This is a genomic window from Streptomyces sp. C36, assembly GCF_040932295.1.
Classification (GTDB): Bacteria; Actinomycetota; Actinomycetes; order Streptomycetales; family Streptomycetaceae; genus Streptomyces; species Streptomyces triculaminicus.
This window is the reverse complement of record NZ_JBFQGI010000012.1, coordinates 1-57,671: the sequence shown is the minus strand read 5'-3', so window position 1 is coordinate 57,671 and position 57,671 is coordinate 1. Positions and strand designations below refer to the sequence as shown.

General features: G+C 74.3%; 46 protein-coding genes and 1 riboswitch (1 of these 47 running past the window's edge). Of the genes, 22 read left to right on the top strand and 24 right to left on the bottom strand.

What is annotated here, in order from left to right:
* Positions 1-677, top strand: partial view of a GntR family transcriptional regulator gene (locus AB4K12_RS29280; RefSeq protein ID WP_368437626.1) — the 3' portion only. 73 nt of this gene lie to the left of the window's left edge; the window shows 677 of its 750 coding nt (coding positions 74-750); its start codon lies off the left edge, out of view; its stop codon occupies positions 675-677.
* 7 nt (positions 678-684) lie between these two features.
* Here the strand turns inward: AB4K12_RS29280 and AB4K12_RS29275 are convergent, their stop codons facing one another.
* The 3 genes from AB4K12_RS29275 to AB4K12_RS29265 all read right to left on the bottom strand — a co-directional run bounded on the left by AB4K12_RS29275 (position 685) and on the right by AB4K12_RS29265 (position 3,813).
* Positions 685-1,854, bottom strand: a complete 1,170-nt coding sequence (locus AB4K12_RS29275; RefSeq protein WP_368437624.1) for an ROK family protein — start codon at positions 1,852-1,854, stop codon at positions 685-687.
* An 80-nt stretch (positions 1,855-1,934) separates the two neighbouring features.
* Entirely contained in the window at positions 1,935-2,585 is a 651-nt protein-coding gene (locus tag AB4K12_RS29270) for a response regulator (RefSeq protein ID WP_368437622.1), read from the bottom strand.
* 4 nt (positions 2,586-2,589) lie between these two features.
* Positions 2,590-3,813: a sensor histidine kinase gene (locus tag AB4K12_RS29265; protein WP_368437620.1), complete on the bottom strand. Its 1,224-nt coding sequence runs from the start codon at positions 3,811-3,813 to the stop codon at positions 2,590-2,592.
* 108 nt (positions 3,814-3,921) lie between these two features.
* On the opposite strand from AB4K12_RS29265, the gene AB4K12_RS29260 reads away from it, so the two are divergent.
* Together AB4K12_RS29260 and AB4K12_RS29255 are read left to right on the top strand one after the other, a co-directional pair.
* Positions 3,922-4,656 carry an ABC transporter ATP-binding protein gene (locus tag AB4K12_RS29260; RefSeq protein WP_368437618.1) on the top strand — a complete coding sequence of 245 codons (735 nt, stop codon included), beginning with the start codon at positions 3,922-3,924 and terminating at the stop codon, positions 4,654-4,656.
* Positions 4,656-5,402, top strand: a complete 747-nt coding sequence (locus tag AB4K12_RS29255) for an ABC transporter permease (RefSeq protein ID WP_368437616.1) — start codon at positions 4,656-4,658, stop codon at positions 5,400-5,402. Before AB4K12_RS29260 ends, AB4K12_RS29255 begins: the two co-directional genes overlap by 1 nt.
* On the opposite strand, the gene mug is transcribed toward AB4K12_RS29255, so the two are convergent.
* The 10 genes from mug to bioB form a co-directional block, all read right to left on the bottom strand.
* Positions 5,403-5,945 carry a G/U mismatch-specific DNA glycosylase gene (gene mug, locus AB4K12_RS29250; RefSeq protein WP_086568299.1) on the bottom strand — a complete coding sequence of 181 codons (543 nt, stop codon included), beginning with the start codon at positions 5,943-5,945 and terminating at the stop codon, positions 5,403-5,405.
* A 2-nt stretch (positions 5,946-5,947) separates the two neighbouring features.
* Entirely contained in the window at positions 5,948-7,381 is a 1,434-nt protein-coding gene (gene purB, locus AB4K12_RS29245) for an adenylosuccinate lyase (protein WP_368437615.1), read from the bottom strand.
* A gap of 87 nt (positions 7,382-7,468) precedes the next feature.
* Positions 7,469-8,254 (bottom strand): SGNH/GDSL hydrolase family protein, encoded by a 786-nt coding sequence (locus tag AB4K12_RS29240; protein WP_368437613.1) that lies wholly within the window; start codon positions 8,252-8,254, stop codon positions 7,469-7,471.
* A gap of 55 nt (positions 8,255-8,309) precedes the next feature.
* On the bottom strand, positions 8,310-9,323 hold the full coding sequence (locus tag AB4K12_RS29235; protein ID WP_368437612.1) for a hemolysin family protein: 1,014 nt from the start codon (positions 9,321-9,323) through the stop codon (positions 8,310-8,312).
* Positions 9,320-10,669 (bottom strand): hemolysin family protein, encoded by a 1,350-nt coding sequence (locus tag AB4K12_RS29230; RefSeq protein WP_368437610.1) that lies wholly within the window; start codon positions 10,667-10,669, stop codon positions 9,320-9,322. Before AB4K12_RS29230 ends, AB4K12_RS29235 begins: the two co-directional genes overlap by 4 nt.
* Before the next feature lie 193 nt (positions 10,670-10,862).
* The gene (locus AB4K12_RS29225) at positions 10,863-11,750 is read right to left on the bottom strand and encodes an LLM class F420-dependent oxidoreductase (protein WP_368437608.1); all 888 of its coding nucleotides are present in this window, start codon (positions 11,748-11,750) and stop codon (positions 10,863-10,865) included.
* Positions 11,751-11,899: 149 nt separating this feature from the next.
* A complete protein-coding gene (locus tag AB4K12_RS29220; protein WP_368437606.1) occupies positions 11,900-12,592 on the bottom strand; it encodes a class I SAM-dependent methyltransferase in 693 nt (230 codons plus the stop codon).
* A 91-nt stretch (positions 12,593-12,683) separates the two neighbouring features.
* The gene (bioD, locus tag AB4K12_RS29215) at positions 12,684-13,400 is read right to left on the bottom strand and encodes a dethiobiotin synthase (protein ID WP_368437605.1); all 717 of its coding nucleotides are present in this window, start codon (positions 13,398-13,400) and stop codon (positions 12,684-12,686) included.
* A 27-nt stretch (positions 13,401-13,427) separates the two neighbouring features.
* A complete protein-coding gene (locus AB4K12_RS29210) occupies positions 13,428-14,732 on the bottom strand; it encodes an adenosylmethionine--8-amino-7-oxononanoate transaminase (RefSeq protein WP_368437603.1) in 1,305 nt (434 codons plus the stop codon).
* Positions 14,725-15,948, bottom strand: coding sequence for a biotin synthase BioB (gene bioB / locus AB4K12_RS29205; RefSeq protein ID WP_368437602.1), 1,224 nt, complete (start codon positions 15,946-15,948; stop codon positions 14,725-14,727). The genes AB4K12_RS29210 and bioB overlap by 8 nt, the downstream gene beginning before the upstream one ends.
* A 150-nt stretch (positions 15,949-16,098) precedes the next feature.
* Here bioB and AB4K12_RS29200 point away from each other — a divergent pair, with 150 nt between their 5' ends.
* Entirely contained in the window at positions 16,099-17,247 is a 1,149-nt protein-coding gene (locus tag AB4K12_RS29200; protein ID WP_368437600.1) for an 8-amino-7-oxononanoate synthase, read from the top strand.
* A 5-nt stretch (positions 17,248-17,252) separates the two neighbouring features.
* Here AB4K12_RS29200 and AB4K12_RS29195 read toward each other — a convergent pair whose 3' ends face one another.
* Positions 17,253-17,549 carry a DUF397 domain-containing protein gene (locus AB4K12_RS29195; protein ID WP_368437597.1) on the bottom strand — a complete coding sequence of 99 codons (297 nt, stop codon included), beginning with the start codon at positions 17,547-17,549 and terminating at the stop codon, positions 17,253-17,255.
* 9 nt (positions 17,550-17,558) lie between these two features.
* A complete protein-coding gene (locus AB4K12_RS29190; protein ID WP_362254752.1) occupies positions 17,559-18,428 on the bottom strand; it encodes a helix-turn-helix transcriptional regulator in 870 nt (289 codons plus the stop codon).
* 253 nt (positions 18,429-18,681) lie between these two features.
* On the opposite strand from AB4K12_RS29190, the gene AB4K12_RS29185 reads away from it, so the two are divergent.
* Positions 18,682-19,110 carry an ATP-binding protein gene (locus AB4K12_RS29185; protein WP_368437595.1) on the top strand — a complete coding sequence of 143 codons (429 nt, stop codon included), beginning with the start codon at positions 18,682-18,684 and terminating at the stop codon, positions 19,108-19,110.
* A 230-nt stretch (positions 19,111-19,340) separates the two neighbouring features.
* On the opposite strand, the gene AB4K12_RS29180 is transcribed toward AB4K12_RS29185, so the two are convergent.
* Positions 19,341-19,829 carry a C40 family peptidase gene (locus tag AB4K12_RS29180; protein WP_362254746.1) on the bottom strand — a complete coding sequence of 163 codons (489 nt, stop codon included), beginning with the start codon at positions 19,827-19,829 and terminating at the stop codon, positions 19,341-19,343.
* A gap of 3 nt (positions 19,830-19,832) precedes the next feature.
* Positions 19,833-20,038, bottom strand: a riboswitch (cyclic di-AMP (ydaO/yuaA leader).
* Positions 20,039-20,779: 741 nt separating this feature from the next.
* On the opposite strand from AB4K12_RS29180, the gene AB4K12_RS29175 reads away from it, so the two are divergent.
* From AB4K12_RS29175 to AB4K12_RS29140, 8 genes are all read left to right on the top strand, one after another.
* Positions 20,780-21,082, top strand: coding sequence for an urease subunit gamma (locus AB4K12_RS29175; protein WP_086568272.1), 303 nt, complete (start codon positions 20,780-20,782; stop codon positions 21,080-21,082).
* Between the two features lie 13 nt (positions 21,083-21,095).
* Complete coding sequence (locus AB4K12_RS29170; RefSeq protein ID WP_368437593.1) at positions 21,096-21,407, top strand: urease subunit beta; 312 nt, start codon at positions 21,096-21,098, stop codon at positions 21,405-21,407.
* Complete coding sequence (locus tag AB4K12_RS29165) at positions 21,400-23,121, top strand: urease subunit alpha (RefSeq protein WP_368437591.1); 1,722 nt, start codon at positions 21,400-21,402, stop codon at positions 23,119-23,121. The genes AB4K12_RS29170 and AB4K12_RS29165 overlap by 8 nt, the downstream gene beginning before the upstream one ends.
* A gap of 14 nt (positions 23,122-23,135) precedes the next feature.
* Positions 23,136-23,816 carry an urease accessory protein UreF gene (locus AB4K12_RS29160; protein WP_368437589.1) on the top strand — a complete coding sequence of 227 codons (681 nt, stop codon included), beginning with the start codon at positions 23,136-23,138 and terminating at the stop codon, positions 23,814-23,816.
* Between the two features lie 122 nt (positions 23,817-23,938).
* Positions 23,939-24,628, top strand: coding sequence for an urease accessory protein UreG (ureG, locus tag AB4K12_RS29155; protein WP_368437588.1), 690 nt, complete (start codon positions 23,939-23,941; stop codon positions 24,626-24,628).
* A complete protein-coding gene (locus tag AB4K12_RS29150) occupies positions 24,607-25,425 on the top strand; it encodes an urease accessory protein UreD (protein ID WP_368437586.1) in 819 nt (272 codons plus the stop codon). The genes ureG and AB4K12_RS29150 overlap by 22 nt, the downstream gene beginning before the upstream one ends.
* Before the next feature lie 177 nt (positions 25,426-25,602).
* A complete protein-coding gene (locus AB4K12_RS29145; RefSeq protein ID WP_368437584.1) occupies positions 25,603-27,201 on the top strand; it encodes an alpha/beta hydrolase in 1,599 nt (532 codons plus the stop codon).
* 217 nt (positions 27,202-27,418) lie between these two features.
* Complete coding sequence (locus AB4K12_RS29140; RefSeq protein WP_368437582.1) at positions 27,419-27,829, top strand: SSI family serine proteinase inhibitor; 411 nt, start codon at positions 27,419-27,421, stop codon at positions 27,827-27,829.
* Between the two features lie 25 nt (positions 27,830-27,854).
* Here AB4K12_RS29140 and AB4K12_RS29135 read toward each other — a convergent pair whose 3' ends face one another.
* From AB4K12_RS29135 to AB4K12_RS29115, 5 genes are all read right to left on the bottom strand, one after another.
* On the bottom strand, positions 27,855-28,013 hold the full coding sequence (locus AB4K12_RS29135) for a hypothetical protein (RefSeq protein ID WP_179198899.1): 159 nt from the start codon (positions 28,011-28,013) through the stop codon (positions 27,855-27,857).
* 108 nt (positions 28,014-28,121) lie between these two features.
* The gene (locus tag AB4K12_RS29130; RefSeq protein ID WP_362254727.1) at positions 28,122-29,075 is read right to left on the bottom strand and encodes a cytochrome c oxidase assembly protein; all 954 of its coding nucleotides are present in this window, start codon (positions 29,073-29,075) and stop codon (positions 28,122-28,124) included.
* A gap of 91 nt (positions 29,076-29,166) precedes the next feature.
* Positions 29,167-30,192, bottom strand: a complete 1,026-nt coding sequence (locus AB4K12_RS29125; RefSeq protein ID WP_368437580.1) for a 6-phosphofructokinase — start codon at positions 30,190-30,192, stop codon at positions 29,167-29,169.
* Positions 30,193-30,310: 118 nt separating this feature from the next.
* A complete protein-coding gene (locus AB4K12_RS29120) occupies positions 30,311-31,039 on the bottom strand; it encodes a type 1 glutamine amidotransferase (protein ID WP_086570124.1) in 729 nt (242 codons plus the stop codon).
* A gap of 31 nt (positions 31,040-31,070) precedes the next feature.
* Complete coding sequence (locus AB4K12_RS29115) at positions 31,071-32,309, bottom strand: MurT ligase domain-containing protein (RefSeq protein WP_362254722.1); 1,239 nt, start codon at positions 32,307-32,309, stop codon at positions 31,071-31,073.
* A gap of 167 nt (positions 32,310-32,476) precedes the next feature.
* On the opposite strand from AB4K12_RS29115, the gene def reads away from it, so the two are divergent.
* Positions 32,477-33,022, top strand: a complete 546-nt coding sequence (def, locus tag AB4K12_RS29110) for a peptide deformylase (protein WP_368437577.1) — start codon at positions 32,477-32,479, stop codon at positions 33,020-33,022.
* Between the two features lie 63 nt (positions 33,023-33,085).
* Here the strand turns inward: def and AB4K12_RS29105 are convergent, their stop codons facing one another.
* Positions 33,086-33,730 carry a TetR family transcriptional regulator gene (locus AB4K12_RS29105; RefSeq protein ID WP_368437575.1) on the bottom strand — a complete coding sequence of 215 codons (645 nt, stop codon included), beginning with the start codon at positions 33,728-33,730 and terminating at the stop codon, positions 33,086-33,088.
* A gap of 152 nt (positions 33,731-33,882) precedes the next feature.
* On the opposite strand from AB4K12_RS29105, the gene AB4K12_RS29100 reads away from it, so the two are divergent.
* Complete coding sequence (locus tag AB4K12_RS29100) at positions 33,883-35,109, top strand: acyl-CoA dehydrogenase family protein (protein ID WP_368437573.1); 1,227 nt, start codon at positions 33,883-33,885, stop codon at positions 35,107-35,109.
* 14 nt (positions 35,110-35,123) lie between these two features.
* Here the strand turns inward: AB4K12_RS29100 and AB4K12_RS29095 are convergent, their stop codons facing one another.
* The gene (locus AB4K12_RS29095) at positions 35,124-35,327 is read right to left on the bottom strand and encodes a hypothetical protein (RefSeq protein ID WP_086570135.1); all 204 of its coding nucleotides are present in this window, start codon (positions 35,325-35,327) and stop codon (positions 35,124-35,126) included.
* Positions 35,328-35,568: 241 nt separating this feature from the next.
* Between AB4K12_RS29095 and AB4K12_RS29090 the strand changes: the two genes are divergently transcribed.
* Positions 35,569-36,177 carry a DUF4352 domain-containing protein gene (locus AB4K12_RS29090; protein WP_368437571.1) on the top strand — a complete coding sequence of 203 codons (609 nt, stop codon included), beginning with the start codon at positions 35,569-35,571 and terminating at the stop codon, positions 36,175-36,177.
* Positions 36,178-36,270: 93 nt separating this feature from the next.
* Here AB4K12_RS29090 and AB4K12_RS29085 read toward each other — a convergent pair whose 3' ends face one another.
* Positions 36,271-37,047 carry a 4'-phosphopantetheinyl transferase superfamily protein gene (locus tag AB4K12_RS29085; RefSeq protein WP_368437569.1) on the bottom strand — a complete coding sequence of 259 codons (777 nt, stop codon included), beginning with the start codon at positions 37,045-37,047 and terminating at the stop codon, positions 36,271-36,273.
* 360 nt (positions 37,048-37,407) lie between these two features.
* On the opposite strand from AB4K12_RS29085, the gene AB4K12_RS29080 reads away from it, so the two are divergent.
* The 6 genes from AB4K12_RS29080 to AB4K12_RS29055 all read left to right on the top strand — a co-directional run.
* Positions 37,408-40,173, top strand: a complete 2,766-nt coding sequence (locus AB4K12_RS29080; protein WP_368437567.1) for an AAA family ATPase — start codon at positions 37,408-37,410, stop codon at positions 40,171-40,173.
* Between the two features lie 90 nt (positions 40,174-40,263).
* Entirely contained in the window at positions 40,264-43,068 is a 2,805-nt protein-coding gene (locus tag AB4K12_RS29075) for an AAA family ATPase (RefSeq protein ID WP_368437565.1), read from the top strand.
* Entirely contained in the window at positions 43,065-45,896 is a 2,832-nt protein-coding gene (locus tag AB4K12_RS29070; protein ID WP_368437563.1) for an AAA family ATPase, read from the top strand. Before AB4K12_RS29075 ends, AB4K12_RS29070 begins: the two co-directional genes overlap by 4 nt.
* A gap of 171 nt (positions 45,897-46,067) precedes the next feature.
* Entirely contained in the window at positions 46,068-47,264 is a 1,197-nt protein-coding gene (locus AB4K12_RS29065) for a cytochrome P450 (protein ID WP_368437561.1), read from the top strand.
* Positions 47,265-47,428: 164 nt separating this feature from the next.
* Positions 47,429-49,024, top strand: coding sequence for a GMC oxidoreductase (locus AB4K12_RS29060; RefSeq protein ID WP_368437756.1), 1,596 nt, complete (start codon positions 47,429-47,431; stop codon positions 49,022-49,024).
* 223 nt (positions 49,025-49,247) lie between these two features.
* On the top strand, positions 49,248-57,671 hold an 8,424-nt coding region (locus AB4K12_RS29055), incomplete at its 3' end, for a type I polyketide synthase (protein ID WP_368437560.1).

Below are 57,671 nucleotides of genomic sequence, written 5' to 3'. Positions count from 1 at the left end.
TCGACTCCGAGTTCTCCGTGGGCGAGATCCTGCCCAACGAACGTGAGCTCGCCGCCCGTTTCGGCGTCGCCCGGGCCACGCTCCGCCAGGCCCTCGAACAGCTGGAGCTCGAGGGGCGCCTGCAGCGCCGCCGGGGCGTGGGCACCACCGTCGCCCCGCCGCGCATGGGGGTGGCCGTCGCCGACGCCGGGCACGCCTGGCCCGGCACCGCCGCCGACGCCTGGCAGTCCCTCGACAGCACCGAGGAGGCCCCGCCCGCGGCGGTCGCCCACCTGCTGGAGACCGCCCCCGACGAGCCGGTGCACACCGTGCGACGGCACCGCAGGACCCACGGCCAGCCCGTCGCCGCCGAGTCGCTGTACGTACCCGCTGGGAGCGTCCCGGGCCTCGCCGCCATCGACGCCCCCGCCGGCCCGGCCCGCGCCCGCGCCGTGCTGCGCGAGCTGCAGCGCCTGCGCCTGGAGGGCCAGGACCGGTCCGTGGAGCTCGGCTCGGCCCGCGCCGACGACGCCAAGCAGCTCGACCGGCTGCCCGGCGCCCCCGTGCTCGTCGTGACCACCCGCTACGTCGCCGACGGCCGTACCGCCGCCGTCGCCGTGGCCACCTACCGGGCCGACACCTGTCGGCTCACCTTCGCCGACCCGGCCGGGGCGGACGTCGAGCTCCTCGCCGTCTGACCGGCCGTCACACCCCCGACCGGCGCCGGGCCGTCACCGTGCCCTCGACCGCGAAGAGCCGCTCCTCCACGTGGTCGAGGGCCAGCCGCAGCGCGCCCGTCGCCACCGCCGCCTCGCCCAGCAGGGACTGCTCCACCCGCGGCGGCCGCAGGCAGTAGCGGGCCAGCTCCCGGCGCAGCGGCTCCAGCACGCCGGCCGGACCGGCCGCCCAGCCGCCGACCACGACCAGCTCCGGGTCGAGCGCCAGCACCAGCGCCGCCACGTCGTGCACCAGTCGGCGCAGATACCGCTCCACGGCCGCCCTGGCCCCCGCGTCCCCCTGCCCCGCGAGCGTGAACACCCGCGCCACCTGCGCCTCGTCCAGCGGGTGCAGCGGCTCCCCGGTGGTCGACAGCACCTCCTCCGGCGTGGCCTCCCGCCCCAGCAGGTGCAGCGCGCCGATCTCCCCGGCCGCGCCCCCGAACCCGCGGTGCAGCCGCCCGCCGATCAGCGAGCCGGCCCCCGGGCTCAGCCCCGCCAGCACGAAGACCACGTCGTCCGAGCCGACGGCCGCGCCCTTCCAGTGCTCCGCCACCGCCGCGGCGTTCGCGTCGTTCTCCACCAGCACCGGGCACCGGAAGGAGCGGCGCAGCCGCTCGCCGAGCGGCAGCCCCGTCCACTGCGGCAGCGCCGTGCCCAGCCGGATGGTCCCGTCCGCCTCCACGATGCCGGGGCTGGCCACCCCCACCGCGCGCAGCGAGGCGCGCGCCACCCCCGACCGCTTGAGCAGGTCGGCGACGGCGACCCGCACGTGGTCCAGCCGTTCGTCGGCGGACGCGGTCTCGGAGACCTCCACGTGCGCGGAGCCCCGCACCCGCCCGCCCAGGTCCGCCAGCAGCGCGGCGATGCGGTGCGGGCCGATCTCGATGCCCAGCAGATGCCCGGCCTCCACCCGGAACCGGAACCGCCGGGCCGGCCGTCCCTGACGGCGGGCGGCGTTCTCGTCGACCGCCGCCTCCACCACGAGACCCGTGTCCATCAGGCCCTCGACCACGCCCTCGACGGTCGGCCGGGACAGCCCCGTCACATTGACCAGGTCGGTGAGCGTGGGCGCCTCGGCGGCACGCAACGCGTGCAGTACCACGGCCGAATTGATCCGCCGCAGCAGAGACGGATCCCCGCCGGTGAGCCGCCCCAACGTGCCGCCTCCTCGCTTTGCGTGCCCTTTGCCCGCACGGATCGTATCCGGTGCCGCGAGGCCCGGCGAGCCTTGGGACCTCACCCGGGCGTGACGAACCCGGACTCGTACGCGGCGATCACCGCCTGCGTCCGGTCCCGCGCCCCAAGCTTCGCCAGCACGGCGCTGACGTGCGACTTCACCGTCTCCGTGCCCAGCAGCAGGCTGCGGGCGATCTCCGGGTTGGACATCCCACGGGTCATCAGCCGCAGTACGTCCGCCTCGCGCGGGGTCAGCGCCGCCCGCTCCATCGCCGCGCGGGCGCGCTCGTTGCCGCGGGAGGCCGCGAGCCGGCGCAGCGCGGCCGGGAAGAGCAGCGAGTCCCCGGCGGCCACCGTGCGGACCGCCTGGACGATCTCCGCCGGGGCGGCGCGCTTGAGGAGGAAGCCGTCGGCGCCCGCGCGCAGCGCGTCGTAGACGTACTCGTCGTTCTCGAACGTCGTCACGACCAGGATCTTCGGCGGCTCGGTCACCGTGCGCAGCACGGTCCGGGTCGCCTCGATGCCGTCCAGCAGCGGCATCCGCACGTCCATCGCCACCACGTCCGGGCGCAGCCGCCGGACCAGCGGCAGGACGGCCGCGCCGTCCGACGCCTCGCCCGTCACCTCGATGTCGGGCTGGGCCTCGAGGATGGCGCGCAGCCCGGCGCGCACGAGGGGTTCGTCGTCGACGAGAAGAACGGTTATCGGCACCGGGTCACCCTAGATCGTCCAGCGGGAGCAGCACCCGCACCCGCCAGGCACCCTTGTGCACGCCGGTCTCGGCGTGGCCGCCGAGCAGCGCGGCGCGTTCGCGGATGCCGCGCAGGCCGCTGCCGCTCCCGCCGACACCGCGGGCGGCCGGCCGGTCGGGGGCGTCCAGCGGATTGCGGACGTCCAGCTCCAGTGCGGCCGCGCCGACCGCTATCCGTACGAGGACGTCGACGGGCCCCGCGTGGCGCACCACGTTGGTGAGCGCCTCCTGCACGATGCGGTAGCCCTCCCGCGAGACGGGCCCCGGCACCGTCTCCAGCGCACCCGTCACCTCCGCCGTGACCCGCGCGCCCGAGCCGCGGGCGGCGGCCAGCAACCGCTCGGCGTCCGCCAGCGAGGGGCGGTCGGCCAGCGGCTGGGCGTCCTCCCGCAGCACCCTCAGCACCCGCTCGAGGTCCTCCAGGGCGTGCCGCCCGGTCTCCTCGATCGCGGCCAGCGCCTGCCGGGTGAACTCCGGCGAGCCGGCCGCCCGCGCGGCGCCCGCCTGGACCACGGCCACGGTCAGGGCGTGCCCCACCGAGTCGTGCAACTCGCGGGCGATCCGGTTGTGTTCCAGCAGCCGCTCGGTGCGCTCCTCCAGCGCGGCCAGCCGCGCGGCCGCCGACGGGCCGAGCAGCGCGCGGGCGGCACGGGCCAGCAGCGCGCCGGCCGCGACGACGAACGCCGCGAACAGCGCGAGGACCGCCGGGGCGAGCGGCGCGTACCACCAGTGGGGCCCGAAGAGCGTCCCCGTCACCGGGACGCGCAGCGGCCGGTCCCCGCCGGCCGAGCGCAGCAGGCGGACCACCAGCGTGGGCACGTGCACGCTCACGTAGGCGGTCAGCAGGCCGAGTTCGTAGCGCAGCACCAACCACAGGGCGGTGCGCCGACGGTCCTCCCAGGAGGCCGACGGCGCCGGGACGACGTCCGGCTTCTCCTCGTCCCGCCGCCGGGGGAACAGCAGCAACTGGGCCTGCGTCCCCTCCGACAGCCGCACGCCGGGCAGCGCGGCGAGCGCGGCCAGCAGCGGCAGGGGCGCCACCAGGAGCCAGGCCGCGGCCGGGGTCTCCATGCGGCCGAGGCCGGGGAGGACGAACGCGAACACCGTGGCCAGGACCGTCGCCATGACCAGGTGCAGCCAGCGGGTGTACGTGACCGCGCGGGTCACCGGGCGCAGCGAATCGATCATGAGGCCATTCTCCCGGCCCCGCCCGCCCCGGCGACTCCCCCATGCGGGGGAGGAACCGCCCACCCGTGGGGGATCACCGGCCCGTGCCCCCGGCGGCAGCCTGGAGCCATGACCTCGATCGACATCCGCGAACTCACCAAGGCCTACGGGCCGGTGCGCGCCCTGGACCGGCTCACGGTCACCGTCCGCCCCGGCAGGGTCACCGGCTTCCTCGGCCCCAACGGCGCGGGGAAGTCCACCACCATGCGCCTCGTCCTCGGCCTGGACCGGCCGACCTCCGGCACGGCCCTGGTCGGCGGCCGGCCGTACACCTCCTTCGCCGAGCCGCTGCGGCACGTCGGCGCCGTGCTCGACGCGGCCGCCGCCCACCCGGCCCGGACCGCCCGCGACCACCTGCTCACCCTGGCCCTGAGCAACCGCATCACCGCCCGCCGGGTCGACGAGGTGCTCCAGGAGACCGGGCTGACGGCCGCCGCCCGGCGCCGCGTCCGCACCTTCTCGCTCGGCATGCGGCAGCGCCTGGGCCTGGCCGCCGCGCTGCTGGGCGACCCGCCCGTGCTGATGCTCGACGAGCCCACCAACGGCCTCGACCCCGAGGGCATCGTGCACCTGCGCCGCCTGACGCGCCGCCTGGCCGACGAGGGACGCACCGTCCTGATCTCCAGCCACCTCATGAGCGAGATCGCGCTGACGGCCGACCACCTCGTCGTCCTCGGCCGCGGCCGGCTGCTCGCCGACGCGCCCGTCAAGGACTTCATCGGCGAGGACGCCTCCCTGGAGGAGGCCTACTTCCGCCTCACCGCCGACTCCGCCGAATACACCACCCGGGAAGGCCGCTCCTGATGACGCTCACCCCCGTGCTCCGCTCCGAATGGACCAAGATCCGATCCGTCCGGTCGCTGCTCGTCACCCTGTCCGCCGTGTTCGTCGCGACCGTCGGCGTCACCGTGCTGGTGCACGCCATGGTCGGCAGGGCCGAGGCCGACAACGCGGACTTCGAGCCGGTCCACGGCTCCTACTTCGGCCTCAACTTCGGCCACATCGCCGCCGTCTGCTTCGGCGTCATGGCGACCGCGGGGGAGTACGGCGCCAGCGGCCAGATCCGGCTGTCGCTCGCCGCCGTGCCGCGCCGCGGGCTGTTCTTCGGGGGCAAGCTGGCGGTGCTGGCCGCCCTCGCGCTGCCGGTGGGCCTGGCGACCGGCTTCGGCTGCTTCCTGGGGGCGCAGGCGCTTCTCGGCGAGTACGGGGTGGGCCTGGGCACCCCCGGCGCGCTGCGGTCGGCGGTCGGCTGCGGCCTCTACCTCACCCTGCTCACCCTGTTCTCGGCGGGCGTGGCGGCGGTCGTCCGCAGCCAGGTCGGGGCGCTGTCCCTGCTCACGCCGTTCATCTTCCTGATCTCCCCGATCCTGTACGGCGTCTCCGGCATCGGCGACGTGGTGGCCTTCCTCCCGGACCGGGCCGGCCAGCAGATCCTCCACCCCCACCCCGAGGGCGTGCTCGGGGCCTGGGACGGGATGGGCGTGATGGCGCTGTGGACGGCCCTGGCCTTGGGCGCCGGCTGGTGGACGCTGCGCCGCCGTGACGCGTGATCAGTCGTCGGCGTCGGCCGCCGCGCGCAGCCGGGCGAACTCCTCCGCCATCCTCGGCAGCGTCCACTGGGCGTTGAGGCCGCTGGGGTTGGGCAGGGCCCAGATCCGGGTGCCGCCGAGGGTCCGCTCCTGCGGGCCGATCCCGGCCCGCTTGTCGCCGAAGGCGGTGCGGTAGGCGGTCACCCCGGCCACCGCCAGCCACTTCGGCCGCAGCAGCTCCACCTTCGCGGCGAGCAGCCGCCCGCCCTCGCGGAACTCCGCCGGGCCGAGCTCGTCGGCCCGCGCGGTGGCCCGCGCCACCACGTTGGTGATCCCCAGCCCGTACTCCAGCAGCTCCTCCTGCTCGGCGGGGAGCAGCAGGCGCGGCGTGAAGCCGGAGGCGTGCAGCACGGGCCAGAACCGGTTGCCGGGGCGGGCGAAGTGGTGGCCGGTGGCCGCCGACATCAGCCCGGGGTTGATGCCGCAGAACAGGACACGCAGACCGCCCGCGACCACATCGGGGACGAGGCGGTCGCGGGCGGCTTCGAGCTCTTGGGGAGTCATCCCTACAGGATGGACCCCGGCGCGTAGGCGGCGGCCTGCGGGTGCCGCTTGGCGATCTCCTCGACGCGGGCGACCACGGAGGCGACCTGCGCGCTCGCGGCACCGGTGAAGGACAGCTTGTCGGCCATCAGGGCGTCGAGCGCGGCGCGGTCCAGCGGGATGCGCTCGTCGGCGGCGAGCTTGTCCAGCAGTTCGTTGCGCTCGGCGCCCTGCTCGCGCATGGCGAGCGCGGAGGCCACCGCGTGCTCCTTGATGACCTCGTGCGCGACCTCGCGGCCGACGCCGGCGCGCACCGCGCCCATCAGCACCTTGGTGGTGGCGAGGAAGGGCAGGTAGCGGTCCAGCTCGCGGGCGACGACGGCCGGGAAGGCGCCGAACTCGTCGAGCACGGTCAGGAAGGTCTCCAGCAGGCCGTCCAGCGCGAAGAACGCGTCCGGCAGCGCGACGCGGCGCACCACGGAGCAGGAGACGTCGCCCTCGTTCCACTGGTCGCCCGCCAGCTCGCCGGTCATCGAGGCGTAGCCGCGCAGGATGACCATCAGGCCGTTGACGCGCTCGCAGGAGCGGGTGTTCATCTTGTGCGGCATGGCGGACGAGCCGACCTGACCGGGCTTGAAGCCCTCGGTGACCAGCTCGTGGCCGGCCATCAGGCGGATGGTCTTGGCGAGCGAGGAGGGGGCCGCGGCCAGCTGCACCAGCGCGGTCACCACGTCGTAGTCCAGCGAGCGCGGGTAGACCTGGCCGACGGAGGTGAAGGCGTTCGCGAAGCCGAGGTGGGCGGCGATCCGCTGCTCCAGCTCGTCGAGCTTGGCGGCGTCGCCGCCGAGCAGGTCGAGCATGTCCTGGGCGGTGCCGACGGGGCCCTTGATGCCGCGCAGGGGGTAGCGGGCGAGGAGCTCCTCGGTGCGGGCGAAGGCGACCAGCAGCTCGTCGGTCGCGGTCGCGAAGCGCTTGCCGAGGGTGGTGGCCTGGGCGGCGACGTTGTGCGAGCGGCCCGCCATGACCAGCTCGGCGTGGTCGGCGGCCAGCGTGCCGAGCCGGGCCAGGACGGCGACGACCCGGTCGCGCACCAGCTCGAGGGAGAGCCGGATCTGCAGCTGCTCGACGTTCTCGGTGAGGTCGCGGGAGGTCATGCCCTTGTGGACGTGCTCGTGGCCGGCGAGGGCGTTGAACTCCTCGATGCGGGCCTTCACGTCGTGCCGGGTGACCTTCTCGCGCTCGGCGATCGAGGCCAGGTCGACCTGGTCCAGGACCCGCTCGTAGTCGGCGAGGGCGGCGTCCGGCACCTCGATCCCCAGGTCCTTCTGCGCACGGAGGACGGCGAGCCACAGCCGCCGCTCCAGCGTCACCTTGTACTCGGGGGACCACAGCACGGCGAGCTCGGGGGAGGCGTAGCGGTCGGCCAGGACATTGGGGATGCGGGGCTTTGCAGTCACGTGGCCGAAGTCTACTGGTGATTCGTGCAGGTGGACGCCCCGCCCCGGCTTGTGGCTTGCTACGAGAGGCGGCCCGCGGGAGGCGGCCTACGGAAGCGGCGCCTCGTACGCCAGCAGCTCGCCGCGCTTGGGCGGCAGACCGTCCCCCGAGGAGCGGCCGGTGAGGCGGCGGCCGATCCAGGGCACCAGGTGCTCGCGCGCGAAGCGCAGGTCGGAGCCGCGCCGGGCGGCCCATCCCAGGGCCACGGCCGACGGGAGCGGCTCGCGCCAGTCGGACTCCGGGGCGTGACCGAGCGCCTGCCACACGGCCTCGGCCACCCGGCGGTGGCCCTCGGCGTTCAGGTGCAGCCGGTCCTCGGCCCACATCCGGGAGTCGCCCAGCGCCTCGGCCGAGAACAGGTCGACGACCAGGGCGCCGTGCCGCTCGGCCAGCGCGTCGATGAAGTCGAACAGCTGCTCCATGCGGGGCCGGAACCGCTCCATCACCGGGCCGCGCCGCCCCGGGCTGCGCATCAGCACCAGCTGCCGGCAGGTGGGGGCCAGCCGCTCCACCGCCTCGGCGAGCCGGGCGCACACCAGGTCCACGTCGCACTTGGGCCGCAGCACGTCGTTGAGGCCGCCCACCAGCGTCACCAGGTCCGCGCCCATGGCGGCGGCCGCGGGGGCCTGCTCGTCCGCGATCTGGCCGATCAGCTTGCCCCGCACGGCGAGGTTGGCGTACCGGAAGCCGGGGCCGCGGGCGGCCAGCCGCGCGGCGAGCAGATCCGCCCAGCCGCGGTACGAGCCGTCCGGCAGTCCGTCGGACATGCCCTCGGTGAAGGAGTCGCCCAGGGCGACGAAGCTGGTGTGCGTGTATGCGGCATTCATCGGCATGGCGCCGTGATCCTACCGCCGTGCGCGGTCTCCGCGCACGGCGGCCCGGAAGGCTTCAGGACCGGGTCCCGACCAGCTGGCGCAGCACGTCCTCGAGGGTGACCAGGCCGGCCAGCCGGTTGTCCTCGCCGATCACGGCGGCCAGGTGCGCGCCGGTGCCGCTCATCGCCCGGATCACGTCGTCCAGCGGGGTGTCCGCCCGGACCCGGGCGATCGGCCGCATCCGGCGCAGCGGGAAGGGCATGTCGCGGGGCCTGGCGTCCAGCGCGTCCTTCACATGCAGATAGCCCAGGATGCGGCCGGCGTCGTCGACGACGGGGAAGCGGGAGTAGCCGGACGAGGCGGACAGGCGCTCCAGCTCCTCGGGGGTGACTCCGAAGCGGGCCGAGACCACCTCCTCCAGCGGCATGACCACGTCCTCGACCGGGCGCTTGCCCAGTCCCAGGGCGTCGCGCAGCCGTGCGGTGGCCCGCTGGTCCAGCAGGCCCGCCTCGCTGGAGTCGGCGACCATCCGGGCCAGCTGGTCGTCCGAGAAGACGGCCGTCACCTCGTCCTTCGGCTCGACCCGCAGCAGCTTCAGCACCCCGTTGGCCAGCCGGTTGATCGCGAAGACGAACGGGCGCAGGGCGCGCGCCAGCGTCACCAGCGGCGGGCCCATCAGCAGGGCGGTGCGCACCGGCTCGGCGAGCGCGATGTTCTTCGGCACCATCTCGCCGAACAGCATGTGCAGATACGTCGCCACCGCCAGGGCGATGACGAACGACACCGGGTGGATCATGCCCTGCGGCACCCCGGTCGCGTGGAAGAGCGGCTCCAGGAGGTGGGCGATGGCGGGTTCGGCGACCACGCCGAGCACCAGCGTGCACAGCGTGATGCCGAGCTGGGCCGCCGCCATCAGGGCGGAGATGTGCCGCAGGCCCCACAGCACGCTGCGCGCGCGCCGGTCGCCGTGCTCGGCGTAGGGCTCGATCTGGCCCCGGCGTACGGAGATCATGGCGAACTCGGCGCCGACGAAGAAGGCGTTGGCGACCAGCGTCGCCAGGCCGATCAGCAGCTGGACGAAGGTCATCGGTCCGTCTCCCCGCCGAAGCCGCCGAAGAGGTCCGCGCCGGGCGGGGGAGCGGTCAGGCGCACCCGGGCCGCGCGGCGGCCCGAGGCGTCGGTGACCTCGATCCGCCAGCCGGCCACCTCCACCGTGTCGCCCTCGACCGGGATGCGGCCGAGCTCGGTGGCGACCAGGCCGGCCAGGGTCTCGTACGGGCCGTCGGGCGCGCGCAGCCCGATGTGCTCGAGCTGGTCGGTGCGGGCGGCGCCGTCCGCGTCGTAGAGCTTGCGACCGTCGGGGTCCTCGCCGGCCGGGGCCAGGTCGGGCAGCTCGTGCGGGTCGTGCTCGTCGCGGACCTCGCCGACGACCTCCTCGATGATGTCCTCCAGCGTGACCACGCCGGCCGTGCCGCCGTACTCGTCGATGACGACGGCCATGCTGCGCTTGCCGGAGAGCCGGTCCAGCAGCCGGTCCACGGTCAGCGACTCGGGCACCAGCAGCGGCTCGCGCAGCAGGCCGGTGACCGGCCGGTGGGTGCGCTCCTCGGCGGGTATGGCCAGGACGTCCTTGATGTGGGCGGTGCCGATGACGGTGTCCAGGGTCTCGCGGTAGACGGGGAAGCGGGACAGGCCGGTGGCCAGGGTGGCGTTGGCGACGTCCTCGGCGGTGGCGCGGGCGTCGAGCGCGATGACCTGCACGCGCGGGGTCATCACGTTCTCCGCCGTCAGGTCGGCGAGGTTGAGGGTGCGCACGAAGAGCTCGGCGGTGTCCTTCTCCAGGGCGCCCTCCCTGGCGGAGTGCCGGGCGAGGGCGATGAGCTCCTGCGGGCCGCGCGCGGTGGCGAGCTCCTCGGCGGGCTCCAGGCCCATGCGGTGCACCACGCGGTTGGCGGTGTTGTTCAGGTGCCGGATCAGCGGGCGGAAGGCCGCGCTGAAGGCGCGCTGCGGCCCGGCGACCCTGCGGGCGACGGGCAGCGGCCGGGAGATCGCCCAGTTCTTGGGCACCAGCTCGCCGGCCACCATCAGCACCACCGTGGACAGCACGGTGCCCAGGACCAGAGCGGCCTGGGAGGCCAGCGACTCGGGCAGGCCGACGGCCCGCATGGGGCCTGTGAGCAGAGCGGCGATGGACGGCTTGGAGATCATGCCGATGATCAGGCCGGTGACCGTGATGCCGAGCTGGGCGCCGGAGAGCTGGAAGGTCAGGCTGCGTACGGCCTTGAGGGCGCTCTCCGCGCCGGGCTCGCCGCTGTCGACGGCCCGCTCCAGCTCGGCGCGCTCCACGGTGGTGAGCGAGAACTCCGCCGCCACGAAGATCGCGCAGGCCAGCGTCAGCAGCAGCGCGAGCACCAGGAGGAGTACTTCGGTCATCGGTTCACCTCCGTCCCATGGTCGGGCAGGGGAAGAAGGACCGCGCGACGTCGGTACTCGGGACTACTGGGAGGCTCGCCCATGGGCGGACGCTCACACCTTTCACTCAGCGAAGAAGAAAAACCGATGGTCACCATCATGAAGCGACGGTGACCATCAATAGTAAAGGACGAGCAAAGCAGGCGGGGCCGGGTCAGCCCCGCAGCTCCTCGATCACCGGCGCGAACGCCTCCATGAAGGGCTCGAGCACGGTGAAGTAGGTGAAGCCGAAGCGCTCACGGTGGCCCCGGACACGCTCGGCGATCTCCTTGACCGAGCCGGTCAGCAGGGCGGGGTGGGCCAGGAACTCGTCCACGGTGAGGTCCTCCGTGTAGCCCATCAGCTCACGGGCCTTGGCGCGCGGGTCGCCGCCGACCGCCACGATCTGGACCAGGTAGTTCAGCTCGGCGGGCTCGGCCCGGTCGGCCGCGAAGCCCTGGTAGAGGGCCATGCGCTGCTCCAGGGCGGTGGGGCTGATCAGCCGCAGCCTGCCGTCGGCGTCGGTGGTCCCGCCGGTGAACGCCGCGATGTCGGCGTGCCGCGCGGCCAGCCGCAGCATGCGGTTGCCGTTCCCGCCGAGCAGCAGCGGCGGGCGCGGGGACTGCGTGGTCGCCGGGATGTGCTCGGGGTCGCCGAGCAGCCGGTCCAGCTCGGTGACGGTGCGCTCGAGGTGGTCGACCCGCTCGCGCGGCGAGCCGAACGGCAGCCCCGCGCTGTCGTGCTCGGCCTTCACGTATCCGGTGCCGAGCCCCAGCTCCAGCCTGCCGCCCGTGAGCTGGTCGGTGGAGGCCACCTCGCGAGCGAGGAGGGAGGGGTTCCAGAAGCCCGCGTTGAGCACGAACGTGCCGACCCGGGGCCGCTCGGTGGCCTCCGCTGCCGCCACCAGCGAGGGGAAGGGCGCGGGCATGCCCAGGTGGTCCGGCACGAGGATGACGTCGTAGCCGAGCGCCTCCGCCTCACGGCACTTCGCGCGCCACTCGGCGCCCGTGCCGGAGCCGAGCATGTTGACGGCGAAACGGAACGGTCGAGACGGTCGAGACATGGAGAACCCCCTGGTGTGTCGGTGCCGCCACCGTACCGGAGGATGGCTCCGTTTGTCTTCCCGTCAGCTCCTACGGACCTTCCCGCAGGCTCCCTACGGACTACGGACTACGGACTACGGACTACGGGCTACGGGCTACGGGCTACGGGCTAAGGACCGGGCCGGCGCTCCGGCTCGGCGGGCCGCCTGGCCACCCCCAGCACGCACGACGAAGCGGGCGAGGCGATTCCCCTCGCCGGCACCCGCAGACGGCGATACACCCCGACCTCGAACCCCGCCGCCTCGATCGCCCCCAGCGGATCGCGGGCCGTGTGGCAGCCGCCGAACAGCAGTGGCCACACCGTGCGGTCCAGCACCCGCTGCACCTGGGCCTGTGCCCGCCCCTGAGCCAGCCCGTGCTCGAAGAAACGCAGCTCACCGCCCGGCTTCAGCACCCGCCGCAGCTCCGCGAGCGACCGGCGTACGTCCCCCACCGAGCACAGCGTCAGGGACGTCACCGCCGCGTCGAAGGCCTCGCTCTTGACCGGCAGCGCCTCCGCGACGCCCGGCACCACGTCCACCGGCACGCCGGCCCGGACCGCGGTCTCCACCGCGTGGCGCCGCAGCAGCCGCTCGGGCTCGATCGCCACGACCTCCGAGACGGTGGCCGGATAGTGGGCGAAGTTCAGGCCGTTGCCCGCGCCGATCTCGATCACCCGCCCCGACAGCCCCGCCAGCAACTCCCGGCGGTGCGCGGCCACGCCGGCCCGCTCGTCGACGACCGGGCTCCACCGGGCGTACGCCCGGGCGAACAGCGGGTGATGCACGGCGTCGTGCGGTGTTCTCCTGCGGCGCAGCGGCATGAGGCACCCCTTTCCCGGGGGACGGCGAGGGGATTTTTCCCCTTCACGACCGTCCCGAACCGGGACCGCGCCCCGATGCGCCCGCGGGTGTTCAGTCCTGCTGCTCGGCCGTGAAGCGGGCGGCGTCCCAGGTGCCGTGCAGCGCCGGCGCCAGCCAGGTGGGGGCCACGCCCCGGAAGTCCTCGGGGGGAAGCGTGCCCGCGCCCTCCGGGACGGCGCCCAGCAGCGGGGCGCCCGCCGCCCGCGGCAGGTCGGCGAGGTTGCAGCGCATGGCGAGGTCGGGGGCGGCCGGCCAGCTGCCGATGACCACGCCCGCGCAGGTCAGGCCCCGCGTGCCCAGGGCCTCGGCGGTCAGGGCGGTGGTGTTGAGCGTGCCCAGGCCGGCCTGGGCGACGAGCAGCACGGGCGCCCCCAGCAGCGCGGCCGCGTCCGCGAGGGTGGCGCCCGCCTCGTCCAGCCGGACCAGCAGGCCGCCCGCGCCCTCGACCAGGACCAGGTCGTGGGAGTCCGCGAGCTCGCGCGCCGCCCGCTCGATCTCCGCCGGCCCCACGGGCGCCAGGCCCGCCCGGCGGGCCGCCGTGTCGGGCGCCAAGGGCTCGGGGAAGCGGGCCAGTTCGGCGCCGGTCACCCCGCCCGCCAGCCGCAGCACCTCCGCGACGTCGCCCGGCTCGTGGGCCGCCACCCCGGTCTGGGCCGGCTTGAGCACGGCCACCGAACGGCCCGCGGCCAGCGCGGCCGCCGCGACGGCCGCCGTCACCACGGTCTTGCCGACCTCCGTGCCCGTTCCCGTGACGATCAGTACCGTCATGACTCCCCGTCCCTTTCTTCTCTGTCGTCAGCCCTCGCGGGCCACCGCGCGCACCGCCGCGCAGATCCGCTCGACGTCCGCGTCCTCGGTGATGTACGGCGGCATCGTGTACACGAGGTTGCGGAACGGCCGCAGCCACACGCCCTCGCGGACCGCGGCGCGCGTCGCGGCCGCCATGTCCACCTCGTGGTCGAGCTCGACGACCCCGATGGCACCGAGCACCCTGACGTCCCGTACGCCCGGCAGCGACTCCGCGCCGGCCAGGCCGTCCCGCAGCCCGGCCTCGATCCGCTTGACGTCCGTGCGCCAGTCCCGCGACAACAGCAGGTCGATCGAGGCGTTCGCGATCGAACAGGCCAGCGGGTTGCCCATGAACGTGGGGCCGTGGGCGAGCACCGGTACGTCGCCGGAGCTGATGCCCTCCGCCACCCGCGTGGTGCACAGCGTGGCGGCCAGGGACACATAGCCGCCGGTCAGCGCCTTGCCGACGCACATGACGTCGGGGGTGATCCCCGCGTGCTCCGCCGCGAAGAGCCGGCCCGTCCGGCCGAAGCCGGTCGCGATCTCGTCGAGGACCAGCAGCACGTCGTGCTCGTCGCACGCCGCCCGCAGCACCCGCAGGTACTCCGGGTCGTGGAAGCGCATGCCGCCCGCGCCCTGCACCACCGGCTCGACGACGACGGCGGCCAGCTCATGGGCGTGGCGCGCGATCGTCTCCCGCAGGTGCGCCGAGTACGCCGGCACCGCGTGCGTCTCATGGGCGTGCGGCGGCATGTCCGCGAACGCCTGCCGCTGCAGCACCCCGGACCACAGCTGGTGCATGCCGCCATCCGGGTCGCACACCGACATCGGCTGCCAGGTGTCGCCGTGATAGCCGCCGCGCCAGGTCATCAGGCGCTGCTTCTCCGGGCGCCCGACCGAGCGCCAGTACTGCAGGCACATCTTCACGGCCACCTCGACCGACACCGATCCGGAGTCGCTGAGGAAGACGTGCTCGAGGCCCTCGGGGGTGATCTCCACCAGCCGGGCGGCCAGCCGCACGGCGGGCTCATGGGTGAGCCCGCCGAACATCACATGGCTCATCCGGCCCAGCTGCTCGCGGGCGGCCTCGTTGAGCACCGGGTGGTTGTAGCCGTGCACGGCCGACCACCACGACGACATGCCGTCCACCAGCTCGCGCGAGCCGTGGGCCGGCTCGGCCAGACGCAGCCGGACCCCGGCCGCCGACTCGACGACCAGGGGGTCCTGGCGGCCCGGCATCGGGCCGTAGGGGTGCCATACGTGCCGGCGGTCGAGGTCGACCAGCCGGTCCACGGGGATCGGCTCAGGCATTGGGCGGCAGATCCGTCCCCGCGCCACGGCGGCGCACGGCCACCAGGTCCGTACGGGCCTCACCGGCTCCGGCCCCGGCCGCGGCCGGCACGGCGGTCTCCGCCGGCTCCTCGGCCGCGGCACCGCCGCCACCGCACGGCCCGCAGCCGCCGCCCGCGTGCGATCCGCAGCCGCTCGCCGCGTGCGAGCCGCAGCCCGCCGCCACCGCGTCCGCCCGGTGCTCGGGCAGGGTCGTGGTGCCCGCGCCCTCCACCTCGAAGCCCGCGTCCGCGATCATCGCCAGGTCGGCCTTGCCCTCCTGGCCCTCACTGGTCAGGTAGTCGCCGAGGAAGATCGAGTTGGCGATCTGCAGCGCCAGCGGCTGCATGGTGCGCAGGTGCACCTCGCGGCCGCCCGCCAGCCGGACCTCCACGTCCGGGCAGACGAACCGCACCATCGCCAGGATCCGCAGGCAGCGCTGCGGGGTGAGGTTCCACTCCTTGCCCAGCGGCGTCCCCTCGAAGGGGATGAGGAAGTTGACCGGCACCGAGTCCGGGTCCAGCTCCCGCAGCGAGAAGACCACGTCCACCAGGTCCGCGTCGCTCTCGCCCATGCCCGCGATCAGCCCGGAGCAGGCGGACATGCCCGCCGCGTGGGCCTGGCGCACGGTCTCGACGCGGTCGGCGTAGGTGTGGGTGGTGGTGATGTCGCCGTAGGTGGCTTCGGAGGTGTTGAGGTTGTGGTTGTAGGCGTCGGCACCCGCCGCGCGCAGCCGGTCCGCCTGGCCGTCGGAGAGCAGCCCGAGGCACGCGCACACCTCGACGCCCTCGTTCCCCTCCTTGATCGCCTCGATGGTCTTGGAGACCCGGTCGACGTCCCGGTCCGTCGGCCCGCGGCCGCTGGCCACCAGGCAGACCCGCTTGGCGCCGCCGGCGATGCCCGCGGCCGCCGCCTTCGAGGCGTCCTCCGGCTTGAGCCAGGTGTACTTGAGGATCTCGGCCTTGGAGCCCAGGCGCTGCGAGCAGTACGAGCAGTCCTCCGGGCACAGCCCGGACTTCAGGTTGACCAGATAGTTGAGCTTCACTCGTCGCCCGAACCACTTGCGGCGCACCTTGCCCGCGGCGGCGACCACGTCGAGCAGCTCGTCGTCGGAGGTCGCCAGGACGGCGAGAGCCTCTTCGCGGGTCGGCAGCTCGCGCCGCAACCCCTTGTCCACCAGCGTGTTCAGCAGGTCCATGGCGCCGATCCTTGCCTACGGCCCCCGCTTTGGCCAAGGAGAGATCGCACAACAGGCGTCGATTCAGGTGTGTGTATTGCCACACCCTGACCGGGCGCGGCGGCGGATACGTTTTATGCAAACCCCACAGAACCACTCGAGGGACGGCCCATGCCCAAGGATCCGTTCGACTGGATCGAAGCACAGCACGAACGGCTCCGCGCCGCCGGCCTGCTGCGGACCCTGCGGCCCCGCCCGGCCGACGCCGGCCCGACCGACCTGGCCGGAAACGACTACCTGGGCCTGACCCGCCACCCCGAGGTCACCGAGGCCGCCGCGGCCGCGGCCCGCCGCTGGGGCGCCGGCGCCACCGGCTCCCGCCTGGTCACCGGCAGCACCGAGCTGCACGCCCGGCTGGAGCGGGAGCTCGCCGCGTTCTGCGGCTTCGAGGCGGCGCTCGTCTTCTCCTCCGGCTACGCCGCCAACCTGGCCGCCGTCACCGCGCTGTCCGGACCCTCCGCCGCCACCCTGCTGGTGTGCGACGAGAGCAACCACGCCTCCCTCATCGACGGCTGCCGGCTCGCGCGCGCCGAGCGGGCGATCGTGCCGCACGCCGACCCGGAGGCCGTCGCCAAGGCGGTGGCCGCGCACGAGGGCCGGGCGCTGACGATCACCGACTCCGTCTTCTCGGTGGACGGCGACGCGGCCCCGCTGCGCGCGCTGGCCGAGGCCTGCCGCGCGGGCGGCGCGGCGCTGCTGGTGGACGACGCGCACGGCCTCGGCGTGCTGGGGGACGGCGGCCGGGGAGCCCTCCACGCGGCCGGGCTGGCGGGCGACGCGGACGTCGTCGCCACCGTCACCCTGTCCAAGTCGCTCGGCAGCCAGGGCGGCGCGGTGCTCGGCCCCGCCCGGGTCATCGACCACCTCGTCAGCACCGCCCGCAGCTTCATCTTCGACACCGGCCTGGCGCCCGCCGCGGTCGGCGCCGCCCTGGCGGGCCTGGGGGTGCTGCGCCGCGAGCCGGAGCGGGCGGCCCGGGTGCGGGCCGTGGCCGGCGAGCTGCACCGGCGGGTGACGGAGGCAGGACTGACGGCGGTGCGCCCCGACGCGGCGGTGGTGTCCGTGCGGGCCCCCTCACCGGAGGCCGCGGTGCGCTGGGCGGCCGACTGCCGGGAGGCGGGGCTCGCGGTCGGCTGCTTCCGGCCGCCGTCCGTGCCCGACGGCATTTCCCGGCTGCGGCTGACCGCGCGCGCGGACCTCACGGACGAGCGGATCGCGCAGGCGGCCGACACGATCGTACGGACCGCGCCGGCCGCCTGAGGCGCTCAACCTCCCAGGGTGAGACCGGCGGAGCCGCTGAGGGCTCCGCCGGGCCTCCCGCCGCGCAGGTCCGTCGTGAACGCGGACCAGGCGCGGGGGGAGAACAGCAGCACGGGCCCCGGTGTGCGCTTGGAATCGCGCACGGCGAGCAGTTCCGGTGCCAGTACGGCCGTTTCGACGCAGTTGTTCATCCCGGTGCTGTGGCTGCTCCGGTGCCACGCTCCGACGTGCGGGGCGCGGTGACGACACCGGGCCGGGTGGTGAGCCGATCGAGAGGGAACGTACCGAGGCATTGCGGGCATGTTGCCTCCTTACGCGCCGTCGCTGATCCCGGCGATGTATTCCAGTGATTTCTCGTGCGAGAGGGCGTGCGCACGCAGCGTGGCGAAGGCCGAGCCGTAGGCCCGGAGGTCTTCCTTCTGCTCGAGGTAGAGGCTACTCGTCAAATGGTCGAGAACAACCACGTCCAGATCGGCGATGCGCGGAAATGAGAAGATAACGAAAGGCCCCGTGATGCCGATATGGTTGCCGCTGGTGAACGGCAGCACATGCAGGCGCACATGCGGCAACGACCCCTGGTCCAGCAGATGCCGCAGCTGCCCCGCCATCACCTCCGGCCCGCCGACCTCGTGCCGCAGCACCGCCTCGTCGAGCACCGCGCACAGCTCCAGCGGCCGTTCGCGGCCGAGGACCGCCTGCCGGGCCATCCGCACCCGGACGAGCTCCTCGACCAGGTCGGCCGGCGGGTCGCACAGCGCCGCCCGGGTCACCGCACGGGCATACGCCGGCGTCTGCAGCAGACCGGGCACCACCGTGGTCTCGAGCGTCCGCGAACGACAGGCCTCCGACTCCAGGCTGATGAAGTCGAGATACGCCGAAGGCAGCAGATCCCGGTAGGCGTACCACCAGCCGCGCCGCGGGCCCTCCGAGCCCTTCGTCCCGGCTCCGCACAGCGCCCCCAGCAGGGCCCGCAGTTCCGGGTCCGAGACGCTGTAGACATCGAGCAGCCGGGCCACGTCCGCGGGCTTCACGCCACTGCTGCCCGTCTCGATCCGGCTCACCTTCGACTGGTGCCAGCCCACCGCGCAGGCGGCCTCCCGGCTGGTCATCCCCCTCAGTTCGCGCTGGCGCCGCAGTTCCGCGCCGAGTTTGCGGCGGCGCACCGCGGGTCCGTACCGCATCAGCTCTCCCTCCCCGCCGCTGAAATCCCCACGTGCAGAGTCAATAGACCAGTGTGGCGCCCCCATCCGGTCGCTCGCGGAAGGGTTCACCGCTTCGAGCGACAGATATATCCACAATCCGGTGGAACGCGCCCATGACCACCCTTATCAGTGGCACTCTGTCACGAAGAGCCGCCGGAACCGCACCCGACTTCACTGCACTTCACGCGTCATCGCGTCGGAAGTCCGGTCCCGGTGGGAAAGGGACAGCGCCATGGCAGACCACCAGGAAGCAACCGTCACTCTGCCGAGCGCCCCCGCCTCGGTCTCCACCGCGCGCCGCTACGTCACGGACGTCCTGTCGGAGTGGGGCCTGCCCGACGACCCGGAGGCCGTCGACGCCGTCCGGCTGATCGTCTCCGAACTGGCCACCAATGCCGTGCAGCACACCCGCGGACAGTCGCCCACCTTCACCGTGGACCTCCGGCTCGACCGGGGCGAGCAACTGCGGATCGGGGTCACGGACAGCCATCCGTGCCACCCCCGGCGCATGCCCGCCGCCGTTCAACGGGACAACGGACGCGGGCTGGTCATCATCCGCTGCCTGACCGCCGAGCACGGCGGACGGCTGTGTGTGACCCCGACCGCCGACGGCGGCAAGACGGTGTGGATCCGTCTGCCGTGGACGCCGCCGGTCCGCTGACCGGCGGCGCGAAGGGGCCGGGCGGAGGCGTCCGCCCGGCCCGGCGCTCTCGTGGAGCGCGCTGGGGACCTGTGGGTCCAAGGGTGCTGCGGGTGCCGGTGGGGCACCGAGGGGCAGTCGGGTCCGCTGCCACGGAAGATGTGCCACGACGAGGGAAGAGGTGCGAGGACGTACGTCGGGTGCCGAGGCGTGCCGGGTTCCGGTGCGCTGCCGGTCCGGCGCCCATGAGGTCAGCCGTTGACGCGTCCGTACGAGACGCTCTGGGTCCAGATCCGCTCGAGGCGGACGACCGAGCCGGTCTTCGGGGCGTGCCAGATCTGGTTGTTCCCGGCGTAGATGCCCACGTGGTAGACGCCGCCCCGGCCGTGGAAGAACACCAGGTCGCCGCGCTCACGGGTGAAGCCGGGAATGTGCCGGGTGTGGTTGAACTGGTCCTGCGCCGTGCGGGGCAGCCGTTTTCCGGCCTGCTTGAAGGAGTACTGGGTCAGTCCCGAGCAGTCGAAGCGGTACGGACCTGTCGCGCCCCACTGGTAGGGGGAGCCGGCCTTCGAGGCCGCGATCCGCAGGGCGTTGGTGGAGAGCGTCGCCGCTTCCGCCTCGGTCGCGCCGACGGGTGCCAGCACTGTGGCACCGACGGCCGCCAGGGTGAGGGCGGATTTCACGGTCAGGGGTACGGTCCCGGCCTTGGAGAGCATCGAGGGACGTTTGTGAGCGCCCATGCCAAACCCTTCGTCAGCCGCCTGTGAAGGATGACCTGTCGGGTTCGGGCAGGCGAAGAATGCCCGGCCGCCGAAGCGGCTTCACCCCAAGGGATGACCGGCGTTGTCGCGTGCCGGTCGTCCCGTCGTGCCTGGGTCCTCCATCCCCGCCGGTGCAATCGTGTCGACCCGTCGTCCCGGGCGGCGGCGGGGTTCGGCGTCCGCCCGGTCCGCCCCGCCGTGGTGGCGGGGTCTTGTCGTCGGGGGGATCTTGGCGCAGTCGCGGCGGCCGGGCCGAGAGGATCCGGCGTTATGTGAGCCTCGTCACCTCTGAGTAATTCGGGTGGACGCGCGGCGGTTCGATGGTCACGGCTTCGCCCTGGTGAGGTCGCCACCTGCGGCGGAGCGATCTCCCCGGGTGCGCAATGAGCACACCGCCCGAGGTGATCGACACGCGCCGTCTACGATCGCCTCCGCTGTCTGAAGGAGATCGGGGGATGAATGTTTCCGTTCCTCAGTTCGCCGTCGGCGGCGGCGACTTCACCCGGCGTGCTCCCCTGATCCCCGCCCGAGATCCGCATCGCCCGTGCCAGGATGCTCGCGCACACCTCGCGTTCGTCCCGTCCGTACGGGACCGGGAGCGCGGCGCGCGGCCCGGCGGCCGCGATCGCGAGCGTCTGCGCGGCTCGTAGCGCGCCGTACGTGTCGTGCGTGCGAGCCGGGGTGATCCGTCCGAGGAGATCCAGTACTTCCCGGCGACGGCCTGCCGCCGCGCCCCCGGCGGGGCGGCGGGGCGATGGAGGCGACAGGTCCGGTTCAACCGGGCCCGCCATGACGGTCGGCGGGCCCGCCATGACAACGCAAAGACCGGGTCAGCGGAGTTAACGCGTTGGAAAAGCTTGCGTCCTAATCTGCACTCAGCGGCCACGGGGAGAAGAACCCCAGGTCAACACTGTGTTGAGGTGGGACGCATGCAACTATCCCCGCACGAGCAGGAACGGCTGCTCATCCATGTGGCCGCCGACGTCGCCGAGCGTCGCCGGGCCCGCGGGCTGCGCCTCAACCACCCCGAAGCGATCGCTCTGATCACCGTGCACATCCTCGAGGGCGCCCGCGACGGCCGCACCGTGGCCGAGCTGATGTCCTCCGGGCGCAAGGTGCTCACGCGCGACGAAGTCATGGACGGGATCCCCGAGATGATCCACGACGTCCAGGTCGAGGCCACCTTCCCGGACGGGACGAAGCTCGTCACCGTCCACGAACCCATCGCGTGACGGGGAGAGACGGATGATTCCCGGAGAGATCCTGTACGCCGCCGAGCCCGTACGGCTCAACGAAGGACTGCACCGCACCCGGCTGACCGTCCTCAACGCCGCCGACCGGCCCGTACAGGTCGGCTCGCACTACCACTTCGCCGAGGCGAACCCCGGCCTGGACTTCGACCGCGCGGCCGCGCGCGGCAAGCGCCTGGACGTCGCCGCCGGCACCGCCGTGCGCTTCGAGCCGGGCATCCCGGTGGAGGTGGCCCTCGTCCCCATCGGCGGCAAGCGCGTGGTCGAGGGCCTGCGCGGCGAATGCGGTGGACCCCTCGATGCCTGAGCTCACCCGCGCCGCCTACGCCGATCTCTACGGGCCGACCGCCGGCGACCGCGTCCGGCTCGCCGACACCGACCTCGTCGTCGAGATCGAGGAGGACCGCTGCGGCGGCCCCGGCCGGGCCGGGGACGAGGCGGTCTTCGGGGGCGGCAAGGTCATCCGCGAGTCGATGGGCCAGTCCCGCGTCACCCGCGCCGAGGGCGCCCCCGACACCGTCATCACCGGTGCCGTCGTCCTCGACCACTGGGGCGTGGTCAAGGCCGACGTCGGCCTGCGCGACGGCCGGATCACCGGCGTCGGCAAGGCCGGCAACCCCGACACCATGGACGGCGTCCACCCCGACCTCGTCATCGGCCCCGAGACCGAGATCATCGCCGGCAACGGCCGGATCCTCACCGCCGGCGCCATCGACGCCCATGTCCACTTCATCTGCCCACAGCTGGCCGACGAGGCCCTCGCCTCCGGCATCACCACCCTCCTGGGCGGTGGCACCGGCCCCGCCGAGGGCAGCAAGGCCACCACCGTCACCCCGGGCGCCTGGCACCTCGCCCGGATGTTCGAGGCCATGGAGGACTCGCCCCTCAACATCGGCCTCCTCGGCAAGGGCAACACCGTCTCGCACGACTCCCTGCGCGCCCAGCTGCGGGCCGGAGCCGTCGGCTTCAAGATCCACGAGGACTGGGGGGCCACCCCGGCCGCCATCGACGCCTGCCTGAACGTGTGCGAGGAGAGCGGCGCCCAGCTCGCCATCCACACCGACACCCTCAACGAGGCCGGCTTCGTCGGCGACACCCTCGCCGCGATCGCCGGCCGCTCCATCCACGCGTACCACACCGAGGGCGCGGGCGGCGGTCACGCGCCCGACATCATCACGGTGGTCTCCGAGGCCAACGTCCTGCCCAGCTCCACCAACCCCACCCGGCCGCACACCGTCAACACCGTCGACGAACACCTCGACATGCTGATGGTCTGCCACCACCTCAACCCGGCCGTCCCCGAGGACCTCGCCTTCGCCGAGTCCCGCATCCGGCCCTCCACCATCGCCGCCGAGGACGTCCTGCACGACCTCGGCGCGATCTCGATCATCTCCTCGGACTCCCAGGCCATGGGCCGCGTCGGCGAGGTCGTGCTGCGCACCTGGCAGACCGCGCACGTCATGAAGAGGCGGCGCGGCGCCCTGCCGGGCGACGGCCCCGCCGACAACGCCCGCGCCCGGCGCTACGTCGCCAAATACACCATCAACCCGGCCGTCGCCCAGGGCCTCGACCACGAGATCGGCTCCGTCGAGACCGGCAAGCTCGCCGACCTCGTGCTGTGGGAGCCGGCCTTCTTCGGCGTCCGGCCCCAGCTGGTCATCAAGGGAGGCCAGATCGCCTACGCGCAGATGGGCGACGCCAACGCCTCCATCCCCACCCCCCAGCCCGTCCTGCCCCGGCCCATGTTCGGCGCGCGCGGACGCGCCCCGGCCGGCAACTCCCTGAACTTCGTGACCCAGTGGGCCATGGACGACGGGCTCCCCGAGCGGCTGGGGCTGGGCAAGCGCTTCGTCCCCATCCTGAGCACACGCGGCGTCACCAAGGCCGACATGCGCAACAACGACGCCCGCCCCCACGTGGAGGTCGACCCGGACACCTTCACGGTCACGATCGACGGGGAGCCGGTGGAGCCGCGCCCGGCGGCGGAACTGCCCATGGCCCAGCGCTACTTCCTCTTCTGACGGGGCGGCCACCGATGAGCACCCTCTCCGCCGCGCTTCTCGTCCTGGCCGACGGCCGCTTCCCCGCCGGGGGCCACGCCCACTCCGGGGGCGCCGAGGCGGCCGTCGAGGCCGGCCGGATCACGGACGGCGCGTCGCTGGAGTCGTTCTGCCGGGGACGGCTGCACACCGCCGGGCTGACCGCGGCGGGACTCGCCGCCGCGGCCGCCGCCGGACTCGACCCGCTCGCCCTCGACGCGGCCGCCGACGCCCGCACCCCCTCACCCGCCCTGCGCGCCGCCGCGCGCCGGCTCGGCCGCCAGCTGACACGCGCCGCGCGGGCCGCCTGGCCCTCGCCCGACCTCGACGACCTCGCGGCGGCCCGGCCGCGCGGCGCCCACCAGCCCGTCGTCCTCGGACTGGTCGCACGGGCCGCGGGGCTCGGGCCGCTCGCGGCCGCGTACGCCGCCGCGTACGAGGCGGTGAGCGGGCCGGCGACGGCGGTGGTGCGGTTGCTGAGCCTCGATCCGTTCGAGGCGACGGCGGTGCTGGCGCGGCTCGCTCCCGAGCTCGACCACGTGGCCGTCCTGGCGGCCGAGGCGGCGGGGCGGGCGCTGACCGAGGGCCTGGACGCCCTGCCCGCGCCGGCGGCGCCGTTGCTCGACATCACCGCGGAGCAGCACGCCGCCTGGCCGGTGCGGCTGTTCGCCACGTAGTCGAGCCCCGGTCCCGCCCTTTCGCCGTTTCCTGGGGCTCCGCCCCAGACCCCGGTCCTCAATCGCCGGACGGGCTGAATTCAGCCCGTCCGGCGACCCCACCCCCAACCCCCGGAGGGACCATGCACCTCGACCACCCCGACACCTACCCCCACCGCCACACCTACAGCGACCCCACCCGCCCGGACGGCACCCGCCGCGCGCTGCGGATCGGGCTCGGCGGGCCCGTCGGGTCCGGGAAGACCGCGACGGTCGCGGCCCTGTGCCGGACACTGCGCGACGAGTTGTCCATCGCCGTGGTCACCAACGACATCTACACCCGCGAGGACGCCGAGTTCCTGCTGCGCGAGGCCGTGCTGCCGCCGGAGCGCATCACGGCCGTGGAGACCGGCGCCTGCCCGCACACCGCGATCCGCGACGACATCTCCGCCAACCTCGAGGCGGTCGAGGACCTCGAGGAGGCGACCGGGCCGCTGGACCTTGTCCTCGTCGAGTCCGGTGGCGACAACCTCACCGCCACGTTCTCCAAGGGCCTGGTCGACGCGCAGATCTTCGTCATCGACGTGGCCGGCGGCGACGACATCCCGCGCAAGGGCGGCCCCGGCGTCACCACCGCGGATCTCCTGGTCGTGAACAAGACCGACCTCGCGCCCTACGTCGGCGTCGACCTGGCCGGCATGGCCCGCGACGCGAAGGCCCAGCGCGGCGAGCTGCCCGTCGCCTTCACGTCCCTGGCCGCCGGGGACGGCGTGGCGCCGGTGCGCGACTGGGTGCGCGAACGGCTCGCCGCGTGGACGGCCACGGCGCCGTGACGGTCACGGACGTCGCGCCGGCGCCCGGCGCCGGGCTGCGGGCCGCCGCCCGGATCGTCGCCGCCCCCGACGGCAGGGGCGGCACGGCCCTGCCCGTCCTCGAGGGCGCGGGCCCCTTCGCGCTGCGCCGGCCGCGCTCGTACGGGCACGAGGCCCGCGTCGCGCTGGTCGGTGCGATGAGCGCGCCGCTCGGCGGCGACCGGCTCGCCCTGACCGCGGACGTCGGGGCGGGCGCCGCGCTGTGCTTCACCACCACGGCGGCCACGATCGCGCTGCCCGGGCGCACGGGCGCGCCGGCCACGTACGACACGCGGCTGACCGTCGGCGACGGCGGCTCGCTGCGCTGGCTGCCCGAGCCGCTGATCTCCGCCCGCGGCAGCGACCTGCGCCAGAGCACCCGCGCCGACCTCGCCGCCACCGCCTGCCTGGTGCTGCGCGAGGAGCAGGTGCTGGGCCGGGCGGGGGAGGTGACCGGGCGGCTCACCACCCGGCTGACGGTCCGTCGGTCGGGCCGCCCGCTGCTGGACCAGGAGTTGGCGTACGGGCCGGGGGCGCCGGGCGGATGGGACGGCGGCGCGGTGCTCGGCGGCCACCGGGCCGTGGGTCAACTCCTGGTCGTCCACCCCGGCTTCGAGGGGAGTCCCGTGGCCCCTCGGGCGCTCGGCCCGCTGGCCGCTCTCGCGCCCCTGGCCGGGCCGGGCGCGGTGGTGAGCGCCGTCGCACCGGACGCACTGGCCCTGCGCAGGCTGCTGGATTCGGCGCTATCCCAGCTGAATGCCGTAATCCGGGCGTTTTAACGGGTGTTGGGGCGAAGGGCGTCACATGGGGCGTTCCATGTTTCGTCGTGTTTACGGATGAGTAAAGAACGCCCTTACACCCTGTCCTTTGTGGCATGGGAGGCGAAAGGATTCCCCTCTGCAGACCGCGTGATCATCGCCGCTTCCGGCGACACACTCAGCAGGGGGATTCCTACTTTGAGATCAAACGCGATATTCGGTGCGGCCGGCACGGCCGTGGCCGGCGCCCTCGTCGCCGGCTTCCTGGCCGCGCCGTCGGCCGGGGCCGCGTCGTCGGTGCCGGGCGGCGCCGCCGAGGCCAAGGGCGTCAAGATCGCCGCTGACCGGGCCGCCAAGTCCGGCGTCAAGTGGCAGGACTGCCCCGCCGACTGGGGGCTGGACAAGATCCAGTGCGGATGGGTCACCGTCCCCGTCGACTACGCCAAGCCCAACGGCCGCACCATCAAGATCGCCGTCGACCGGACCCGTTCCACGGGCAAGCCGAGCGAGCGTCAGGGCTCCCTCGTCTACAACCCGGGTGGTCCGGGCGGTTCCGGCCTGTCCTTCCCCAAGCGGGTCGTGACCGGCAACCCGCTGTACGCCAACATCGCGAAGGCCTACGACTTCGTCGGCTTCGACCCGCGCGGTGTGGGCCACTCGGCTCCGATCTCCTGCGTCGACCCCCAGGAGTTCGTCAAGGCCCCCAAGGCCGACCCGGTGCCCGGCAGCGAGGCCGACAAGCGCGCCCAGCGCAAGCTCGCCCGGGAGTACGCGGACGGCTGCGCGGAGCGCAGCGGCGACATGCTGCCGTACATGACGACGGCGAACACCGCCCGTGACGTGGACGTCGTCCGCGCCGCCCTGGGCGACAAGAAGCTCAACTACCTCGGTGTCTCCTACGGCACCTACCTGGGCGCCGTCTACGGCACGCTGTTCCCGAACCACGTCCGGCGCATGATCGTCGACAGCGTCGTCAACCCGGACCGGGACAACATCTGGTACAAGGCCAACCTCGAGCAGGACATCGCCTTCGAGGGCCGGTTCAAGGACTGGGAGGACTGGGTCGCCAAGAACGACTCCTACTTCCACATCGGCGACACCCGCGCCAAGGTCCAGGCCGAGTGGGAGAAGCTCCGCGCCACCGCCAAGAAGCAGCCCGTGGGCGGCCTCGTCGGCCCGGCCGAGCTGATCAACTACTTCCAGGGCGCCGCGTACTACGACCGCTCGTGGGTCCCGGTCGCCGAGACCTGGAAGAAGTACCGCGCCGGTGACGAGAAGGCGCTCGTCCAGGCGGCGGGCCCGGACCTGACCGACAAGGCGGGCAACATCACCGCCGAGAACGGCAACGCCGTCTACACCGCGGTCGAGTGCGCCGACACCAAGTGGCCCACCAGCTGGGCCAAGTGGGACCGCGACAACACCCGCATCCACCGCCAGGCCCCCTTCATGACCTGGGCCAACGCCTGGATGAACCTGCCCTGCGCCACCTGGAAGGGCCCGCAGTACACCCCGGTCGAGGTCGCCACGCACAAGGGTCTGCCCAAGACCCTCATCGTGCAGTCCGACCGTGACGCCGCCACCCCGTACGCGGGCGCGGTGGAGCTGCACAAGCGCTTCCGCGGCTCGCAGCTGATCACCGAGAAGGGTGCCGGCTCGCACGGCGTCACGGGTCTGACCAACCCGTGCGTCAACCAGCGTGTGGACGCCTACCTCCTGACCGGCAAGCTCGACGGCGGCTCGGACGTGACGTGCGCCCCGCACGCCACCCCGGAGGTCCCGAAGGCCGCGACGAAGTAAGCGGTTCACGGCACACGTAGCAGCGCCCGGCCCCGCCGGTCCCTCCCCGAGGGACCGGCGGGGCCGAGTGCGTTCCTAGGGCGTGTCCTAGGGCGCCGGCGGGGCCCAACCGGGTGGCCGCACACCCCCACACGGGCGACGGCGACCGTGCGGTTCCTTGCCGCGCGCGGGTACGGCGCGGTGGCCTGGCCCGGCAGCGTCCCCCAGGAGGCACACCATGTCCGTACGCACCAGCACGGCCGCGGCCGCGGCGGCGGCGACCGTCCTGCTCGCCCTGCCCCTGGCCGCGGCCCCGGCCGCCGCCCGCGACCAGACCGAGGGCCGGCTCTTCCTCACCCTCTCCGGCGCGCAGAACACCTGGATCCGCGGCGTCCGGCTCGCCTGCCCGGGGCCGGTCGGCCACCACCCGCACGCCGCCGAGGCCTGTCAACGCCTCGGCAGGGCGGCGGGCCGGCCCGACGCCCCGCCCGTCGCCGGCGAGAAGCCCCCGGCTCCCTGCGCCAAGGAGAGCGATCCGGTCACCGCGTCCGTCGACGGAGACTGGCGGGGCGGTCAGGTCGCCTGGCGCAGGACCTACCCCAACGCCTGTGTCCTCGAGGCCGCTACCGGCCCCGTCTTCCGCTTCTGACGCCCCGGGCCGGCCCCGCGGCCCCTCACGTCCCGCGGGCCGCCAGCGTGCCGATCGTCGTCAGGCCCAGGACCACCCACGCGAACCACAGCCACCCGTCGCCGCCGATCGTGACCGTATAGGCGGTCACCAGGACCAGGGCGCCGACCGTCAGGGCCGCCATCGTCTTCGCCGATCCGGGCATCCCGTACCTCCTCACGGCGGCCCGGGCGGGAAAACGCGCGGACCGCGGCCAGGAGAACATCGTCTCCCCGCCGCGGTCCGTACCGCCATACCACCGACCGCCCCGCGGTCAGCGCCCCCGGCCGTCGAGTGACGCCAGGTAGGCGTTGTAGGCCGCCAGCTCCTTGTCGCCGTCCCGGTCGGCGGCCCGGTCGCTGCGCTTGGCCTGCCGCTGCTCCGAGCGGTACCACTGGTAGACCAGCGCCAGCAGCACCACGACGGACGGGATCTCGCTGAAGGCCCAGGCGATGCCGCCGCCCGCCTGCTGGTCCTCCAGCGGGTCGATGCCCAGCGAGGCCGGCGGATGCATATAGGTGCCGATCATCGGCTGCGTGGCCATCATCAGTGCGATGCCGAAGAACGCGTGGAAGGGCATGCCGGCGAACAGCTCCAGCATCCGCATCACATAGCCGGGCCGGTGCGGGCCCGGGTCCACACCCATGATCGGCCAGAAGAAGACCAGGCCCACCGCCAGGAAGTGCACCATCATCCCGATGTGCCCGACCTTGGACTCCATGAGGAAGTCGAAGAGGGGGCTGAAGTACAGGGCGTACAGGCTCGCGATGAACAGCGGGATGGTGAACGCCGGGTGCGTGATCACCCGCATGTAGCGGCTGTGCAGCAGCGCCACCAGCCACTCGCGCGGGCCCTTGCGGCCGCGGCCCGCCGCCGGCAGCGCCCGCAGCGTCAGCGTCACGGGCGCGCCCAGCAGGAGCAGGATAGGGGAGAGCATGCTGATGACCATGTGCTGCACCATGTGCACGCTGAACATGACCATGCCGTAGTCGTTGAGCTTGGTGCACATCACCAGCGCCACGCTCAGCACACCGGCCACGAACGCCACCACCCGGCCCCACGGCCACGCGTCCCCGCGCCGCCGCAGCCGCACCACGCCCCAGCCGTACAGGCCCAGTCCCAGCAGGCAGCCGATCATGAAGAACGGTTCACTACTGAACTGCAGACCCCGCTCCAGCGTGAACGGCGGCATGTCCATATGCATCATGCCGTGCCCGCTGTGATCCATCCGCTCTCTCCCATTTCGCACCGATGCGCCGGGAACCAGAGTAGAGGCGCCCCGGGTCCGCCCCACGGCCGGGGGCGGACCGCGCGCGGGCTCAGAGCACGCAGTCGACCTCGGCGTAGCGCTCCGCCGGCACCGTCTTCAGGTGCTCGACCGCCTCCGCCAGCGGCACCAGCGTGATGTCCGTGCCGCGCAGCGCCGTCATCATCCCGAACGCGCCCGCGTGCGCCGCCTCCACCGCGTGCCAGCCGAAGCGGGTGGCCAGCACCCGGTCGTACGCGGTGGGCGTGCCGCCCCGCTGCACATGGCCCAGGATCACCGGCCGCGCCTCCTTGCCCAGGCGCCGCTCCAGCTCCACGGCCAGCTGGCGGGCCACTCCGGCGAACCGCTCGTGCCCGTAGACGTCCGTGCCGCCGGTCTCGAAGTCCATGGCGCCCGGGCGGGGCTTGGCGCCCTCGGCGACCACGACGATCGCGAAGCGCTTGCCCGCCGCGAAGCGCCTGCCGACCACCTCGGTCAGCTCGTCGACGGAGAAGGGACGTTCCGGCACCACGATCGCGTGGGCGCCGGCGGCCATGCCCGACTGGAGGGCGATCCAGCCGGTGTGCCGGCCCATCACCTCGACGATCAGGACGCGCTGGTGCGACTCGGCGGTGGTCTTCAGCCGGTCCAGGGCGTCGGTGGCCACCCCCACGGCGGTGTCGAAGCCGAAGGTGACGTCGGTCGAGGCGATGTCGTTGTCGATCGTCTTGGGCACGCCCACGATCGGGAGGCCGGCGTCCGACAGCAGCCGCGCCGCCTTGAGGGTGCCCTCGCCGCCGATCGGGATGACGGCGTCCAGGCCGAGCGCCGCGACGTTCTCGCGGGCCCGCTCCACACCGTCCCGCAGCTGTTCGGGCCGTACGCGCGAGGAGCCGAGGATCGTGCCGCCGGTGGCCAGGACGCCGGCCACGGCGTCCAGGTCCAGCTTGCGGTGGTCGGCCTCCAGCAGGCCGCGCCAGCCGTCGTGGAAGCCGATGACGTCGTCGCCGTGGTCGACCACCGCGCGGTGGACGACGGACCGGATGACGGCGTTGAGACCGGGGCAGTCGCCGCCGGACGTGAGAACACCGATACGCATGACAGGGGGGACCTTTGCGCTCGGGGCCGCGAGGGCCGAAAGACCGGACCGGACCCCGTCGTCCGGTGAAATCCCCGCCACCCTAACCGCCGAGGGTGACGGGGATCGCGACCGTCCGCTATGCGGGCTGTGTCGCCGCGGCGATCCGCTCGGCGCGCAGCGCCTCGTACCAGCGGTCGTCGACCGGCGGCAGGGCGTTGACGTCCAGCGCCAGCTTGATCAGCATGTCCGAGATGTGCGGGTTGCGCGCCATGACCGGACCGTGCATGTACGTGCCGAAGACGGTGTCGTTGTACGCGCCCTCGGTGCCGTCGCCCGTGCCGTTGCCGTTGCCGAAGCGCACCCGGGCGAACGGGCGGGCCGTCGGGCCGAGATGGGTGATGCCCTGGTGGTTCTCGAAGCCGGTCAGCGGCGGCAGGCCGAGCGGCTGGTCGATGTCGGCGAGGACGTCGCCGACGCAGCGCTCGCCCTCGCCACGGGTGCTGATGACGTCCAGCAGACCCAGGCCCTGCTCGCGCTGGCCCAGGTCGTTGATGAACTCGTGGCCCAGGATCTGGTAGCCGGCGCAGACCGAGAAGACGATCGCGCCGTTGGCGACGGCCCGGTTCAGGCCGCCGTCGCGGCGCAACCGCTCGGCCGCCAGCCGCTGCGGACGGTCCTCACCGCCGCCGATCAGGTAGATGTCCCCGGAGGTGGGGATCTGCTGGTCGGAGCGGACGTCGACGCGCTGGACGTCCAGGCGGCGCTGGTGGGCGCGCCGCTCGAGGACCAGGACGTTGCCCTGGTCGCCGTAGGTGCTGAGCAGGTCGGGGTAGACCCACACCACACGCAGACTGTTCTGGCTCATGCTCACAATCCTTGTCGTGCTGTCCGTGGGCCTAGTTGCCTACGCGGCGGCGGATGTCCTGGAACGCCGTGTAGTTGGCGATGACCTCGATCTTGCCGGGCGGGGCCATCTGCACGGCCTCGTCGACGGTCTCGCAGACCCGGAAGTCCACGCCCGCGACCTCGAGGCGGACCGCGAGGTCCAGCTTGCGGTCGCCGATGACCATGATCGGGTGCCCGGCGAGGCGGGTGTAGTCCACGTCCCACAGCCAGGAGGTGTCGGTGCCGTCCGCGCCGCGGGCGTTCACCGACAGGATCACCGGCGCCGGCGGCCCGTCGATCAGCGAGAACGTCTCCAGCCAGCCGGCCGGGTTCTTCGCCAGCAGCAGCCGCACCTCACGGTCGAGGAAGGTGACCACGTCGTACCGGCCGGCCACGGCCTGCACCTGGTACATCCGCTCCAGCGCCACCTGCGGCGGGACGCCGAAGGTCGCGGCCACGGCGGCCGAGGTGGTGGCGTTGGCCTTGTTGGCCCGGCCCGGCAGCTGCAGGTGGATGGGCCACGCGGAGCCGTGCGGGTCGAGGACGTAGTCGCCCGACAGCGCCCAGCTCGGGGTGGGCCGCCTGAAGCCGCACTCGCCGCAGAACCAGTCGTCGCCCGGGCGCTGCATCACACCGCCGCAGGAGGGGCACGACCAGGCGTCGTCCTTCCACTCCTGGCCGGCCGCCACCCACACCACGTTCTGCGAGGACGAGGCCGCCCACACGATCAGCGGGTCGTCCGCGTTGGCGATCACCACGGCCTTGGTGCCGGCCAGGCCCTCGCGCCACTTCTCGGCCAGCATGCGGGTCTCCGCGGCGCGGTCCAGCTGGTCGCGCGAGAGGTTCAGCAGCGCTATGGCCTTGGGCGAGGTGTCGCGTGCGACACCCGCCAGGTACTTCTCGTCCACCTCGATCACGCCGTAGCGCGCGTCCGAGCCGCCCGCCAGGGCGGAGGTGATGCCCGCGGGCATGTTCGCGCCCAGCGCGTTGGACACCACCGGGCCGCTGGCCCGCAGGGCCTCGGCGATCAGTCGCGTCGTGGTCGTCTTGCCGTTGGTGGCCGACACCAGGATCACGTCCAGGTGCGTTGCCAGCCGGGCCAGCAGGTCGGGGTCGAGCTTGAGCGCGACCTTGCCGCCGATCACCGACCCGCTGCCACGGCCCGCGGCGCGCGACACCGCCGCAGCCGCCTTGCCCGCCGTCACGGCCAGCTTGGCCCGCGGCGACAGCGGCCCCGAGTTGCCTGCCATCGTCCTAGATCCTCCATTGCTTCCGGCGCCGCCGCCTGTCTACCTGGTCAGCCGGTGGAACGCCCCCTCCGTGCCGAATCGCCGCCAGGAGGCTTCGGTCGGGGATCAGCCTATCGAGATCCGGCCGTGGGCCCGAACCCACCATCAGCTGAACGTACCCTTGGGCCATGCGAAGAGGCACGATTCCCGGCAGTTCAGGACACGTGCGGCCCATGAGGCTGCTCGGCGACCGGGGTCTTTCCGCACCCTGCGACGAGGTCACGGAGTTCGGCGCGGACCTGGCCGCGCTCGTCGAGGACATGTTCGCGACCATGTACGCGCACGGCGGGGTGGGCCTCGCCGCCAACCAGATCGGCGTGCCGCTGCGGGTCTTCGTGTACGACTGCCCGGACGACGAGGACCGGAGGCATCTGGGACACCTGGTCAATCCGCGCCTGGTGGCCGCCGACGGCGTCAGCGTCCGGGGGCCCGAGGGCTGTCTGTCCGTTCCGGGCATAGAGGCGGGCACGCCCCGCTTCGACGAGGCCGTCGTCGAGGGCTTCACCGTCCTGGGCGAGCCCGTGCGCGTGCGGGGGACGGGCTTCTTCGCCCGCTGCCTGCAGCACGAGTGCGACCACCTCGAGGGCGGCCTCTACCTCGACCACCTGACGGGGCTGCGCCGCCGGCGCGCCCTGCGGGCGGCCCGCAGGGCGCCGTGGGCGGTCGCCGGGTAACCGGGCCGCGAGCCTTCCGCGCCCCCGGACCTCCCGCGCCCCCGGACCTCCCGCGCCCCGGCCTCAGAACCCCGGTCCGCCCGGCAGGTCGCCCGAGGTCGCCAGCCGTCCCCACAGCAGGTCCGCCAGGTGGCGGACCAGCAGGCTCCGCTCGAACGGGCGCTCGCGCAGCCACCAGTCGCCGGCCGCGTGCATCATGCCGACGATGCCGTGGCCCCAGGCGCGGGCCAGCTCCTCCCCGTCCGGGCCGAGGTCGACCCGCTCGGATATGACCTGGGCCAGCTCCTCGCCCATGCGCCGCAGCAGGGGCGCGGAGTGCCGGCCCACGTCGAAGCCGTGCTCGGCGGGCGTGCCCTCGTCGGCGGGGTGCATCAGGAAGCGGTAGACCTGCGGGCGCGCCTCTATCGCCGCGAGATAGGCGTCCAGCGTCGTCTCGACCCGTCGGCGCCGCTCCGCCGGGGCGTCCAGGGCCGCGCGCAGGCCGGCCAGCAGCCCGTCGGTGTGGCGGGCGGCCAGCGCCCGGTAGAGGCCGCCCTTGTCGCCGAAGTGGCGGTAGAGGATCGGCTTGGTGATCCCCGCCTCGGCGGCGATCGCGTTCATCGACGCTCCCGGCCCGTCCCGCAGCACCACGCGGTCCGCGGCCTCCAGCAGCTCCCTGCGCCGCTGTTCCGCCGCCCGCTGCTGCTCGTCCCGCTGACTGGTCTCCATCAGGCGTGCCTCCCCCTTCAGTGATCTCAAAATGCCTGCGCAAAGTAACACTCGCTCCACGGAGCGGATTCGCAGGCCGGGGGAGTTGACTTTACTACTGGCGAGTAACAGACTCATGTTACCGCAGGTAATGAGCGCTGGGAGGGGCACCCATGGGGGAGTTCGCGCTGGAGCTGAACGACGACCAGAAGACCGTGCGCGACTGGATCCACGGCTTCGCCGCCGACGTGATGCGCCCCGCCGCCGCCGAGTGGGACGAACGCGAGGAGTTCCCCTGGCCCGTGGTGCGCGAGGCCGCCCGGATCGGGCTGTACTCCCTCGACTTCTACGCCCAGCAGTTCCTCGACCCCACGGGCCTGGGGGTGCCGCTCACCCTGGAGGAGCTCTTCTGGGGCGACGCGGGCCTCGGCCTGGCGATCGCCGGCACCGGCCTCGCCGCGATCAGCGTCTTCACCAACGGCACCGACGAGCAGATCGGCACCTGGGTGCCCGAGATGTACGGCGACGCCAGTAATGTGCGCATCGGTGCGTTCTGCTCCTCCGAGCCCGACGCCGGCTCCGACGTCGCCGCGATGCGCACCCGTGCCGTGTACGACGAGGCGAAGGACGAGTGGGTCCTCAACGGCGTCAAGACCTGGGCCACCAACGGCGGGATCGCCGACGTCCATGTCGTCGTCGCCGTCGTCGACCCCGCCCTCGGCGCCCGCGGCCACGCCTCCTTCGTCGTCCCGCCGGGCACCCCCGGGCTCGAGCAGGGCCAGAAGTTCAAGAAGCACGGCATCCGCGCCTCCCACACCGCGGAGGTCGTCCTGCGGGACGTCCGCGTCCCCGGCCACTGCCTGCTCGGCGGCAAGGAGAAGCTCGACGAGCGCCTGGCCCGCGCCCGGGAGCGGGCCGCCGGCGGCGGCGAGCGGGGCGGCAACGCCGCCATGGCCACCTTCGAGGCGTCCCGCCCGGCGGTGGGCGCCCAGGCCGTCGGCATCGCCCGCGCCGCGTACGAGGTCGCCCTGGACTACGCCAGGACCCGTGTGCAGTTCGGTCGCCCGATCATCGACAACCAGGGCGTCGCCTTCCAGCTCGCCGACATGCGCACCCGCATCGACGCCGCCCGCCTGCTGGTCTGGCGCGCCTCGTGGATGGCGAGCGCGGGCCGGCCCTTCACGGCGGCGGAGGGGTCGATGTCCAAGCTCTTCGCGGGCGAGACGGCCAAGAAGGTCACCGCCCAGGCCATGCAGATCCTCGGCGGCAACGGCTACACCCGCGAGTACCCGGTGGAGCGGATGCACAGGGACGCCGCCATTTATACGATCTTCGAAGGCACGAGCGAGATCCAGCGGCTGGTCATCGCCCGGACGCTGTCGGGGATGCCGATCCGCTAGCGGCGGCGGCGCCGTCAGGACCAGACGCCGGGTCCGCCCCCGAGCCACTCGATCACGTGCGGGTCGTCGAGCCGGATGTTTTCCGTGTCCACCCCGGCGCGGCGCAGGAACTCGATGACGTCGACGATCCCGTAGGCCCTGCCGAGCGTCACGGCCCCGTCCGTCACCCACCGGCAGCCCGCGGGCGTCGGCGGGTGGACCACTATCCGCGCGGACATACCTCCAGCCTGCGCCGGGGTGGGCGCCGACGCATCCGAGAGCGCCCGGGGCACGGTGTCCCCCGAGGAGGGGCGTTTCAGTAAGGCCGGATTCGCCCCGCTGTGGGGGGCGGGGGCTGCCACGGTTTGATCACTCAACTGTCACAGGAGTCCCACAGGACGCTTTTCCGGCCGGTCCGGCCCGGCGGCGCGGGTAAGAATGTGCACGTCAAACAAGCACCAGCACGGGGGATTCACCATCATGCGTCGTCAGCTCAGCACCGCCGCGATCGTCATCGCTCTCGCGGCCACCGCCACCGCCTGCAACAGCGACGGTGTCGACGCCAAGCCGGACAGCAACGCGAGCGCGGCACAGAGCCAGGCGCCCAAGGACCCGGCGCCGGGCGCCGACAAGGGTGGCGACAAGGGCGGCGACAAGGGCGGCCAGGGCGGCGACCTGGCCGTCGGCGGCACCGCCAAGGTCAAGGCCAAGAACGGCGCCGAGATCTCGGTCACCCTGAAGAACTGGACCGACCCGGCCAAGAGCAACAACAAGTACATGATGCCGAAGCCGGGCAAGCGCTGGGTCGCCGCCCAGTTCGAGATCGTCAACACCGGTCAGGCGGTGTACGACGACAGCCCGGCCAACGGCGTGAAGGTCGTCGACGACCAGGGGCAGTCCTTCACCCACTCCATCGGCGAGAGCACCGCCGGCCCCAACATGCCGGCCACCGTCAAGCTCAAGGCCGGCGAGAAGGCCCTCGGGTACGTCATCGTCTCCGTGCCCGAGAACGGCAAGCCCAAGTCCGTGACGTTCACGCCGGACTCCGGGTTCGCCCAGGACACCGGCAAGTGGGCCGTCGGCAAGTGACGCACGGCCGTCCGGCCGGGCGGCGGGCGGGCTGACCGCCCGCGGCGCGACGGACGGCACGGCGACAGCACGATCACGGCCGCCTCGGCGGTCTCAGGCGGCGAGACCCCGGGGGTCGAGCCGCCTGACGTCGTAGCGGCTGTGGAGCTCGCCGCGCACCGCCGCCGCGGCGTGACCGGTGCCGACGGGCACGTCGACGATCGTCCAGCCGGCGGGCCAGGCGGGGGTGCCGGGGCCGCCGTTGCCGAGGTAGTCGAGGTCGGGGGAGCGGCCGAGGCCGGTGCCCAGGCCCTTGAGGTAGGCCTCCTTGCGCACCCACAGCCGGGTGAAGACCGCCGGGCGGCGGACCGCGGGCGCGGCCAGGATCTCCCGGCGTTCGGCGGGGTGCAGGGCCGCCGACACCTCGCCGACGGTGTGCGCGGCCGGGACCTGCTCGGTGTCCACGCCGACCGGGGCGGCGGCGACGCCGATCAGGGTGAGATCGCCGCCGTGCGACAGGGAGAAGTGCGGGGCGCCGGCGGCGGCGACGGCCGGCCTGCCGTGCGGTTCGCCGCAGCCGGGGCAGGGCTCCCGGGTGAACTCCACCTCTCCCGCGGGTACGTTCAGATAGGCGCCCATGAGCCTGCGCAGCATCAGGTGGGCGATCACGTACCGGGCGCGGTCGAGGGGGCGGACGAACGCCTTCGCCCGCCGGCGCTCCTCCCCGTCCAGCGGCGACGGGTCGAGGACCGCGGAGGACAGCCACGGGTCGGGGGCGTGCAACAGCCAGAGATCGAGGGCGCCTTCGGCCGGCCGGTCCTGGCCGGCCGGCCAGGGGACGTCGACGGCCCGGTCAGGGCGGGTGGCGGAGTGGTCCAGGTGTAGCCGCACAGGTCGCTCCGGTCTTTCGGTTCGCTCCGGTCCTTTGGTGACGAGCGCCGCAGCGTACAGGAGTCATATGTCTGTCAGATATCAGGACCGCATGGGACATTCATTTTCGGGCTCCATATGTAAAGAACCGTAAGTGCGTTGACATCGGCGATCAGATGGGTACGGACGGTGAGGAGACGGCGACACCGTGTCCCACGTCGCCCATCGCACCGCAGCATTCTGGCTCAAAGGTGATGGGTCGCCACAAGGTGTGCTGTTACCGTCGTTTCCGATCTTGACCGTCCAAGTCGGCGCCCGCTGCCGCGCCCTGGACGGCGATCACCAGAGGTCGAATGGGGGCTTCACGAAAGAGGGAACGCCTTGGCGGTCAGCTTCCACACCCATCCAGGCGGTCCCCGGCACCTCACCGGACGCACCGCCGAACTCCACGCCCTGACCACCCTCGCCGCCCACGCCCGCGCCGGAACCGCACGGGCGGTCCTCGTCCGCGGCCCCGCCGGCATCGGCAGGACCAGCCTCCTGACCGCCGCCGCCGACCACCTGCGCTCCGAGGGCGTCGCCGTCCGCCGGCACACCGCCCCCCGCGTCACCGACGACCACGCCCCCCGCGCCGCCGCCGCGCCGCCCCGCGACCCCTACGCCGCCCACCGGCGGCTCTACGGCCACGTCAGCGCCCTCATGGCCGACGGACCCCTCGCCTTCGTCCTCGACGACGCCCAGTGGTGCGCCGAAGCGACCCTGCGGCGCCTCGACTTCGTCCTGCGCAGGGCCGCCGCCCGGCCGCTGTTCCTGCTGCTGTCCCAGCGCACCGACTGCGGCGGACCCGGCGCGGGCGTCCTCGCCGAGATGCTCGGCCAGGGCCGCTGCACCCTGATGGAACTCGGCCCCCTCGACGACGCCGCGACCGCCCGCCTGGTGACGTACGCCCTCGGCGAGCACCCCGACGACCGCTTCGTCCGCCGCTGCGCCGACGTCACCGGCGGCAACCCGCAACTGCTCCACCGGCTGCTCGCCTCGCTGCGCGGGAGCGGCGTCCGCCCCGACGCCGCCGGCGCCCACCACGTGGCCGCCGCCGCGGAAGGCGCCGTCGCCTCCTCGGTCCCCGACCGCCTGGCCGGCCGGCCCCGCCACGTGCGGCAGATCGCCCGCGCCCTGGCCGTCCTCGGCCGGGCCGACCCCGACCTGCTGTCCGTGCTCTGCGAAGTGAGCGGGCACCGGACCCGGGCCGCTCTGGAGACCCTGCGCCGCGCCGAGGTCGTCACCCCCGGCGAAGCGGGCGCGCCCGGCGTCATGCCCGCCCCCGTACGCGCCGCCGTCCTCGCCGACCTGCCCCCCGCCGAGCTGCGCCACCTGCGCGTACGGGCCGCGAGGCTGCTCAACGACGCCGGCCGGCCCGCCGCCGAGGTCGCCGACCAACTGGTGCCGCTCGAACGCCTCGACGAGCCCTGGATGCTCCCCGTCCTGCGCGAGGCCGCCGCCGGGGCCCGCTGGCGCGGCACCACCGAGGCCGCCGTCCGCTACCTGCGGCGCGCCCTGGACGCCGGCCCCGACGACGCCCAGCGCCGCGAGATACGCCTCGAACTCGCCCGCGCGGCCGCCCCCCTCTCCCCGGCTACCGCTCTGCGTCACCTGCGCCAGGCCCTCGCAGCCGCCACCTGCCCCCGCGAACGGGCGCCCATCGCCGTGGAGTACGGCATGGCCGCCCTCGGCACGCCCGGCGCCCCCGACGCCGTCCGGGCGCTGGCACACGTCCACGACGAGCTGCCCGGCGACAGCGACCGCACCCCCGCCGGACGGGAGCTGCGCACCTCCGTACGGGCCGCCCTGCTGGTCACCGCCGTCAACGACAAGGCCGCCATGGCCGGCGTCCGCGAACGGGCCGCGGCCTGGCCCGTCCCCGACGGCGACACCCCCGCCGAACGCCGGCTGCTGTCCGTCCTGAGCGCCTTCGCCGCCCTCGAGGGAGGCCCGGCCGTCCGGGCGGCCGAGCTCGCCCGGCGGGCCCTTCGGGTGGAGGAGGCCGCGCCCGCCGGCTGGTGGGTGTTCGGCTCCTCCCTGGTCCTCGGCCTCGCCGACGAGGTGGACGAGGCCCTCGCCGGGCTGGAGCGCTCGCTGCGCGACACCCGGGCCCGCCACGAGCCGTGGATGCACGTCTCCGCCCTGGCCGGACGCTCCCTGACCCTGCACGACACCGGCGACGTCGACGCCGCCGTCCGCGACGCGCGGGCCGCCGTCGACGCCGCCGCCCGCAGCGAACGCACCGCCGGCTCGGCCATGCCGCACATCGCCCTGGGCACGGCCCTGCTCACCCAGGGCCGGACCGAGGAGGCCGCGGCCGCCCTCGCGCGCATCGTCCCCCGGGACACCGAACGGCACATCTGGGAATGGCACCACTACCTCTACGCCCAGGGCCGCGTCCGCCGCGAACTCGGCGACCACGAGGGCGCCCTGGAGCTGTGGCTGCGCTGCGGACGGAGCCTGGACGAGGCCCGCGTGGCCAACCCCGTGCTCGCTCCCTGGTGGCTGCCGGCCGCCGCCACCCTCGCCCGCCTGGGCCGGGCCGGCGAGGCCCGCGACATCGTGGAGCGCGTGACACCGAGCCTGCGCCGCTGGGGCACCCCGCGCGCCCTGGGCACCGGCCTGATGGCCGCTGCCGCGGCCGCCACGGGCCGGGCCCGGCTGGACCTGCTCGCCGAGGCCGCCGGCATCCTCGCCCGGTCACCCGCCCGCCTCGAACACACCAAGGCCGCCTATCTGCTGGGCCGGTGCCTGCTCGCCCACGGCGACGCCCGGGCCGCCCGCCGCCACCTGCGCCAGGCCATCGAAGTGGCCACCCGCTGCGGCTACCAGGCCCTGGGCGCCGCCGCCCGCGCCGCGCTGGTCACCGCCGGCGGCCGGATGCCCCAGCTCGCCGCCAGCCCGCTCGAGACCCTCACCGGCAGCGAGCGCCGCATCGCCGCGCTCGCCCAGGGCGGAGTGACCAACAAGGCGATCGCCGAGGCGCTCTTCATCACCCCCCGCACGGTGGAGATGCACCTGACCAACGTCTACCGCAAGCTCGCCGTGCGCGGCCGCACCGACCTGCCCGGCGGCCTCGGCGGATACGGACCGCCCCTTCCCGTGTGACCGGGACGTATTCCCGTGTGACCGGGACGTACGCTCCGGCTCCCGTCCCGGCCGCCGCACCGGCGGCGCACAGCCACGAGGAGAGACAAGGTGCAGTCGCAAGTGACGGACGAGCGGCAGCCGCGCCGGCCCCCCGCCCAGGCCACCGCCGCACCGCCGCTCGCCGGTCGGATGCCCGAACAGCGGTTGCTGGCCGGGCTGGTGGAGAACCTGCGGGCCGGGCGCCCGGCACTGGCCGAGATCCGCGGCCTGCCCGGTACGGGCCGCAGCGCCCTGCTCGAATGGGCCGCCCACCACGCCCGCGAGGCCGGCGTCCACGTCGAGGCGGCCCAGGCGTCGTGGGAGGAGACGGAACAGCGCTACGGCGTCGTCGCCCAACTACGGGCCGCGTTCGCACCGCCCGCCGCCGCGGACCCCGCCCGGCCGCCCGCCACCGCCACGGCCGACCGCACCGCCGACCTGTGCCGGGCCGCCCGCGCCGCCGCCCGCGCCCATCCGCTGCTGATCGTCGTCGACGACGTCCAGTGGACCGACCCGTGCTCGCTGCGCTGGCTGCGGGCCCAGGCCCGCAGACTCGCCGGCGTCCCCCTGATGCTGCTGACCGCCCGCACCGGAACCGGCCCCACCACCCCCGAGGAGCGCCTCGAACCCGGCTCCCTGGACGACGAACGGGCCGTCGCCCACCACACCCTCACCCTCGGCCCCCTCACCCCGGCCGACGTCGGCGACCTGCTGGCCGCCGCCTTCGGAACGCCGGCCGACCCGGCGTTCCGGGACGCGGCCGCCCGGAGCACCGACGGCAATCCCGCCGTCCTCCGGGCGACGGCCGCCCGCCTGGCCCGCCACGGCCGGCAACCCCGCGCCGAACACCTGCCGCACCTGGCCGAATGCGCCGCCGAGGCCGTCCGCGACCGCGCGGCGCGCACCCTGGCGGCGCTGCCCGGAGACCTGCGGTCCGTACTGCGGGCCGTCGCCGTGTGCGCTCCGCACACCGGCCCCGGGACGATCGCCGCGCTGACCGGCCCCACGGCCACCGGCACCCGGCGCGCCCTGGAACTGCTCGCCGGCACCGGACTGCTGACCGGCGGCGACCACCCGGCGTTCCGCGAGCCGGCGGCGGCCCGGGCCGTGCTCGCCGGCATGAACGCCCACGACCGAGAGGAGTTGTACGCCCGCGCGGCCGAACACGCCCACCACACCGCCGTCCCCGACGGCGCCCTGGCCTCCATGCTCACCGGCGCCCGCGTCCTCGGCGCCCCCTGGGCCGTCGACGTCCTGCGCCGTGAGGCCGCGCGCCACCGCGCCGCCGGCCGCCCGGGGGAGGCCGCCCGCCTGCTCCGGCGCGCGCTGCGCGAACCCATGGCCCCCCACCTGAGAGTGCGCACCCTGACCGAACTGAGCGCGGCCGTCCTGCCCCTGGAGCCCGACACCGCCGACCGGCACCTGCGCCAGGCCCTGCGCTCGCCCGCCGACGCCGATGCCGGACCGTCCTGGATCCGGGCCGCCGACCTGCTCGTGGCCCGTGGCGACGTGGCCCGGGCACAGCCGCTCATCGCCCGGGCCCTGGCCGGCGACCGGGTACGCCCCGCCGAGCGCTCGGCGCTGCGGGCGCTGTACTGGCTCGCCGCCCACAGCCGGCGGGAGACCTCCCAGGCCCTGGACCGGCCCCCCGTACCGGCTCTCCCCGAGCACCCCGACGACCCCGCCGAGGCGGCCGTGGCCGCCTGGCGCCAGGCCCTGCTCGGCCAGGACATCGGCCGGGCCCGGCGCCTCGCCCGGGCCGCCCTGGCCCCCCGGCACGGGCACCCCGCCCCGCTGAGCCCCCAGGTCGCCGCCTGCCACACCCTCGTCCTCACCGGCGACTTCACCGAGGCACACGCAGGACTCGACGCGGTGCTGCTGCGCGCCGAGCACGCCGACGCGCGGGCCGTGGCCGGCTCCGCCGGGCTCGTCAGAGCCATGGCCCTGCTGCACGAAGGACGACCCCGCGATGCCTCCACCGCCCTGGACCGCGCCCAGGAGGTCATGCCCCCGCACTGCTGGCACCCCCTCATGAGCCCCGCGGTCGTCGCCCTGAAGGCCCTGATCCACCTCGAGCTCGGCGACACCGCCGGAGCCGGACGCTCCCTCGGACTCGCCCGCGACGACGACGGCGACGCCGGTGACGCCGGGGGAGGCCTCGGGTGGGCCTGCCTGCTCTACGCCCGCGGCCGCACCCACCTGGCCGGCGGACAGCGGGACGCCGCGCTCGCCGACCTGCTGGAATGCGGCCGCCTGCTGCTCTCCCAGCAGGCCGCCAACCCCGCCCTGCTGCCCTGGCGTTCGGCCGTGGCGCGCGCCCGGGGCCTGGACCCGCACGACCGCGACGCCGCCGCCCTGCTGGCCGAGGAACGCCGGCTCGCCCTGACCTGGGGCGCGCCCGGACCGGTCGCCAGGGCGCTGTACGCCACCGGCGGCCTGGCCCTGCCCGAGCCCGTACGGCCCGGCTCCGCCGTCCCCGCCGACTGGCGGTTCCGGCAGGCGCTGAGCGCCCTGGCGACGGCACGCCTCGCCGGCCCGGACGCCGTCGCCCCGCCGCCCGGCGGCACGTCCGTACCCCCGCCGCCCGCCGTGCCCGCGCCGCGCGCGGCACCGGCACGGCCACCGGCACCCGAGCGCGTCGCCGCGCCCCCTCCCACGCGCCCCCGTGCCGCGCGCGAGGGACTGACCGGCGCCGAGGCGCGCGTCGCGGCCCTCGCCGCGTGCGGCCACCCCAACCGGGCCATCGCCGCCGGGCTGTCGGTGACCCCCCGCACCGTCGAACTGCATCTGACCAGGGCCTACCGCAAGTTGGGCATCCACGGACGCCCGGAGCTCGCCGAGGCGCTGGAGCGCCTGGGGAAGGACACGCCATGACACCCCTGCTCGACCGGCGCCGCGAGCTGGAGCTGATCACCACGGCACTGCGGACGGCCGCCACCGCCGGGAGCGGCTCACTGATCGTCGTCACCGGCGGCATCGGCACCGGCAAGACCGCCCTGCTGCGGGCCCTGCCCGCCCTCGCCGAACGGCACGGCACCCGCACCCTGACCGCCGGCGGCGCACCCCTCGAACGGGACCTCCCCTACGGCCTGGCCGGCCAGCTCCTCGAACCCCTGCGCCCCGGCGCCGCCCTCGAACCGCCCGGCCCCGACCCCTACGGCGAGCTCCTCGCCCCCGTCGCCGAGCACAGCGCCCGCGAGCCGCTGCTGCTGCTCGTCGACGACCTCCACTGGGCCGACCCGCCCTCCCTGCGCTGGCTCGGCCGCCTCGCCCGACGGCTCCCGGACTGGCCCGTCACCCTCGTCGCCGCCCTCCGCGAGGGCGACCCCGGCGCCGAGGAGCCGCGCGTGCAGGACATCACCGACCGCGCCGCGCACGTCCTGCGCCCCGGCCCGCTCACCCAGGCCGGCACCGCCGCGCTCGTCGCCGCCGCCCTCGGCCGCCCGGCCGACCCCGCCTACGTGACAGCCTGCCGCGAGGCCACGGGCGGCAACCCGATGTTCCTGACCGCCACCCTGGCCGCCCTCTCCGCTCTCCCCGGCGCCGGCCACGGCCACGGCGACCTCGGCCCCGCCGCCGAACGCGCCCGCACCGTCCGCGAACTCCGCCTGCCCGCCCTGCGCGAACGCCTCGCCGTGGCGCTGCGCTCCCAGCCCGGGCCCGTACGCGAACTCGCCAAGGCCCTCGCCGTGCTCGGCGACGGCACCGACGCCGAGCTCGTCGGCCGCCTCGCCGGCCTCGACACCACCGGCCAGGAGGAAGCCGCCCGCGGGCTGCGCCGGCTGGGCCTGCTCGCCGAAGGGCCCGAGCCGCGCTTCGTCCACCACGCCGTGCGCGACGCCGTGGAGGACTCGATGACGCCCGCCGAACACGAGCACGTCCACGTCCTCGCCGCACTGCTGCTGCACCGCGGCGGACACCCGGCCGAACAGGCCGCGGCCCAGCTCCTGGCCGCACCCTCCTGCCAGGACGGCTGGACCGTGGAGGCGCTGCGGGCCGCCGCCGAGGCCGCGGAACGGCGCGGCGCGCACCAGGACGCCGCCCGCTACCTGCGCCGGGCCCTCCTCGGCGCCTCGCCCTCCGGCCCCGACCGGGCGGCGCTCCTGGCCGACCTGGCCACCGTCGAGCGCGCCTTCGACCCCCTGGCCGCGGTCCGGCACATCTCCCAGGCGCTGCTGCTGCTCCCCTCGGCGGCCCAGCGCGCCGAGGCGGCCGTCCGCATCCCGCCCTCCCTGCTCGGCGGCGGCCCGCCACCCGTCGTCGAAGCCGTCGGCAAGCTCGCCTGCGAGCTCGGCGAACCCGGCCGGCTCACCGGCGACGAGCGGGAACTGGCCCTCGGGCTCGAGGCACGGCTGCGCCACGCCGCCGTGACCGGGCCGGGCGGGCTGCCCCTGTGCGCCGCGCGGCTGCGCGAGCTGGGCCCCGTGCCCGCGCTGGGCACCGCCGCCGAACGCGAGCTGGTCACCGTCCTGCTGCACGGCGCCACCATGTCCCAGTCCCTGTCGGCCGCCGAGGTCGCGCCGCTGGCCGGCCGCGTCCTGCAGCACGAACCCGCCTCCCCGGACCACGTCCACACCGCCCTGCCCCTGCTGGTCCACGTGCTGATCGCCACCGACTCCCTCGAGGCGATCGGCCCCTGGCTGCGGACCGCGAGCGAGCGGGCCCGGGCCCGCCGGGCCACCGTCCCGCAGGCGCTCATCGCCATCGAACACACCCATGTCCTGGTCGCCCAGGGCCGCCTGGCCGACGCCCGGGCCGGCGCCGACGAGGCCCTGGCGCTGGGCGTGGCCGACTGGGCGACCCTGCAGTCGATGACGGCCATCGTCCTGGTCGCCCTCGAGACCCGCGACGCGGAACTCGCCCGGCGCCTGCTGTCCTACCGCCCCGAGGGCGCCGACCACGGATACCGCCCCTCCTCGCTCCAGCTCATCCGCGGCTCCTGCGCCGCCCGGCGCGGCGACCTGCCCACCGCCCTGGAGTACTTCCTGGACTGGGGCCGCTCCGCCGAACGGGCCGACTGGCGCAACCCCGCCGTCTTCCCCTGGCGCGCCTGGGCCGCCGGGCTGCACTACCGGCTGGGCGAGGCCGGCCGGGCCCACGACCTCATCGACGAGGAGTACGCGCGGGCCACCGCGTGGGGCGCCCCCGTCGCCATCGGCCGCGCCCAGCGCGTCAAGGGCGCCCTGACGGCGGGGGAGAAGGGCGTCGCGCTGCTGCGGGAGTCCGCCGCGACGCTCGAGGGCGCGGTCAACGGCATGGAGCGGGCCCGCACCGCCCTGCTGCTCGGCCGCCGGCTGCTGCGCGCCGGGCGCGCCGAGGCCGAGACCTGGCTGCGCCTGGCCCGTGACCAGGCGCTGGTGTGCGGGGCGCCCTGGCTCGCCGAGGGCGCGGGCCGGGACCTGCGCACCCTCGCCGGCTCGCGCACGCGACAGACCGTCGCCGCCCTCACCCGCGCCGAACGCCGGGTCGCCCAGCTCGCCGCCCGGGGCGCGTCGAACAGGGAGATAGCCGAACAACTCGAGGTCAGCTCACGGGCGGTGGAGAAACACCTCACCCACGCCTACCGCAAGCTGAACCTGGCCGGCCGGACCCAACTCGCCGACGTGCCCGACCTGCTGGCGGAACCGGGCACAGCCGTTCCGCCGGGCACGTACCGAACCGCCGCGGGGGACCGTACCGAACCGAAACACCGCGGTACCTGAGGTAACCGAACCCCCGCCCCCTCACCACAGTCTTAGCGGCCCGCGGTTTGTTCGCGTTGACAGTCTTCACGACTCCTCCATACGGTCCTTTCGGGCGACGGCCGCAGGGCCGTCATGCGTTGTGAATGGACCGTGAGCGCGCGGAGCGCGCTGTCCCCGGAAGGGCGGAACATGACCCAGGCGGTGCCGGTTACTTTCTCCACCGTTCGCGAGAACTATTTCAACCCGCCGGCCTCGACCCAGGAGCTGCGGGAAAAGGAACCCATCGCCCGGATGACATTCGCCGACGGGCACCTCGGATGGATCGTCACCGGATACTCCGCCGCCCGGGCCGTATTGGCGGACCCCCGGTTCAGCGCCCGGGGGGAACTCAAGCACCCGCCCGTACCGCGCGCCGCGACGCTGGAGGAATCACCGGCCGCGCCGCCGGGAATGTTCATCCAGCACGACGACCCCGAGCACCAGCGCTACCGCAAGCTGCTCACGGGCCAGTTCACCGTCCGCCGCATGCGCCTGCTCACCGAGTGGATCGAGAAGACCACCAACGAGCACCTCGACGAGATGGAGCGCCAGGGCTCCCCGGCCGACCTCTTCGAGCACTTCGCGCTGCCGCTGCCCTCGCTCGTCATCTGCGAGCTGCTCGGCGTGCCCTACGCCGACCGCGAGAAGTTCCAGCACGACACCGCGGTCTGGAGCAGCTTCGGCAAATCCACCGAGGAGGTCACCGGGGCCTTCGTCTCCCTGGGCGCCTACCTCCACGGCCTCGTCACGCTCAAGCGCTCCGAGCCCGCCGACGACATCCTCAGCGGCCTGATCGCCGCCGACCCCTCGCTCACCGACGAGGAACTGACCTCGATCGCCTTCCTGCTGCTCGTCGCCGGCCACGAGACGACGGCCAACCAGATCGGCCTCGGCCTCCTCGCCCTCTTCGAGAACCCCGCGCAGCTCGCCGCGCTGCGCGCCGACCGCTCGCTGGTCGACGGCGCCGTGGAGGAGCTGCTGCGCTACCTCAGCATCGTCCACCACGGCCCGACCCGGGCCGCCCTGGAGGACGTCGAGATCGAGGGCGTGGCCATCAAGGCGGGCGAGGTCGTGATGGTCTCCCTCGCCGCCGCCAACCGCGACCCCGCCCGGTTCACCGACCCCGAGCGGCTCGACGTCACCCGCAACGCCACCGGCCACCTCGCCTTCGGGCACGGCATCCACCAGTGCCTGGGGCAGCAGCTGGCCCGCATCGAACTGCGGGTCGGGCTGACCGCGCTCCTCGACCGCTTCCCCGGCCTGCGCCCCGCGGTGCCCGCACACGAGGTGCCGCTGCGTCATGACATGCAGGTCTACGGTGTCTACGAGCTTCCGGTCGCCTGGTGACGTGAGCGACCTCCGGCACTGACGCGTCGCCGGTTGAACACCGAGCCGCTCACTTTCGTATCCACGGCCGTGCAAGAAGCGATCCCTTGCGATCAGTTAACGAAAGGTCAGGTAGCAACAGCGTGGTAGAGAACCAGCACTTGTCGCGCCGCCGTCTGCTGGGCATGGCGGCCCTGGGCGCCGCCGCCGTCACCGGGGCGACCACGATCAGCACCGCTCCCCGCGCGCACGCCGCCACCCGGGGGGCCGACGGCTCGTCCGTCCCCGCCGTCGTCATCGGCACCGGCTACGGCGCCGCCGTCGCCGCCCTGCGCCTGGGCGAGGCGGGCGTCGAGACGCTCATGATCGAGATGGGCCGCCAGTGGGACAGCCCCGGCGCGGACGGCAACGTCTTCCCCAACATGCTGAAGCCCGACGAGCGCTCCAGCTGGTTCAAGAGCCGCACCGAGGCCCCGCTGGGCTCCTTCCTCTGGCTCGACGTGGTCAACCGGGACATCACCCCCTACGCCGGCGTCCTGGACCGGGTCAACTTCGACCAGATGTCCGTGTACGTCGGCCGCGGCGTCGGCGGCGGCTCGCTGGTCAACGGCGGCATGGCCGTGGTGCCCAAGCGCGCGTACTTCGAGGAGGTGCTGCCTCAGGTCGACGCCGCCGAGATGTACGACCGCTACTTCCCGCGCGCCAACGCCACCCTCCGGGTCAACCACATCGACAAGGGCTGGTTCGAGGAGACCGAGTGGTACAAGTTCGCCCGCGTCTCCCGTGACCAGGCGGGCAAGGCGGGCCTGGGCACCACCTTCGTGCCCAACGTCTACGACTGGGACCACATGCGGCGCGAGGCGGCCGGCCAGGCCCCCAAGTCGGCGCTGGCCACCGAGGTCATCTACGGCAACAACCACGGCAAGATGAGCCTGGACAAGACCTACCTGGCCGCCGCGCTGGGCACCGGCAAGGTCACCATCAAGACCCTGCACAAGGTCGGCGCCATCCGGCAGCAGCGCGACGGCTCGTACGTGCTGACCATCGAGGAGATCGACCCCTACGGCAAGCGCGTCGCCACCAAGGAGATCTCCTGCACCTACCTCTTCCTCGGCGCCGGCAGCCTCGGCTCCACCGAACTCCTGCTGCGCGCCCGCGAGACCGGCGCCCTGCCCGAGCTCAGCGGCGAGGTGGGGGCGGGCTGGGGCCCCAACGGCAACATCATGACCGCCCGCGCCAACCACATCTGGAACCCCACCGGGGCCAAGCAGTCCTCCATCCCCGCCCTGGGGATCGACGACTGGAACAACCCCACCGCGCCCGTCTTCGCCGAGATCGCCCCGATGCCGGCCGGCCTCGAGACCTGGGTCAGCCTCTACCTGGCCATCACCAAGAACCCCGAGCGCGGCACCTTCGTATACGACAAGGCCACCGGCCGGATGAACCTCCGGTGGACCCGCGACCAGAACAAGCCCGCGGTCGACGCCGCCAAGTCGCTCTTCGACCGGATCAACAAGGCCAACTCCACGGTCTACCGCTACGACCTCTTCGGCCCCCGGCTCAAGAACTTCGCCGACGACTTCTGCTACCACCCGCTGGGCGGCCTGGTCCTGGGCAAGGCGACCGACCACTACGGCCGGGTCTCCGGTTACAAAAACCTATATGTAACAGACGGTTCACTCATTCCTGGTTCCATCGGCGTCAATCCGTTTGTGACAATTACGGCACTGGCTGAACGCAACATCGAGCGGGTCATCAAGCAGGACGTCGCCGCTTCCTGACAGCGGCCACGACCGTTTCGGCGCACCCCTGCGCCGAAACGGTCGGCTTTCCGATCGTGTCGGCAGTGGTTCAATCGGTTGATGGAGCACGAGAATGAGCGGATCCGAGTCGGTTCTCTCCGAGTTCGAAGCGGTGAAGGCGAATGCGGTAGCGGTCGTCGGATCGGCTCATCGGCCACCCGAGGAATGTGACGCCTTCGACGCGGAATTCCTGGGATTACGCGTGGACGACGCGGCCGCGACGGGAATTCCCGGCGGGCCCGCCGTCCTCGAACTGCTCTGGGAGGCCATGGAGGACGCCGGCCTCACGCCCACGACGGCCGTGGGGCACCGCCCCACCGTCCACCTCGCCGGCGACACGACCGACGGCACCGGCGACGACGCGGCCCGCGCGGTGGCCCGCGCTCTCCGCCTGGACGAGGTCACCCTCACCCGCGCCGGCACCGACGGCCCGGCGGCGCTCGACGCCGCGTGCGAAGACCTCCGGCGCGGCACAAGCCACCTCGCCCTCGCCGCCGGCCCCGACCTTCCGGCCAGGACCTCGGCCGGCCTGGGCGCCCTGCTCCTCAAGCCCCTCGCCCGAGCTCTCGCCGACGGCGACGACATCCAACACCTGCTCCGCCCCGGCGCCGAGCCGGGCGACCCCTGGACCTGGGAGCCGGCCGACGCCTTACGCGCCGCTTCACGTGCCGCCGCACCGGCACCCCGCCCCGACGCGGCGCCCCCCGCCCGTACGCCGCTGCCCTGGATCCTCTCCGCCGCCGGCCCCGAGGCCCTGCGCGCCCAGGCCCGCGCGCTCCACCGGCACCTGACCGACCACCCCGGCCTCGACCCCGCCGCCGTCGGCCACGCCCTGGCCACCACCCGGCACCGCTTCGCCCACCGGTCCGTCGTCCTCGGCGACACCCGCGACGAACTCCTCCAGGCCCTCGAGACCGCCGCCCACGGCGACCCGGCGGCCACCCTCGTGCGCGGAGCGGCCACCGCCACCGGCGGCACCGCCTTCGTCTTCGCCGGCCAGGGCACCCAGTGGCCGGGCATGGCCGCCGGACTCCTCGACACCGTCCCCGCGTTCCGGGACGCCGTCGAGCGCTGCCAGGAGGCCCTCGCCCCCCACCTCGACTGGAACCTGACCGACCTGCTGCGCGGCGCCGACGGCACCCCCGCGCTCGAGTCCCCCGACGTCGTCCAGCCCGCCCTGTTCGCCGTGCAGGTGGCGCTCGCCGAGACCTGGCGGGCCCACGGAGTGCACCCCGACGCGGTGGCCGGGCACAGCGTCGGCGAGATCGCCGCCGCCCACGTCGCCGGCGCCCTCACCCTCGAGGACGCGGCCCTCCTCGTCACCAGCTGGGGCCGGGGCCAGGCCACCCTCACCGGACGCGGCGAAATGATCACCGTCGCCCTGTCCGCCGCCGAGGTGACGCCCCGCCTGCGGCCCTACGACGGACGCCTGGTCATCGCCGGCCTCAACGGCCCCGGCGCCGTGGTGGTCTCCGGCGACGCCGACGCCGCCCTCGAGCTCCTGGACGCCCTGACGGCCGAAGGCGTCCGCGCCCGGCGCGTCGCCGTCGGCCTCGCCGCCCACTCGCCCCACATCGACGAGCTCCACGACCGGTTCCTGCGCGAACTGGCCCCCCTCGCCCCGCGCACCGCCCGCGTCCCGCTGTACTCCTCGTACGCCGGCGGCCGCATCGACGGCCGGGAAGCCGGCGCCGAGCACTGGTTCCGCACCCTGCGCCACCCCGTGCGCTTCGAGGAGACCACCCGGGCCCTGCTCGCCGACGGCCACGACGCCCTCCTCGAGATCAGCGCCCACCCCTCCCTGACCGCCCTCATGCAGGAGACCGCGGCCGCCGCCGGACACACCGCCGTCGCCGTCGGCACCCTGCGCCGCGACCAGGGCGACGAACGGCGCCTGCGCACCGCCCTCGCCGAGGCCTACGTCCAGGGCGTCGACGTCGACTGGGCGACGGCCTTCCCCGGCCCGGCACCGCGCCGCGTCCCCCTGCCCACCTACGCCTTCCGGCGCCCCTCGGACACCACCGACGACGACACCACCTTCGGGGCACGCCTGCGCGCCCTGCCCGAGGCCGAACGCGAACGCGCGGCGACCGACCTGGTGCGCTCCACCGCCGTCGCCCTCCTCAACCTCGCCGACCCCGCGGCCGTCGGCGCGCACCGCGCCTTCCGCGACCTGGGCCTGGACTCCGTCACCGCCATCGAACTGCGCAACCGCCTCAACGAGGCCACCGGCCTGGCCCTGCCGCACACCGTCGTCTTCGACCACCCCACCCCCGGCGGCCTCGCCGCGCGCATCGTCGCCGAGGCCCTCGGCACCCACGGCCCCGCCGACGCACCCGAGCCGGACGAGACGGCCGCGGTCGCCTGGGACGAGCCCATCGCGATCGTCTCCATGAGCTGCCGCCTGCCCGGCGGCGTCCGCACCCCCGAAGACCTCTGGCGGCTGCTGCGCACCGGCGATGACGCCGTCTCGGCCATCCCCGCCGACCGCGGCTGGGACGTCGAAGGCCTCTACGACCCCGAACCCGGCCGCCCGGGCCGCTACTACCAGCGCGAAGCCGGCCTCCTGCACGACGCCGCCGACTTCGACCCCGAGTTCTTCGGCATCTCCCCCCGGGAAGCCCTGGCCATGGACCCCCAGCAGCGCCTGCTGCTGGAGACGGCCTGGGAGGCCTTCGAACGGGCGGGCATCGACCCCACCACGCTGCGCGGCAGCCGCACCGGCGCCTTCGTCGGCGCCATGACCATGGACTACGGGCCCCGGCTGTACGAAGCGGCCGAAGAGGTCAGCGGATACCTGCTCACCGGCAACACCGCCAGCGTGGCCTCCGGCCGGATCTCCTACACCTTCGGCCTCGAGGGCCCCGCCGTGACCGTGGACACCGCGTGCTCCTCGTCGCTGGTGGCCCTGCACCTGGCCGTACAGGCGCTGCGACAGGGCGAGTGCTCGCTGGCCCTGGCCGGCGGCGCGACCGTCCTGCCCTCCGCCGGCTCCTTCGTCGAGTTCAGCAAGCAGCGCGCCCTCGCACCCGACGGGCGCTGCAAGGCCTTCTCCGCCGACGCCGACGGCTTCGGCCTCGCCGAGGGCGCCGGCATGGTCCTGCTGGAGCGGCTGTCGGACGCCCGGCGCAAGGGCCACCGCGTGCTGGCCGTCGTCCGCGGCACCGCCATCAACCAGGACGGCGCCAGCAACGGCCTGACCGCCCCCAGCGGCCCGGCCCAGCAGCGCGTCATCCGCCAGGCCCTCGCCGGCGCCGGACTCTCGCCCGCCGACGTCGACGCCGTCGACGCCCACGGCACGGGCACCACCCTGGGCGACCCCATCGAGGCCCAGGCCCTGCTGGCCACCTACGGCCAGGACCGCCCCGAGGACCGGCCGCTGTGGCTGGGCTCGCTCAAGTCCAACATCGGCCACACCCAGGCCGCGGCCGGCGTCGCCGGCGTCATCAAGATGGTGCTGGCCCTGCGCCACGGCGTCCTGCCCAGGACCCTCCACGCCGACGAGCCCTCACCCCACGTCGACTGGTCCACCGGCGCCGTACGCCTGCTCAGCGCCGAGGCCCACTGGCCCGAGACCGGCCGTCCGCGCCGCACGGGCGTCTCCTCCTTCGGCATCAGCGGCACCAACGCCCACGCCATCCTCGAACAGGCCCCCGACGACGACACGGCCCCCGAAGCGGGCGAGGACCCGGCGCGCGACGCGGCGCACGCCCCCGCGTCCGTCGTTCCCTGGCCGCTGTCCGCACGTACCCCCGAAGCCCTGCGGGCGCAGGCCGCCGCCCTCCTCGCCCACGTCGAGGCACACCCCGGCGCGCACCCGGCCGACATCGGCCACACCCTCGCCACCACCCGCGCCGCCTTCGAACACCGCGCCGTGGCCGTCGGCGCCGGCCGCACCGAACTCACCGACGCCCTGCGGGCCCTGGCCACCGGCCAGACCCCGCCCGCCCACACCGCCCAGGGCCTCGCGGCCCCCGACCGCCGCACCGTCTTCGTCTTCCCCGGCCAGGGCTCCCAGTGGGCCGGCATGGCCGTCGAACTCCTCGACACCTCCGCCGTCTTCCGCGAACGCCTGCGCGCCTGCGGCGAGGCCCTCGCCCCCTACGTCGACTGGTCGCTCGAGGACGTCCTGCGCGGCGCCCCCGGCGCCCCGGAGCTCGGCAGCGCCGACGACGTCGTCCAGCCCGCCCTGTGGGCCGTGATGGTGTCACTGGCCGAACTGTGGCGCTCCTTCGGCGTACGCCCCTCGGCCGTCGTCGGCCACTCCCAGGGCGAGATCGCCGCCGCCTGCGTCGCCGGCGCCCTCAGCCTCGAGGACGCCGCCCGCGTCGTCGCCCTCCGCAGCCGCCTGCTCGGCCGCCTCGCCGGACTCGGCGGCATGGTGTCCGTACCCGAGCCGCTCGCCGACGTCACCCGGCGCCTGGAGCGCTGGAACGACCGCATCGGCGTCGCCGCCGTCAACGGCCCCCGCTCGGTCGTCGTCTCCGGCGACGCGGACGCCCTCGACGAACTGCTCGAGGCCTGCACGGCCGACGGCGTACGCGCCAAGCGCATACCGGTCGACTACGCCTCCCACTCCTCCCACGTCGAGATCATCGAAGCCGAACTCGCCGAGGCCCTGGAAGGCATCACCCCGCGCGTACCCCACACCCCCTTCCACTCCACCGTCACCGGCGAGATCGTCGACACCGCCGCCCTCGACGCCGCCTACTGGTACCGCAACCTGCGCGCGACCGTACGCTTCGAGCCCGCCGTACGCGCGCTCATGGAGACCGGACACCAGGTCTTCGTCGAGGTCAGCCCCCACCCCGTCCTCGCCGTCGGCCTCCAGGAGACCGCCGAGGCCGCCGGCGCCGACGAGGCCGTCGTCGTCGCCTCCCTGCGCCGCGACCACGGAGGCCCGGCCCGCTGGCTGACCGCGCTCGGCGAGGCGTACGTCCACGGCGTGCCGGTCGACTGGGCCGCGGTGTTCGCCGGACAGCGCGTCCGCCGGGCCGACCTGCCCACCTACCCGTTCCAGCGACGCCGCTTCTGGCTGCCGTCGGGGCCGTCCGTCCCGCCGGGCGGCGGCGCCGGAGGCGCGCACACCGCCGAGGAGGCACGGTTCTGGGAGGCCGTCGAGGGCGAGGATCTGGCGGCGCTCGCCGCCTCCCTCGGTGTGGACGCCGACGCGCCCTTCGACGACGTCCTGGCCGGGCTCGCCGACTGGCGCCGCAGGGCCAACGAGACCTCCGTCGTCGACAGCTGGCGCTACCGGGTCGCCTGGCGGCCCGCGCAGGCGAAGCGGTCGCCGTTGACGGGGACCTGGCTGGTGGTGACGGCGGGGGCGGCAGCGCCGGAGAGGGTCACCCCGGACCCGATCGCGCCGTCCGCTCCGGCCGCCGGTACGGTGGCCGCCGCCGTCCGCGATGCCATGGCCGGGCACGGCGGTGTGCGGGTCGAGACGCTGACGGTCGGTCACGGCGACGACCGGCAGGCCCTCGCCGCCCGGCTCGCGGGCCTCGAGGACGCGCACGGGCTCACCGGCGTGGTCTCCCTGCTCGCGGCTGAAGAAACGATTCCGCTCGTGGGTCGGGCGGACGCCGGACTGCCCGCGACCCTCGCCCTCCTCCAGGCGCTCGGCGACGCCGGCGTCAACGCACCGCTGTGGTGCCTCACGTCGGGCGCCGTCTCCACCGGCCCGGCCGACCCGCTCCGCGACCCGGCACAGGCCCGGGTCTGGGGACTGGGCCGGGTCGCCGGCGCCGAATACCCCCAGCGCTGGGGCGGCCTGATCGACCTGCCCGGCACCCCCGACGAGCACGCCCTCACCCTCCTGACGAGCCTGCTCGCCGACGCCGACGGCGAGAACGAGCTGGCCGTACGAGCCTCCGGCCCCCTCGCCCGGCGGCTCGTACGCGCCGAAGCGAACGTCACCCCCGACCGTGCCGACGACCGCCGCTCCCACGGCACCGTCCTGATCACCGGCGGCACCGGCACCCTCGGCGCCCACGTCGCCCGCCGGCTCGCCGCCGACGGCGCCCGGCACCTCGTCCTCACCAGCCGCAGCGGCCTCGCCGCCGACGGCGCCGCCGCGCTGCGCGACGAACTCGAGGCCCTCGGCACCCGCACCACCGTCGCCGCCTGCGACGCGGCCGACCGCGACCAGCTCCGGCGACTGCTGGACGAACTGCCGGAGGAGTACCCGCTCACCGGCGTCATCCACGCCGCCGGCGTGCTCGACGACGGCGTCCTCGACGCCCTGACCGGCGAACGCCTCGAACACGTCCTGCGCCCCAAGGCCGACGCCGCCCTCAACCTCCACGAACTGACCCGGGAACGCGGCGACGACCTCCGCTTCTTCGTCCTCTTCTCCTCCATCGCGGGCGTCGTCGGCAACGGCGGCCAGGGCGGCTACGCCGCCGCCAACGCCTTCCTCGACGCACTCGCCCAGCAGCGGCGCGCGGCCGGACTGCCCGCCACCGCCATCGCCTGGGGCTCCTGGGGCAGCGGCCGCATGATGGGCGACGCCGCCGAGGCGCACCTCACCCGGCGTGGCATCCTCCCCATGGCCGCCGACCTCGGCGTCCAGGCCATGGACAGGGCCATCGCGAGCGACGACACCGCGGTGACCGTCGCCGACATCGACTGGGACCGCTTCGTCCCCGCCTTCGCCCTCACCGGCGACTACCCGCTGCTGCGCGACCTGCCCGAGGCGCGACGCCTCCTCGACGCCGCCGCCACGACGGTCCCGGCGGGCGACGCAGGCGCCACCGGCCCGGCCCTCGCACACCGCCTGGCCGGCCTCAACGAGGCCGAGCGCTCCCGCGCCGTACTCGACCTCGTCCGCACCCAGGCGGCCACCGTCCTCGGCCACGCCGGCGCCGAACGCGTCCAGCCGGGACGGGCGTTCCGCGAGGTCGGCTTCGACTCCCTCACGGCCATCGAGCTGCGCAACCGCCTCGCCGCCGCCACCGGCATGCGCCTGCCGACCACGGTCGTCTTCGACTACCCCAGCCCCAAGGACCTCGCCGCCTTCCTCCTCACCCAGGTCCCGGGGCAGGGACAGGGGCAGGGGCAGGGACAGAACGCGGCAGGGAGCGCCGCGCCGCGGCCGGCCCCGGCGCGCCCGGCCGACGACGAGCCCATCGCCGTCGTCGCCATGAGCTGCCGCTTCCCAGGCGGCGTCCGCACCCCCGAGGACCTGTGGCAGCTCCTCGTCGACGGCACCGACGCCCTGTCCGGCTTCCCCGCCGACCGCGGCTGGGACCTCGACGCCCTCTACGACCCCGACCCCGGCCGCACCGGCACCACCTACGCCCGCGAAGGCGGCTTCCTCTACGACGCCGGTGACTTCGACGCGGCCTTCTTCGGCATCTCGCCGCGCGAGGCGCTGGCGATGGACCCGCAGCAGCGGCTGCTGCTCGAGACGTCGTGGGAGGCCTTCGAACGCGCCGGCATCGACCCGGCGACGCTGAAGGGCACCCAGGCCGGCGTCTTCGTCGGCTCCAACGGCCAGGACTACGGCCAGGACTACGCCTCCGGAACCCGCCGGGCCCCCGACGGCGTCGAGGGCTACCTCCTCACCGGCCGCGCCGCCAGCGTGGTGTCCGGGCGCCTGGCCTACACCTTCGGGCTCGAGGGTCCGGCCGTGACCGTGGACACGGCGTGCTCGTCGTCGCTGGTGGCGCTGCACCTGGCCGTGCAGGCGCTGCGGCAGGGCGAGTGCGACCTCGCCCTCGCCGGCGGCGTGACCGTCATGTCCACCCCCGGCATCTTCGTGGAGTTCAGCCGCCAGCGGGGCCTGGCCGCGGACGGCCGCTGCAAGGCCTTCTCCGCCGACGCCGACGGCACCGGCTGGGGCGAGGGCGCCGGCATGCTGCTCGTCGAGCGCCTGTCGGACGCCCGCCGCAAGGGACACCCCGTCCTCGCGGTCGTACGCGGCTCGGCCATCAACCAGGACGGCGCCAGCAACGGCCTGACCGCCCCCAACGGCCCCTCCCAGCAACGCGTTATCCGCCAAGCGCTGGCCAACGCCGGTCTGAACGCCGCCGACGTCGACGCCGTGGAGGCCCACGGCACCGGCACCCGGCTCGGCGACCCGATCGAGGCCCAGGCCCTGCTGGCCACCTACGGGCAGGAACGACCGGACGGCCGCCCGCCCGTGCGACTGGGCTCGCTCAAGTCCAACATCGGCCACACGCAGGCCGCGGCGGGCGTCGCCGGCGTGATGAAGATGGTGCTCGCCCTGCGCCACGGGCTGCTGCCCCGCACGCTCCATGTCGCCGAGCCGACCCCGCACGTCGACTGGTCGACGGGCGCGGTCCAGCTGCTCACCGAGCCCGCAGCGTGGCCGTCCGACGACGACCGCGTCCGCCGGGCCGGCGTGTCCGCGTTCGGCGTGAGCGGTACCAACGCGCACGTCATCGTGGAGCAAGCGCCGACGGCTGATGTGGACGCCGAGGACGGTAACGACGGTGACTCGGCGGGTGGTTCGGCCGTGCCGTGGCTGCTCTCCGGTCGTGACGCGGCGGCCCTGCGGGCCCAGGCGGAGCGCCTTCTGGCGTACGTACGGACCCACCCCGAGCCGGATGCGGTCGATATCGGCTTCACTTTGGCCACGGCGCGCGCCGCGTTGGAACGGCGT

Bases quoted from the DNA above. Each gene is read 5' to 3' on its own strand.
- AB4K12_RS29235 (WP_368437612.1), bottom strand. From the start codon at position 9,323: ATGACCTTCGTCCAGCTGCTGATCGGCCTGGCGACGCTGGTCGCCAAC.
- AB4K12_RS29240 (WP_368437613.1), bottom strand. From the start codon at position 8,254: ATGCCGATGAATGCCGCATACACGCACACCAGCTTCGTCGCCCTGGGC.
- AB4K12_RS29065 (WP_368437561.1), top strand. From the start codon at position 46,068: ATGACCCAGGCGGTGCCGGTTACTTTCTCCACCGTTCGCGAGAACTAT.
- AB4K12_RS29095 (WP_086570135.1), bottom strand. From the start codon at position 35,327: ATGTCCGCGCGGATAGTGGTCCACCCGCCGACGCCCGCGGGCTGCCGG.
- AB4K12_RS29120 (WP_086570124.1), bottom strand. From the start codon at position 31,039: ATGAGCCAGAACAGTCTGCGTGTGGTGTGGGTCTACCCCGACCTGCTC.
- AB4K12_RS29115 (WP_362254722.1), bottom strand. From the start codon at position 32,309: ATGGCAGGCAACTCGGGGCCGCTGTCGCCGCGGGCCAAGCTGGCCGTG.
- def (WP_368437577.1), top strand. From the start codon at position 32,477: ATGCGAAGAGGCACGATTCCCGGCAGTTCAGGACACGTGCGGCCCATG.
- AB4K12_RS29165 (WP_368437591.1), top strand. From the start codon at position 21,400: ATGCCTGAGCTCACCCGCGCCGCCTACGCCGATCTCTACGGGCCGACC.
- AB4K12_RS29185 (WP_368437595.1), top strand. From the start codon at position 18,682: ATGGCAGACCACCAGGAAGCAACCGTCACTCTGCCGAGCGCCCCCGCC.
- AB4K12_RS29130 (WP_362254727.1), bottom strand. From the start codon at position 29,075: ATGGATCACAGCGGGCACGGCATGATGCATATGGACATGCCGCCGTTC.
- AB4K12_RS29230 (WP_368437610.1), bottom strand. From the start codon at position 10,669: ATGACCGAAGTACTCCTCCTGGTGCTCGCGCTGCTGCTGACGCTGGCC.
- AB4K12_RS29260 (WP_368437618.1), top strand. From the start codon at position 3,922: ATGACCTCGATCGACATCCGCGAACTCACCAAGGCCTACGGGCCGGTG.
- AB4K12_RS29220 (WP_368437606.1), bottom strand. From the start codon at position 12,592: ATGCCGCTGCGCCGCAGGAGAACACCGCACGACGCCGTGCATCACCCG.
- bioB (WP_368437602.1), bottom strand. From the start codon at position 15,948: ATGGACCTGCTGAACACGCTGGTGGACAAGGGGTTGCGGCGCGAGCTG.
- AB4K12_RS29255 (WP_368437616.1), top strand. From the start codon at position 4,656: ATGACGCTCACCCCCGTGCTCCGCTCCGAATGGACCAAGATCCGATCC.
- bioD (WP_368437605.1), bottom strand. From the start codon at position 13,400: ATGACGGTACTGATCGTCACGGGAACGGGCACGGAGGTCGGCAAGACC.
- AB4K12_RS29060 (WP_368437756.1), top strand. From the start codon at position 47,429: ATGGCGGCCCTGGGCGCCGCCGCCGTCACCGGGGCGACCACGATCAGC.
- AB4K12_RS29265 (WP_368437620.1), bottom strand. From the start codon at position 3,813: ATGATCGATTCGCTGCGCCCGGTGACCCGCGCGGTCACGTACACCCGC.
- AB4K12_RS29100 (WP_368437573.1), top strand. From the start codon at position 33,883: ATGGGGGAGTTCGCGCTGGAGCTGAACGACGACCAGAAGACCGTGCGC.
- AB4K12_RS29200 (WP_368437600.1), top strand. From the start codon at position 16,099: ATGCCCAAGGATCCGTTCGACTGGATCGAAGCACAGCACGAACGGCTC.
- AB4K12_RS29160 (WP_368437589.1), top strand. From the start codon at position 23,136: ATGAGCACCCTCTCCGCCGCGCTTCTCGTCCTGGCCGACGGCCGCTTC.
- AB4K12_RS29180 (WP_362254746.1), bottom strand. From the start codon at position 19,829: ATGGGCGCTCACAAACGTCCCTCGATGCTCTCCAAGGCCGGGACCGTA.
- AB4K12_RS29190 (WP_362254752.1), bottom strand. From the start codon at position 18,428: ATGCGGTACGGACCCGCGGTGCGCCGCCGCAAACTCGGCGCGGAACTG.
- AB4K12_RS29090 (WP_368437571.1), top strand. From the start codon at position 35,569: ATGCGTCGTCAGCTCAGCACCGCCGCGATCGTCATCGCTCTCGCGGCC.
- AB4K12_RS29105 (WP_368437575.1), bottom strand. From the start codon at position 33,730: ATGGAGACCAGTCAGCGGGACGAGCAGCAGCGGGCGGCGGAACAGCGG.
- mug (WP_086568299.1), bottom strand. From the start codon at position 5,945: ATGACTCCCCAAGAGCTCGAAGCCGCCCGCGACCGCCTCGTCCCCGAT.
- AB4K12_RS29070 (WP_368437563.1), top strand. From the start codon at position 43,065: ATGACACCCCTGCTCGACCGGCGCCGCGAGCTGGAGCTGATCACCACG.
- AB4K12_RS29210 (WP_368437603.1), bottom strand. From the start codon at position 14,732: ATGCCTGAGCCGATCCCCGTGGACCGGCTGGTCGACCTCGACCGCCGG.
- AB4K12_RS29170 (WP_368437593.1), top strand. From the start codon at position 21,096: ATGATTCCCGGAGAGATCCTGTACGCCGCCGAGCCCGTACGGCTCAAC.
- AB4K12_RS29140 (WP_368437582.1), top strand. From the start codon at position 27,419: ATGTCCGTACGCACCAGCACGGCCGCGGCCGCGGCGGCGGCGACCGTC.
- AB4K12_RS29135 (WP_179198899.1), bottom strand. From the start codon at position 28,013: ATGCCCGGATCGGCGAAGACGATGGCGGCCCTGACGGTCGGCGCCCTG.
- AB4K12_RS29195 (WP_368437597.1), bottom strand. From the start codon at position 17,549: ATGCCCGCAATGCCTCGGTACGTTCCCTCTCGATCGGCTCACCACCCG.
- AB4K12_RS29125 (WP_368437580.1), bottom strand. From the start codon at position 30,192: ATGCGTATCGGTGTTCTCACGTCCGGCGGCGACTGCCCCGGTCTCAAC.
- AB4K12_RS29175 (WP_086568272.1), top strand. From the start codon at position 20,780: ATGCAACTATCCCCGCACGAGCAGGAACGGCTGCTCATCCATGTGGCC.
- ureG (WP_368437588.1), top strand. From the start codon at position 23,939: ATGCACCTCGACCACCCCGACACCTACCCCCACCGCCACACCTACAGC.
- AB4K12_RS29225 (WP_368437608.1), bottom strand. From the start codon at position 11,750: ATGTCTCGACCGTCTCGACCGTTCCGTTTCGCCGTCAACATGCTCGGC.